Genomic DNA, 57,671 nt, shown 5'->3' with positions numbered 1-57,671 from the left:
CCGGAGGAAAAAACAACGGTAATGGCAGACCCGGAAGTTCAGTTTTCTGTTAATGCGCCTGCTAATGTTGCTACTCAACGTCGTGTTAGAGAAGTTTTTCCACTACGTAATTATGTGTTCTTTAATGCTGGTTCATCTGAAATACCAAGTCGTTACAAACTGCTTAAAAAAGAGGAAGTAAAAGACTTTAGAGAAGATCAACTGGAAATGGTAACACCGGTAAACCAATCAGGTCGTTCTGAACGACAAATGAATGTGTATTACAATGTCATCAATATTTTGGGAGACCGTATGATAAAAAATCCATCAACAACAATTACGTTGGTTGGATCGTCAGAACAAGGTGCGAAAGAAGGCAAGGAAATGGCGGAATCAGTAAAATTCTATTTGGTAAATACATTTGGAATTAATGCTTCAAGAATTAGTACCAAAGGGCAGTTGAAACCAAATATTCCTTCATTGCAACCAAGAGGTACATTGGAATTAGATTTACTTCGCGAAGGCGATAGAAGGGTTTCAATCGAAAGTAGTTCTCCAGTATTATTGGTAGAATTTCAAAGCGGGCCTGATGCTAAATCATCAGATGTTGCGCCTTTGCTAGAAGCACCAATCGAAAGTGATGTAGTTTTTGATGTAAAAGGAGCTAACGAAGCTTTCTCTGTATGGTCTATACAAACTACGGATGAAAGTGGAAAAGTACAATCTTTTGGTCCTTACACACAAGAAAGTGTGAGCTTGTCCCGTAAATCTATTTTGGGTGATAAAACCGAAGGAGATTATAAAATAATCATGACAGGACAAACTAAAAGCGGTAAGTCTGTTACTAAAGAAACTTCGGTACATATTGCACGTTGGGCACCAACTACAATAGAAAATGGAGTTAGATATAGTATTATTTTTGAATTCAATGAATCAAAAGCAATTACTATTTATAGAAAATATCTAACAGATGTTGTAGTGCCTAAAATTCCAATGAATGGAACTGTTATCATCCACGGTCATGCTGATGTTATTGGAAATGATGAATACAATTTAAAATTGTCTCAAGCACGTGCAACTGAAGTGAAAACTATTATTGAAGAGGCTTTGACAGCATCAAATAGAAATGATGTTAAATTTGAAGTAACTGGTTACGGTGAGGAATCAAGCCGCTCTCCATTTAATAACAAATTTCCAGAGGAACGTTCTTACAACCGTACTGTGATCATTGACGTTTTTCAAAAATAGTAAATAAGGATTTTTTCAGGGTTGTTATAATTGTTAAAGGACAGGTTTTCAAAAACCTGTCCTTTTTTTAGGTGTAAAAACCTCTGAGTCAGTTTATAGGTTTTCGGCTGTTGTAAAAAAGTCAGTAATTCTTATGGAAGGTATTGGATTCCATCGTACCTTTGTGCCCGAAACATCAAGAAATAAAGGAGTTGACCTCAGTACCGTATTGAGGTTTTTTTATGGATTCGAAAATTAAAATGAATTCAAATCATCTAGTAAAAAATCGACACTTCACTTGATTCAAATTACACACATTATGACACATAAAGCAGGTTTTGTAAATATCATTGGAAATCCAAACGTTGGGAAATCAACATTGATGAACGCTTTCGTTGGCGAAAGATTATCAATCATTACGTCAAAAGCACAAACAACACGTCACCGTATTCTTGGAATCGTAAATGGCGAAGATTTTCAATTGATTTTATCGGATACTCCAGGAATCATCAAACCGGCTTATGAAATGCAGGAGTCGATGATGAACTTTGTGAAATCGGCTTTTGAAGATGCTGATATCTTGGTTTATATGGTTGAAATTGGAGAACAAGAACTAAAAGACGAAGCTTTTTTTAATAAAATTATCCATTCTAAAATTCCAGTTTTGTTGTTGTTGAACAAAATTGACAATTCAAATCAGGAGCAATTAGAAGCACAAGTGGCTTTTTGGGCTGAGAAAGTTCCGAATGCAGAAATTTTTCCAATTTCGGCTTTGCAGAATTTTAACGTTCCAGAAGTTTTCCAAAGAATTATTTCATTGTTACCAGAATCACCTGCATATTATCCAAAAGATCAATTAACAGACAAACCGGAACGTTTTTTTGTAAACGAAACCATTCGTGAGAAAATCTTGTTGAATTATAGCAAAGAGATTCCGTATGCGGTTGAAATTGTTACAGAAGAGTTTTTTGAAGATGAAAATATTATCCGTATTCGTTCGATTATTATGGTCGAAAGAGATACACAAAAAGGAATTATCATTGGTCACAAAGGAGCGGCGCTGAAAAAAGTAGGTACTGAGGCTCGTGCCGATTTAGAAAAATTCTTTGGAAAACAAATTCACATCGAATTAGTTGTGAAAGTGAATAAAAATTGGAGAAGCAACGCGAATATGTTGAAGCGTTTTGGGTATAACCAGTAAGCAGTGTTCAGTTTTTAGTGATCAGTTTGAGTCGTTTTAATTACTGAATACTTAATGCTGCATACTGCAAACTAAAAGTGTACCTTTGCAAAAAATTAAAAATACTGTATTTTGGATAACAAGTGATTCGGTTTTAGGAAACTAGAATCTAAAATTTGAAATCTAAAACCTGCCTGTCGGCAGACAGGTCTAAAATTAAAAAAAAATGAATAACATTGTTGCGATAGTAGGAAGACCTAATGTGGGGAAATCAACCCTTTTTAATAGGCTGATACAAAGAAGAGAAGCTATTGTAGATTCGGTTTCGGGAGTTACCCGAGATAGAAACTACGGAAAAAGCGAGTGGAACGGAAAAGAGTTTTCTGTAATTGATACCGGTGGATATATTCGCGGATCAGATGACGTATTTGAAGGTGAAATTCGTAAACAAGTGGAACTTGCTATCGATGAGGCTGATGTTATTATTTTTGTGGTTGATGTAGAAGAGGGGATTACGCCAATGGATGAAACGGTGGCTAAATTGTTGCGTAAGGTAACAAAACCCGTTTTATTAGCTGTAAACAAGGTGGACAATGCCATGCGTGAAAAAGACGCAATTGAATTTTATAACCTTGGTTTAGGTGAATATTACACATTTGCCAGTATTTCAGGAAGTGGAACAGGAGATTTGCTAGATGCTTTAATTAAAGCTTTTCCTGAAAAACCAGAGCCAGTTCAGGAAGAAGTGGTTTTGCCACGTTTTGCAGTTGTAGGACGTCCTAATGCTGGAAAATCAAGTTTTATTAATGCACTTATTGGTAAAGACCGTTTTATGGTTACTGATATTGCAGGAACGACTCGTGATGCTATTGATACTAAATTTGACCGTTTTGGTTTCGAATTTAACTTGGTAGATACTGCGGGAATTCGTCGTAAGGCTAAGGTAAAGGAAGATTTAGAATTTTATTCGGTAATGCGTTCGGTACGTGCTATTGAACATGCTGATATTTGTATTCTGGTTATTGATGCGACTCGTGGATTTGAAGGGCAAGATCAAAGTATTTTTTGGTTGGCTGAAAAAAACCGCAAAGGAGTTGTGATTTTAGTAAACAAATGGGATTTGGTTGAAAAAGATACCATGTCAACCCGTGATTACGAAGAAAAAATCAAACAAGAATTAATGCCTTTTACAGATGTGCCCATTTTGTTCGTTTCTGCATTGACAAAACAACGTTTGTTGAAAGCACTAGAAGCTACGGTAAAAGTGTATGAAAACAGACAACAACGTATTCCTACTTCAAAATTCAACGAATATATGTTGAAAGTAATTGAAGCTTATCCGCCACCGGCAACAAAAGGAAAATATGTGAAAATTAAATATTGTATGCAGTTGCCATCGCCAACACCTCAGTTTGTGTTTTTTGCCAACTTGCCACAGTATGTAAAAGAACCATACAAACGTTACCTTGAGAATAAAATTAGAGAAAACTGGGATCTCTCAGGTGTTCCAATAGATATCTATATTAGAGAAAAATAAAAAATAAAAAAACCACTTCATTACGAAGTGGTTTTTTGTTTTCTGATGTAAGTGTCATAACTATAATCATAAAGATGTTTCTCGTCTTTGGGTTGAAAATCGCTTTGGACTAATTCCCAATCTTCCAGTTTTATTTCAGGGAAAAAAGCATCGGCTTCAAAATTATGATGCACCACAGTAAGTTCAATTTTATCTGAAAAAGGCATCGCTAATTGGTAAATCTCACCTCCGCCAATGATGAAAGAATCTTCTCCTTTTGGGCATTTTTCAATTGCTTTTTCGATGCTATCTACCACAATGCAACCTTCGGCCTGGTAATTAGATTGACGGGTAATTATAATGTGTGTACGATTAGGTAATGGCTTAGGGAAACTTTCAAAAGTTTTTCTTCCCATGATGATATGATGTCCAGTAGTTAGGCTTTTAAATCTTTTGAAATCGTTAGGTAAATGCCAAATCAATTGGTTGTCTTTTCCTAGTGCCTTGTTCTGGGCGGCAGCAGCAATCATTGTAATCATTATTGTTTTATTTAGTAGGAGGTTCTTCGTTTATATGATTGCTTAGTTCGGCTATTTTTTTTTCTTGCAATGCAACCAATCGGTCAATTTGTTCTCTTTCCCAGTTTTTATTCATGAAACGATCGGTTATGAAAACTTTGATAAAGTGTAAAATAAATATAAATAACCAAGCTGTAATTATCCAAATGTGCCAATTTGCATCTTCGTTAAAGTGAAAAACTTTAGTAGAAACAAATAGAAATAAGCTAGCTAAAAACAATAAAACGAAATGAAAATAAACTATTCTTTTTTGTTTTATACGTTTTCGGGCATATTCGTATAATTCATGTTGTTCGGTTTTCATAGGTTAATTTTTTGTTTATAAAGATAAAATTTAATTTGGAAATGCTTGTTAGTAGTAAAGAATTTTTAGAATTAAGTCTGGGCCTTTTTTGTTTTTTGAAAATATAATCCTCCAAAATTTGACGAATTGGTTGGTTTTTAACATTTTATTAAGCATTATCCTAAAACTTACTTTTGGGTATTTAAACTTCGAATAAATTGATTTACTTTGTCTCATAAATCTAAAAATGAAATAGTTATGTCGATTAAAAAACAATTCATAAAGTCAAAACCAGTTTGTAAAGTTACATTTTCTATTGAGGCTAAAGAAGCAGCTCAAGTTGCTGTTGTTGGTGATTTCAACAATTGGAATGCTGAAGAAGGTACTTTAAGTAAATTAAAAAATGGAACCTTTAAAGGAACTTTTGATTTAGATAAGGATGCTGCTTACGAATTCAAATACTTAGTTGATGGAGAATATATCAACGATAGTGAAGCAGATTCTTTGAAATGGAATGAATTTGCAGGTACAGAAAATAGCGTTTTAGAGGTTTAATCTAAAACGCTTTTTTTATAATTTAAACAGCTACGCTTCCTTTTATACTTTCGTGTGGTTCATAACCTACGAGTGTAAAATCGCTGTAATCAAAATCGAAGATGTTTTTTATCGCTGGATTTAAGATCATTTTTGGTAATGGTCTTGGTTCGCGCGATAATTGCAATTGAACTTGGTCAAAATGATTGTTGTAAATGTGTGCGTCACCAAAAGTATGGATGAAATCTCCAGGCTCTAAGTCGCATACTTGTGCAATCATCATGGTTAATAGTGCGTAAGAAGCAATGTTGAATGGAACACCTAAAAAGATGTCGGCACTTCTTTGATAGAGTTGGCATGACAGTTTTCCGTCGGCTACATAGAATTGAAAGAAAGCATGACATGGAGGCAGCGCAGCTTTGTTATTGGCTACGTTTTCTTCAAATGACTTTGTAGTATCTGGTAAAACCGAAGGATTCCATGCCGAAACTAGCATTCTGCGGCTATTAGGATTGGTTTTTAATTCTTTGATTAAATCAGAAATCTGATCGATTTCTTCGCTATTCCAGTTGCGCCATTGATGCCCATAAACGGGGCCTAAATCGCCATTTCCATCTGCCCAGGCATCCCAAATTTTTACTCCATTCTCTTTTAGATAACTAATATTAGTTTCACCTTTTAAAAACCATAGCAATTCGTAAATAATAGATTTAAGATGTAGTTTTTTAGTGGTAACCATTGGAAAACCTTCACTTAAATCAAAACGCATTTGGTAACCAAAAACACTTTTAGTTCCAGTTCCAGTTCGGTCACCTTTTTGGCAGCCGTTTTCCATAACGTGTTGTACTAAATCTAGATATTGCTTCATTGAATATGGTAATTTTTGTATTTGGTTATTGCTAATTAACAAATAGCCAAACTAAGGATTGAACTAAGATTCTCTTTTTGAAATTTCGTCTCTTATTTTAGCTGCTTTTTCGTAATCTTCTTGTTCTACTGCCTGAATTAATAAATCATTTAATTCTTGAAGGCTGTATTTTATATAAGCACGACCGCTTTCGGCTTCGGCAGTAAAAGATTCTGGATTCGAAATAATATCATCTATCGGCTGATTTTCTGTGTCAGATTCTGATGGATTTGTTTTTAGGTAAATACCTGCTTTATCCAGAATGTTTTTATAGGTAAAAATAGGAGCATTAAAACGCAGGGCTAATGCGATAGCATCAGAAGTTCTGGCGTCTATTATTTCTTCTATTTTGTCCCTTTCACAAATGATACTGGAGTAAAATACGCCGTCAACTAGTTTGTGGATAATGACTTGTTTGACAACGATATCAAATCGTTCTGCAAAATTTTTGAACAAATCATGAGTTAATGGACGCGGTGGTTTTATTTCTTTTTCTAATGCAATAGCAATGGATTGGGCTTCGAAAGCTCCTATGACTATAGGTAGTTTTCTTTCGCCGTCTACTTCATTCAAAATCAAAGCGTAGGCTCCATTTTGTGTTTGGCTATATGAAATTCCTTTTATGGATAATTTGACTAAGCTCATAATTGTTGAAATGAAAATGTAGTTTTTTAATTTTTGGATTCTTTTAAACTAATATTAGGTTGCAATATTAATTAAAAAATCTGCCAATAAGCAAAGATACGATTATCTTATTTTATTGGACAGATATTTTTATAAGCATTTAAATTATGCGTTTTGCGCCTTAAATACTTTTAGTTTTTCGATTAATCTTGGTACAACATCAAAAGCATCACCTACAATTCCGTAATCGGCTACTTTAAAGAAAGGAGCTTCAGGGTCAGTATTGATAACCACTTTTACTTTTGAAGCATTGATTCCGGCAATGTGTTGAATAGCACCAGAAATTCCTATTGCAATGTATAGGTTTGTAGCTACTGGTTTTCCTGTTTGACCTACGTGTTCAGCGTGTGGTCTCCAACCTAAGTCAGAAACTGGTTTAGAACAAGCTGTTGCAGCTCCTAAAACGGCAGCTAAATCTTCAATTAAATTCCAGTTTTCAGGACCTTTTAATCCGCGTCCGCCAGAAACTACAATATCAGCATCGGCAATAGATACTTTTCCTGAAGATTTCTCAACTGATTCTACTTTTATTCCAAAATCATTGTCTCCAATGCTTGGGTTGAAGGCTTCTTCTGCTAGAGTTGATGCGTTTTCGAAAAGACCATAAGAGTTTTTAGCTAAGCCAATTACTTTTATGTCGGTATTGATTTCGGTTATGTTGAAAGCTTTGTTTGAAAAAGCATTTCTTTTTACTTGAAAAGGAGCCGTGCTTACCGGTAATCCTACTACGTTTGATGCAAAACCAGCTTCTAAGTTTACCGCTACCAGCGAAGAAAGATAAATACTGTCTGTGCTGGAAGATAAGATAACTAGTTTTGTATTTTCTTGTTGAGCTGCTTGTTTGATAACGTCAGCATAAGCTTTGGCATTAAATCCGGCTAGCTTGTCGTTGTTTACTTTTAATACTTTATCGACTCCGTATTTTGATAATTCAGAAACGTTTTCAGTGTTTATAGTTAAGGCAGTTACGGTCGTTCCTAGAGATTCAGCTACTTTTTTTGCGTAAGAAGCAATTTCGAATGCTACTTTTTTAAATTTCCCTTCGGCTGACTCGGCATATATTAATATTGACATGATGATTTTAGATTTTAGATCCTCTCCCCAGCCCTCTCCAAAGGAGAGGGAGCAAGGACGAGATTGTTGTTGTTTTATTTGTTTTCTAATTCCCCCTCCTTCGGAGGGGTTAGGGGAGGATTAAATTACTTTAGCCTCGTTGTGCAACAAATTAATTAATTCGTCTAAATTATCTGGAGAAATCATTTTTATTGCTGATTTTGGAGCAGGTTTTTCAAATTTTACTGCTTTTGTATTTATTGCAACGTCAATTGGTTCAACAACGTTTAATACTTTTGTTCTGGCAGTCATAATTCCTCTCATGTTTGGAATACGCAAATCTTTTTCTTCTACAAGTCCTTTTTGACCACCAATAATTAATGGTAATGAAGTAGAGATCGTTTCTTTTCCTCCGTCAATTTCGCGAACTGCTTTTACGTTTGTACCCTCAACAGTAATGTTAATACAAGAATTCAGGAAGTTGTATCCTAAAATACCGGCAATCATTCCAGGAACCATTCCTCCGTTGTAATCTAAAGATTCTTTTCCGGCAATGACTAAATCGTAAGTTCCTGTTTTTATTACTTCGGCTAATTGTTTGGCAACAAAAAATCCGTCAGTAGGAGTGGCATTGATACGAATGGCTTCGTTTGCTCCAATGGCCAAAGCTTTTCTTAATGTAGGTTCGGTTTCCGGACCACCTACGTTTACTACAGTTACAGTAGCGCCTTGTTGTTCTTGGAACCAAATGGCACGTGTTAATCCAAATTCGTCATTAGGATTGATTACATATTGTACGCCGTTAGTATCAAATTCGGTATCACCATTAGTAAAGTTAATTTTTGAGGTAGTATCAGGAACATGACTGATGCAAACTAGTATTTTCATGTTTGGATATTTTATAAATTTCGTAGATTGAGTTACAAAATTAGAATAATATTTCGAATAATTAGTTATCAATACCTACTTACCGATGATACTAAATAGTTTTTGTTTGTTTAATATTGGTAAAATAAGAGTGGAAATACGATATATTCACATACCGATGGTAAGATGTTAGAATTTAGGACGGATTATTTAAGCTAAATTGTGCTTTAAATGGTTTTAAATATTTATTTTTGCTCTTCAGAAAATTCAACATACAATATAAATATGAGAACAATACAATTTAGAGAGGCCATTTGCGAAGCGATGAGCGAAGAAATGCGTCACGATGAATCCATATATTTAATGGGCGAAGAAGTTGCAGAATACAATGGAGCATACAAAGCTTCAAAAGGAATGCTAGCTGAATTTGGCGAAAAAAGAGTAATCGATACTCCAATTGCTGAGCTTGGTTTTACAGGAATTGCAGTAGGTTCAGCAATGAACGGATGTCGTCCTATTGTAGAATATATGACTTTCAACTTCTGTTTAGTTGGTATTGATCAAATTATAAATAACGCTGCTAAAATGCGTCAAATGACAGGAGGACAATTTAATGTGCCTATCGTTTTTCGTGGACCAACTGCTTCTGCAGGGCAATTAGGAGCTACACACTCTCAAGCTTTAGAAAACTGGTTTGCTAACACTCCAGGTTTAAAAGTTATCGTTCCTTCAACTCCTTACGATGCTAAAGGACTTTTGAAATCAGCTATTCGTGATAATGATCCTGTGATTTTTATGGAATCAGAGCAAATGTATGGTGACAAAGGAGAAGTTCCAGAAGGTGAATATACTATTCCAATTGGAGTTGCTGATATTAAAAGAGAAGGAACTGATGTAACAATTGTTTCTTTTGGAAAAATTATCAAAGAAGCTTTTATTGCTGCTGATGAATTAGCTAAGGAAGGAATTTCTTGTGAAGTTATCGATTTGAGAACGGTTCGTCCAATGGATAATGAAGCGATTTTAAAATCAGTTAAAAAAACAAACCGTTTGGTAATTCTTGAGGAAGCTTGGCCATTTGCAAGTATTTCTTCTGAGATTACTTATATTGTTCAAGAACAGGCATTTGATTTCCTTGATGCACCAATTCAAAGAATTACAACTGCTGATGCTCCAGCACCTTATTCTCCTGTATTATTGAAAGATTGGTTGCCAAATGCAGCTGATGTTGTAAAAGCAGTAAAGAAAGTATTGTATAAATAATACATAATAAATACTATTAGGGCTTCATCTTACGTTAGTTTGATGAAGCTTTTTTTTTAAATCTACTATATGAATAAGAAGTACCTATTTTTAGCTCTGTTTTTTATATTGTCTGTCTTTACAACACTTTTTGCTCAAACAAAAGTGAGTGGTATAGTGGTAGATAAATCAAATCAACCAGTTCCTTTTGCTAATATTGTTTTAAAAGGTTCGAATACAGGTACGATGTCTAATGAAGACGGACGTTTTTATATAGAATCTCCTAATACTTACACTACTTTAATAGTTACTTCGGTAGGTTTTTCGGATAGGGAAGTTACATTAGAGAAAACGGTTAATTATAATTTTAAGGTGCTGCTTAAAGAAGTCGAAGTGCTAAAAGAGGTGGTTATTTATACCGGAAAAACATCAAAAAAGAAAAATCCTGCATTGGATATTCTTAGAAAAATTTGGGAAAGAAAACGAAAAAACGGACTTTACCTGTTTGATCAATACCAAATGGAGAAGTACGAAAAAGTAGAATTCGATATGAATACTATTGATAGTGCTTTTATGAAAAAGAAACTCTTCAAAGGAATGGAGTTTGTTTTTAAGCATATCGATACGTCAAGAGTTACGGGAAAAACCTATCTGCCTATTTTTATAAATGAATCTTTATCGGATGTTTATGGAAATAATAAATTGAAGAAAGTAAAAGAGAAGCTAAAAGCCAATAAGAATTCTGGATTTAGTGATAATCAGCAAATTTTATCTTTTGTAAAAGACTTGTATTCTGATTATGATATTTACAATAATCACCTTACTTTTTTTGATAAAAGTTTTACCAGTCCATTGTCAAAAACAGGGATTGATGTTTATAATTACATTCTTAGAGATAGTGCTTTTATTGATAAAAAATGGTGTTATAACATTTTGTTTTATCCAAGACGTAAAAACGAATTGACTTTTAAAGGTGATTTTTGGGTAAACGATACCACTTTTGCTATCAAAAAAATTAATATGGCCGTGACTAAAAGTGCCAATATTAACTGGGTAAAAGACATTTATATCGAACAGGAATTTGAGGTAGAAAACGATTCTGTTTTCCTGCTTACCCGTGATTATATGATGTCGGATTTTGCTTTGAATAAAAAAGACGAATCCAAAGGAGTTTATGGAAAACGTACCACCTTATATCAAAATCATAAGTTTAATGTCGAAAAACCAGCTGCTTTTTATAAAGATGAAGTCAATTATATAGACAATGAAGTTTATAATAAATCAGACAAATACTGGGAAGATAATCGATTCGAGAATTTAAATAAAGACGAGAAAGGTGTTTATAAAATGCTCGATACCTTGCAAACAGTCAAGAAATTTAGGCAATTGTATAACTTAGTTTCTATTCTGGGAAGTGGTTATGTTCAGTTTGGTCATTTTGATTATGGACCTATATTTTCCACTTTTGGATACAATCAAGTGGAAGGAATCCGAATTAGAACAGGAGGAAGGACTTATTTTGGGCCTAATGATCCTTGGCGTCTTCAAGGGTATACTGCTTATGGTTTTGATGATAATAAGTTCAAATATGGTTTGTCAGGTAAATGGATGGTTGATAAGAAAAATCGAATCATTATTTCAGGAGGAAATAGGAGAGATGTGGAGCAAATAGGTGCCAGCTTAACAACAACAAACGATGTTTTAGGCAGGAGTTTTGCTTCGTCTTCATTGTTTTCAACTAGTAGTAATGGGAAGTTGACGAATATTAATTTGTCCAATCTGGCTGTCGAAATGGAACCGGTAAAAAACTTGATGTTTCAGGTGGGATTCTCCTATAGAACACTGGAATCAGCATCAGACGTCTTTAGTTTGGATTATTATACTGATGCAACGCAAACAACTACCAGAAGCGAAGTAAAACAATCAGAAGTTAATCTTCAAGTAGAGTTAACTCCTAAACGAAAAATGATTGGTTACGGAGTGGAAAGAAACACTGTTGATAGTCCTTTTAGCCGTTTTTATGTTAATTATAGTCATGGTTTTAAAGGTTTGTTGGATAGTGATTTTGATTATGATAAGCTACAATTGTACTATAAACAACCTGTTATTATTGGGCCTTTAGGGCGTTCCAATGTTGTTTTAGAAGTAGGAAAAACTTTTGGTATCATTCCGTTAGGTTTAATGAGTGTGATTCCCGGGAATCAATCTTATTCTTCTATAGATAACACCTTTAGCAATCTTAATTTTTATGAGTTTGTTGCTGATCAATATGCTACGCTACAATGGGAGCATAATTTTGGAGGACGTTTATTCTCAAGAATTCCTTTTATGAGAAAATTAAATTGGCGGGAAATTGTGGGAGCAAGAGGGGTTTATGGAACTGTTTCGAATGCGAGTAAAGCCATCAATGCTTCGGGATTGATTTATACTGCCCCGGAAGATGTTTATTGGGAATACAGTGCCGGAATTGGGAATATTTTTAAGGTATTCCGAATCGATTTTACCTGGAGAGGAAATTATTTAAGCACTCCAGATGCACAGAAGTTTTCAGTGAAAGGTTCATTTGGTTTTTATTTCTAAAAATGATGAAATCTAAAACAAATGTTTTGCTATAAATAAGGATTTAAATTACTTTTGTGTCCAAATAAATTCAATTTAAGACAATAAATAAAATGACTGCAGACAAAATAAACACTTTCGATGTTTTAATCGAAATTCCAAGAGGAAGTAGAAATAAGTATGAGTACGATTTCGAAATTAAAAGAATGCGTTTTGATAGAATGTTATTCTCTTCAATGATGTATCCGGCTGATTATGGGTTTATTCCAGAAACATTAGCTTTAGACGGAGATCCTCTTGATGTATTGGTATTGATAAATGAACCAACTTTTCCTGGATGTGTTATAGAAGTAAAACCAATTGGGGTTTTCCACATGGCAGATGATAAAGGACCAGATGAGAAAATTATTTGTGTACCAGTTTCAGATCCAATTTGGAATTCATTAAATGATTTGTCAGATATTAATCCACACTTATTAAAAGAAATTGAGCATTTCTTCCAAGTATATAAAGATCTTGAAAACAAACAAGTAGATGTAGAAGGTTGGGGAGATTTGAGTGAGGCGAAAGCGATTATCAAAGAGTGTACGGATCGTTTTGATGCAATTGAAAACAAACCAGAGGGATTATTTAGCATTAAATAATTTTAGCCCTCATAATTATAAAAAAAGCAATACTCCGTTAAGAGTATTGCTTTTTTGTTTAAATTCGTTTGTATACTATTGATTGATAACCTTAACCAAAACGAATTTATGAATACAATTATGATTTGGGTGCCTGTTTTCATGGCATTGATTGGACTTGCTTTTATGTTTTTAAAAAGAGCCTGGGTTTTAAAACAAGATGCCGGTGACGGCAAAATGGCTTCAATCTCTGATTATATTTATGAAGGAGCTCTGGCTTTCCTAAAAGCCGAATATCGATTACTGGCCTTTTTTGTTTTTTTTGCCAGTATAGCTCTGGCCGGGATTACTTTCTTACCTGGAGTTAAAACACATTTATTAATTGTAGTCGCTTTTGTTATTGGTGCTTTCTTTTCTGCTCTTGCAGGGAATATGGGAATGAGAATTGCAACTAAAACTAATGTCAGAACCACACAGGCAGCTCGTACTAGTTTACCACAAGCTTTAAAAGTTTCTTTTGGAGGAGGAACGGTAATGGGATTAGGTGTAGCTGGTTTGGCAGTTTTAGGTTTAACTTCCTTTTTTATTTTCTTTTATCATTTTTTCATGGGCGGTACTTGGACTTCTACTGAGGATATGACCATTGTTTTGGAAACTTTAGCAGGTTTCTCTTTAGGAGCCGAATCTATAGCTTTGTTTGCTCGTGTAGGTGGTGGTATTTATACCAAAGCTGCCGATGTAGGTGCGGATTTAGTGGGTAAGGTTGAAGCTGGAATTCCAGAAGATGACCCTCGTAATCCCGCTACAATTGCTGATAATGTTGGTGATAACGTTGGGGATGTTGCAGGTATGGGAGCTGATTTATTTGGCTCTTATGTAGCGACTGTTTTGGCTGCTATGGTTTTAGGAAATTATGTTATAAAAGATATGGGGGGAAATATTCAAGATGCTTTTGGCGGAATTGGGCCTATTTTGTTGCCAATGTCCATTGCGGGTTTTGGAATTTTGTTTTCCATCATCGGGACAATGTTAGTTAAGATTTCAGATGATAATGCTAAAGAAGCACAAGTGCAAAAAGCTCTTAATATAGGGAATTGGGTCGCTATTGCTTTAACGGCTGTGAGTTGTTTCTTTTTAGTACAATATATGTTACCAGAAACCATGAAGATGGAGTTTTTTGGCGAAGGAAGTCAGGAAATTTCATCGATGCGAGTTTTTTATGCCACTATTATCGGATTAATAGTAGGGGGAGTGATTTCATCGGTTACGGAATATTACACCGGTTTAGGGACAAAACCAGTTATGGCGATTGTTCAAAAATCGAGTACGGGAGCTGGAACTAATGTAATTGCGGGTTTAGCAACGGGAATGATTTCGACATTTCCAACGGTTTTATTGTTTGCAGCGGCCATTTGGACTTCTTATGCTTTAGCTGGTTTTTATGGAGTGGCGCTGGCTGCTTCAGCTATGATGGCCACAACGGCCATGCAATTAGCTATTGATGCTTTCGGGCCCATTTCAGATAATGCGGGAGGAATAGCTGAAATGAGCGAATTACCTAAAGAAGTACGTACTAGAACTGATATTTTGGATTCGGTTGGAAATACAACTGCAGCAACTGGAAAAGGATTCGCAATAGCTTCGGCAGCACTGACATCATTGGCTTTATTTGCAGCTTATGTTACTTTTACAGGAATTGACGGAATTAATATTTTTAAAGCACCCGTTTTAGCCATGTTATTTGTAGGCGGAATGATTCCGGTAGTTTTTTCAGCATTAGCTATGAGTTCTGTTGGGAAAGCTGCTATGGATATGGTGTATGAAGTGCGTCGTCAGTTCAAGGAAATTCCGGGAATTATGGAGGGAACGGCAAAACCTGAATATGCAAAATGTGTGGATATTTCGACCAAAGCCGCTTTACGCGAAATGATGTTGCCAGGAGTTTTGACTATTGGTTTTCCTATTGCGATTGTTTTACTGGGTAAATTAGTTTATGGTAGCAATAATCAGTTGATTGCTGAAATGCTTGGAGGTTATATGGCTGGAGTTACTGTTTCGGGAGTACTTTGGGCTGTTTTTCAAAACAATGCTGGGGGTGCTTGGGACAATGCCAAAAAATCTTTTGAAGCAGGAGTAATGATTAATGGAGAAATGACCTATAAAGGATCTGACGCACACAAAGCAGCGGTAACAGGAGATACGGTGGGCGATCCCTTCAAAGATACTTCCGGGCCTTCGATGAATATTTTGATTAAACTAAGCTGTTTGATTGGTCTTGTAATTGCGCCAATTTTAGGTAACGGAAGTCATACTATTTCTGATATAGCGTCTTGTTGTGTGGCTTCAGGGAAATGTACCTCAATGTCAGCAGAAGAATGTAAAGCAAAAGGCTGTACAAATAAAACCTGTGAATACATGAATGCAGGAGCAATGTCGACTCATATGATGTCTAAAGAAGTTTCAATTCAAAAAACAAATGTTGATGGAAAAGTTAAAGCTACGATTAAAACAACCGTAAATGGTAAAGTGGATATTCAGAATTTTGAAGGAACTGATGCAGAAGTTCAGGCAAAAATCGATGCTTTGAAATAATACTCATAATGTATTTGTGTCTAGTAAACGTTTTATTTAGTGTGTGTTACGAATGTGTTTCCAGGATATTCAATAGCCCCAATTACCCCAATTAGCACCCAAATCAGAAAGTTCTATAGCTGCAACAACTAAGAGAACAGTCCCTACAGAACCAACGACAATCGCAACATTTCCTATTGTTGTTGCTGTTTTGTCCAGAACACGTATTGTTTTTAGATCATTTTCGGTTAAAGGTATTTTTTCAATTCCACCTCTAGTTTTTATGCGGCCGTAATATATACCGTCAATTTGTTCAATCCTGATAAATTTGAGTTTTGTATTGTCAACTTTAACAACTAAAACTTTTCTATCCGCAGTTACAGCCTCGTCTAAAGTCACAGGCGTTTTTTTATAAACGCTACAGCTTTGCAGAATAAGCGCAATAACTAGTAAAAAACAAACAGTTTTGCTTTTTAAGTTGATGTGTCTCATGATTTTTAGATTTTAATTAATAATCAGAAAAACCAATTGATTAGTGTTTTTTATGTATGATAAATTAAGGGGAATCAAAACAAATCAATTTCAAGATATATTTTGATGCTAATGTATTGATTTGTAAAGGTAGTGAAAATAAAAAATGCCTTGCTATTGCGAGGCATTTTTTAGTTATATGAAAAAGTTTAAACGAATAGGTGTTTAAAACAATCCGTTTAGTTCGGCATTAATTCTTTCTATAATATTTCCTAAATCTTCAGGATTGTCAACAAAGTTAATTTTGTCTACATCTATAATTAGTAATTTTCCTTTGTTGTAGGTATGAATCCATGCTTCGTAGCGTTCGTTCAAACGACTCAAATAATCAATCGAAATGGAGTTTTCATATTCACGTCCGCGTTTATGAATTTGTCCCACTAAATTAGGGATAGAACTTCTTAGGTAGATTAATAAATCGGGTGCTTTCACTGTAGATTCCATTAATTCAAAAAGAGTGGAATAATTCTGGAAATCACGATTGGTCATTAAACCCATCGCATAAAGGTTAGGGGCAAAAATATAAGCATCTTCGTAGATGGTTCGATCTTGAATGACTTTTTTCCCGCTTTCGCGAATTTGCATCACTTGACGAAAACGACTGTTCAAGAAATAGATTTGAAGGTTAAAAGACCAACGTTCCATTTGATGGTAAAAATCGTCTAGATAAGGATTGTCTACTACATCTTCATAATGCGGTTCCCATTTAAAGTGTTTGGATAGTAAAGCGGTTAATGTGGTTTTTCCTGATCCTATATTTCCAGCTACTGCTATGTGCATTATGTTGTTACAGTTTTATAATTTGTATTTTACTTTTGATGTAAAAATAGAAAAAAAATAGTCTTTATAGTAGGGAATTTGAACGATTTTAAATTTTGTTTAAGCTTGTGTGTTTTATGATTTTATAAGTGGCTCTAAAATAGATTGAGAGATCTTATCTTGAATTAATTAAAAAAGCCCTCTCAAAATAGTATTGAGAAGGCTTCTTTCAGTTAGAAAATTTGAATTTATAATGAATATTTCAAAGTGATACCATATGTTCTTTGGTCACCTAATACTCCAGCATAGTGTCCAGCATTTCCACCAGCAGGTAATAATTGTTCGTAATAATCTTTATTCAAAAGGTTACGACCCCATACTGAAATAGATAATCCTTCTGATGTACGGAAACCAAGACGACCATTAAAAATAGCATAACCGTCAACGATTAGGTATTTTGAAGCTGATGGGCTTGATGAGAATTCAGAACGAGCATATGAATCAGCTGCTACGAAGAATTTACCTAAATTTCCAAAGAATTTTGCTTTTTTAGAATATTCTCCACCTAAGCTTCCTGCCCATTTTGAAACACCAGGTAAATCACTTCCAGAAACATCTTTAAATGCAACCTGAACTCCATTAACAGTAGCTCCAGTTTCTTCTAAAGGAAGAGGTGCATTTGTAAATTTAACATATTTACCATCACTATAAGTTGCAGCTGCATTGAAGCTAAAGTGTTTGTTTACTGTAAAGCTAGCATCAAGTTCAGCACCTCTTACACGTACTTTATCTGCATTAGCAAGATATCCACGATTTACACCTAACTCAGCCGCTTGAACGTTTGTTTGGTAGTCTGTAATATCAGTATTAAAGAAAGTTACGTTTAAAATAGCGTTGTTAAAAGGCGATGTTTTTGCGCCAATTTCATAGTGATTTACTTTTTCAGGTTTGATTACTGCATGATCAATATCTGGTTGACCATTAACGGTAGGAAGTCCTGCTACGTTAACTCCAACAGGTTTGTAACTTTTTGCATAAGTAGCATAAGCATTGATTTTGTCAGATGCTTTATAAGATACAGTTAAGTTTCCTGAAAAGTCAGTAGCATCAGTATCTTTTGCAAAGCTTTGGTCAGTATATACTAATTTTTTCAGAGCAATAAGTTCTGGATCGTTTGTTTGTAATCCTCCGTATGTTGTACGGTTGTAATCAGCATCTTTTTTATCGAAATTGTATCTTACACCAGGTAATACATGTAAACCTTCTGTGATTTCCCAGTCTAATTGACCAAATACAGCAGCACTAATTGAATGTATACTAGCATTAGTTTTTATTCCGTATCCTTCAAAAAGGCCTGGAGTTTTCCATTTTGCGCTAGTGGTGCTTTGAGAAAAACGCCATTGTGCACTTCCTGATTCTTCTGTACCTTTAGTTTTTGATGTTTGATCAATGAAGAATATTCCACCTACAGCAGTTAACTTAGATGAGATTTGTCCCGCATAACGAAGTTCTTGCGTAAATTGTGTTTGTCTTGATGGATTTTGTGATTTAGCCAATACTTGTAAACCTGTAAAGTCTCTGTCATTAGAAGGATCCCAAGTCCAAAAACGCCAAGCAGTTGTTGAGGTAAGTGTTCCTTGTCCAATTTTAGTATCAATATTTAGAGAGGCTCCACCTAAATCCTGTCCTGAACGCCATGATGTATCATGGTCAATTTTACGGTCAAAAGCATTAGTGCTTGGTAATTGGTATCCTAAATCAGCAATGATTGCGTTAAATTGGCGGTAAGCTGCTCTTTGAGTAGGCGCAACACCAGCAACAACTTGAGCATATCCATCAGGACGTTGTGTCGTGATATCCGCTGAGAACAATACGTTTGTATTCTCTGAAGGAACATAAAGTAATTGTCCTCTAATTCCTTGATTATTTAATGTGTTAGTTGCTCTTCCTGTTGCAACATTATCAATTAAACCGTCACGTTGTGTACCAGAGAAAGAGATACGACCTGCAAGTTTTTTGCTTAATGCTCCAGTTACAGAAGCTTTAGCTTGCAAGAAAGCATAGTTTCCATAACTTACTTCAAAGTCAGCACTTGGAGTGAAACTTGGTCTTCTGGTTGTAATATTAAAAGCTCCGGCAGTAGTGTTTTTTCCAAATAATGTTCCTTGTGGTCCACGTAGTACTTCTATTTGACTTACGTCAATAAAATCTAGTGTGGTAGCAGCTGGACGAGCATAATATACTCCATCCACATAAAAACCAACACCTGGATCGATCCCATCATTGGTAAGTCCAAAAGGAGAACCTAGACTACGAATGTTAATCCCTGTGTTTCTTGGATTAGATGAATACAATTGTACTGATGGAATCAATTCTTTAATTCTGTTTACGTTGAAAGCACCTGCTTGTTCCGCTTGTTTCCCGCTAACTACTGAAATTGGAATAGGTACGTTTTGTGCTTTTTCAATTCGACGTCTGGAAGAAATTACTACCTCTGCCAGTTTGTTGTCTTCTATTAATAGAATATTAAGTAGTGTAGAAGGAATTGCAGTAAGTACTATTTTCTCTGTTTTGTATCCAGTGTATTGTACTAATAGTGTTAATGGAAGTCTTCCTTGAGAATCGATATTGAAATCTCCATTCTTGTCAGTAGTTGCATTAATTTTTGTACCGTTAATGATAACATTCGCTGATTCTAATGGAATGTTATCGTTGTTATTAATATGCCCGTTAATGGTTTGAGCAAATGTGCTTGAAACGCCTAGTAATAAAATCGTTGTAAATATGTTTTTTATAGTTGTCTTCATTGTTTATTTATTATGTATGTTATATGTAATTAGTAGAATTTAAAATTAATTTTTTTTACCAACACATACACATCATAGAATAATTATTCTCTTTTATGGATTCTAAATTTTTTTCTTGACTTTGTTCCTTTCTGGTGAACCTTGTTTGAACTGTTTTCATTTCTTAAAAATTAAATTTGTAATCGTAATTCGACTGCAAATATATATAAATTCTATTAAACTAGTAGAGATTAAGAAATATTTTTTTATTTTTTTACTAATGAGGCTATAGTAATGCCTTGCATTGCCTTTAAAGTTTCGTCTCTAATAGTCATCAATCCGTGTCGTAGCAGGCATTCGTCTTCGCTTTTGCAATCAGAACAACGCTCGTAAAAATTTAATGAAGCACAAGGTAATAAGGCAATGGCACCATCAAATAATCGGTGAATATCGGCTAAAGTAATTTCATCTTTAGATTTTAAAAGATAATAACCGCCAAATTTTCCTTGTTTACTACCCACTAAATGACCGCGTTTTAAGTCCAATAGAATTTGTTCCAAAAATTTTTTAGGAATATTTGCTTCTTCGGCAATATCCGTTGTTTTAGAAATATGATTAGCGTCTTGTTGCGCTAAATAGAGTAGTGCTTTAAGTGCGTATTTGGTTTTTTGTGAAAGCATGGTTTATTAGTTTCTGGTATGTTTCAGGAAAAATAAGGATAAAGATAAATAAATTTATAGATGAGTCAAGACATTTTATTAATGTTTTCGTAATCCTAAATAAAAAGAAATTGTATACAAGCTAAAAACCCATTCGCCGCTGCGAATGGGTTTTTAGCTTAAAATATGTTTATATCTAATAAAATGGTGTTTACCAACTTCCGCTAGAGCCACCGCCAGAGAAACCTCCGCCGCCGAAGCCACCACCGAAACCGCCTCCACCAAATCCACCGCCAGAAGAACCGCCGCCGAAGCTACCTCCTCCAAAACTACCACCGTTTCCACGACCAAGGCTACTCAAGATAATTGCATCTAATAAGCTTGGTCCGCCGCCACCGCGATTTCCAGAGTTTCCGCCACCGCCTTTGTTTCTTGAAATTAAAATCAAAATAAAAACAATGATGATAATAAAAGGCAAAATAGGAAAATCTTGCTCTTGTTGAAGTTGTTTTCGGGTGCCTTTGTACTTGCCTTTAAAAACGTCAAATAAGGCATCGGTACCTTTGTTAATTCCGTTGTAATAGCTACCTGCTTTAAACTCAGGAAGGATAATGTTTCTAATGATTTCTCCTCCAATTCCAGCTGTCAGTCTATCTTCTAAACCGTAACCGGGATTAATGGCAATTTTTCTATCATTTTTAGAGATAAGAATAATTACACCGTTGTCGTCTTTGGCTGTTCCACCAACTCCCCAAGTATGTCCCCATTTGGTTGCTAGTTGGCTAACGTCTTCGCCTTTTAAACTTTCTACTGTAATGACTACAATTTGTGTTGTAGTAGTGTCAGCATAATGAATGAGCTTTTCTTCTAATTGCGTTTTTTCATTGGCATTAAAAAGATTAGCATAGTCATACACAGATGTTTGTAAACTGGGCTTTTCAGGAATTGTAAATTGTGCGAAGATGCAATTACTGGAAAAAAGTACAATCAGTAAGAATGCAAATTGAAAAATCCCTTCGGAATTTGAGTTTTTCTTTGTTGGAATTTTCATTATTTATCCTTTTGATATTTCGTTAGATAATTCGTTGCTGTCGCCTTCTTGCCAGGGAAAATATTTTTTGAGTTGTTCTCCTGCTCTTAAAATTCCGTCAACGAGTCCTTGTTTGAACTGGTCTTGTTTGAATTGAGCCACCATGGCATCTCGTGTACAATTCCAAAAATCGGCTTCAACAACATCGTTGATTCCTTTGTCTCCACATATTACAAAATGATGATCATCAACTGCCAGATAGATTAAAACGCCGTTTTTTAATTCGGTTTCATCCATTTTTAATTCATGAAAAACTTCTTTAGCACGGTCATAGGTATCCTGCGAGGTCGTTTTTTCTATATGAACTCTAATTTCGCCAGAAGTGTTTTTTTCGGCTATTCGAATAGCTTCAACAATTTCTTGTTCTTCCTCTTGGGTTAAAAAATCTTCTACTTTTGACATTTGTTTTGTTTTTTAATTCCTTTTAAAAAGCCCCTCCGTTGGAGGGGTTGGGGAGGATTAGAATTTTACTTCAGGTGCTTTTTCTGATCCTGCTACCGCTTCAAAATAAGGTTTTTCTTTAAGTCCATATATTCCAGCCAAAATATTTCTTGGAAATGTGTTGATATTGTTGTTATATGGTTTAACAGACTCGTTAAAACGTGTCCTAGCTGTCAAAATTTGGTTTTCAGTACTGGCTAGTTCGTCTTGTAATTTCATAAAACTTGCATCAGCTTTCAGGTTTGGATATTGTTCAACGCTTACCAATAATTTAGACAAAGATGAAGATACACCAGATTGAGCTGAATTGAATGCAGCCAATTGTTCTGGAGTTACTTTGGTTGGGTCAATAGTAACAGCAGTTGCTTTAGCTCTTGCTTCGATTACTGCTGTTAATGTGCTTTTTTCATGTTCTGCATACCCTTTTACAGTGCTAACTATATTTGGTATAAGATCATTTCTTCTTTGGTAGGCTGTATTAACATTTCCCCAACTTTCTTTTACTTCTTGTTCAAGTGTCACAGCGTTATTGTAAATTCCAGAAGCCCAGCTATAACCACCAATTAGGATAACAGCTAAAATAATCCAAGGTAAAAATCTTTTAAAATCCATGTTTCTATTTAATTTAAAGTTTAATATTTATTGTTCTAATTTATTTATTTCAAAATTGATATTGCAATTGTTTTTTTGAATTTTACCATTGTTTAAAGCTGATTTTTAATATTAGTCAACTGTACTTTGATTGCTTCCAGTTTGCTAATGATTTCAAATTTATCCAAGGTTTTCTTTTGTCCTTCTTTCAAGTGGGTTTTGGCTCCTTCGAGCGTAAATCCTCTTTCTTTTACCAAATGGTAAATGAGTTGGAGGTTTTTGATGTCTTCGGGAGTAAACATTCTGTTTCCTTTGGCATTCTTTTTAGGTTTGAGAATATCAAATTCACTGTCCCAAAAACGAATTAGGGAAGCATTGACGTCAAAGGCTTTCGCCACTTCGCCGATGCTGTAATATCTTTTGTCAGGTTGTAATTCTATATGCATTTTTCTTTATTTTTTTCTGAAAATTCTAAGTTCTGCAATCTAAAATCGTTAATCAAGCGATTGATTTTCCTGGTTAGCCAATTTTGAAATGGCAACGTATTCCACCGCTGAAATATCGCCGTAATAAAAATTAAGCGGATTGACGACTTTGCCATCTTTGTGAACTTCATAATGTAAATGTGGTGCTTCTGATCGTCCTGTACTTCCTACATACCCAATGACGTCCCCGCGTTTTACTCTTTGGCCAGCCCTGCAATTGTATTTGCTCAAATGACCATATAAAGTTTCGTATCCATAACCATGTCTTATTACAATGTGATTTCCGTATCCCGAAGCCGTATTGTCTGCCTTTGCAATTACGCCGTCTCCGGTGGCAAAAATAGGGGTTCCTTTTTTAGCCGTAAAATCCATTCCTTTGTGCATTTTCCTGGCTTTAGTAAATGGATCCGTTCGATAACCAAAACCAGAAGCCATGTGTTTTAAATTTTCATTTCTCACAGGTTGTATCGCAGGAATAGCACCCAATAATTTATTTTTTTCCTTGGCTAATTTTAAAATATAATCTAATGATTTCGATTGAATAGCCAACTCTTTTGTTAATACATCCACTCTTTTGGTAGTTTGCAAAACCAGCTGGGTATTGTTGTAGCCTTGAAGGGCTTTGTATCTATTTACGTCTCCAAAACCTGCTTTTCTTTCTTCTTCAGGAATAGCTGCGGTATTAAAATAAGTGCGGTACAGGTTGTTATCGCGTTCTTCAATGGCTTCAATTACATTGTCTACCTGATCCATTTTTTTATTCAAAAATGCATAATTCAGTTTTAAATTCTCTATTTCCCGCATCAAAAGACGGTCTTTAGGAGTGTCAAAATAAGGAGTGTTCAAAAGAATAACGAAACTGATAAAACCAAATAAAGCAGAAGCCAGTATAAACAAGGCGGCAAAACCAAATTTCCTCCTTTTTTTTACTTTAATTTTTCGATATGCCAGATTTTCAGAATCGTAATAATATTTTACTTTCGCCATATTTTAAAATACCCTATTTTTGCACCTGCTAAAAAAGCACATTGCAACAAATTTAATAAATGTTTTAGTTGTTCGACCCTTTTTTTAGTATTAAATATAACATAAAATTGATTGAAAGATTTAAAAATTCAATGATTTAAAAATTGTTGAATTTAGGAGTTTTACAAAAAACAAATAAAAACTTTGTGCCTTAGCGCCTTAGTGGCAAAAAAAAATAAAAATGAAATCACAAGACATTCGCAAAGCGTATTTACAATTCTTTGAAAGTAAAGGACATTTAATTGTTCCTTCGGCACCTATTGTTCTAAAAGACGATCCAACCTTGATGTTTAATAACTCAGGAATGGCACAGTTTAAAGAGTATTTTTTAGGAAACGCCACACCTAAAAGCAATCGTATTACTGATACGCAAAAATGCCTTCGTGTTTCAGGAAAACATAATGATTTAGAGGATGTAGGTTTTGATACTTACCACCATACCATGTTCGAAATGTTAGGGAACTGGTCTTTTGGTGATTATTTCAAAAAAGAGGCTATTCCGTGGGCTTGGGAATTTTTGACAGATGTGTTGAAATTAGACAAAGACCGTTTGTACGTTTCTGTTTTTGAAGGAAACGAAGCGGAGAATGTGCCTTTTGACCAAGAGGCTTTCGATATTTGGAAACAATTTGTATCTGAAGATCGCATTATCCTTGGAAACAAAAAAGACAATTTCTGGGAAATGGGAGATCAGGGACCTTGTGGACCTTGTTCAGAAATTCATATCGATTTACGTACTGATGCTGAAAGAGCTGAAGTTTCAGGTTTCAGTTTGGTAAATGCCGATCATCCGCAGGTAGTGGAAATTTGGAACAACGTATTTATGGAATTCAACCGTAAAGCTGATGGTTCATTGGAGAAATTACCGGCACAACACGTAGATACCGGAATGGGATTTGAGCGTTTGTGTATGGCTATGCAAGATGTAACTTCTAATTACGATACTGATGTATTTACGCCGCTAATCGAAAAAGTGGAGCAAATTACAGGATTGAAATACACTACCAATGATGTCATTCTGAACGATAGTGAAGAATCTGAAGAACAAAACAAAACCAATATTGCCATTCGTGTAGTTGTGGATCACGTTCGTGCCGTAGCCTTTGCTATTGCTGACGGACAGTTGCCGTCTAACACGGGAGCAGGTTATGTAATTCGTCGTATTTTGCGTCGTGCTATCCGTTACGGTTTTACTTTCTTGGGTACTAAAGAACCTTTTATCAATCAATTGGTTGCTGTTTTGGCAGATCAAATGGGTGAATTTTTCCCAGAAATCAAAAAACAACAAACTTTGGTTACCAATGTAATCCGTGAAGAAGAAGCTTCTTTTTTAAGAACTTTAGACCAAGGGTTACAATTGTTAGATAACGTAATTGCAACTGCCGAAGGAAAAGAAGTGGCAGGAACAAAAGCATTCGAATTGTATGATACTTTTGGTTTTCCAATTGATTTAACGGCTTTGATTCTTAGAGAAAGAGGGTTTAGCTTAGACGAAGCTGGTTTTGATAAAGCCATGCAAGAACAAAAATCGCGTTCTCGTGCGGCTTCAGAAGTTTCTACTGATGACTGGAAAATTCTGGTTGATGGAAACACAGAATCTTTTGTAGGTTATGACCAGGTAGAAAACGAAGTGAAAATCACCCGTATTCGTAAAGTGGATTCTAAAAAAGATGGTGTTTTGTACCAAATTGTTTTAGATGCTACTCCATTTTATCCGGAAGGTGGAGGACAGGTAGGAGATAAAGGAACTTTGGTTTCGGCAAATGAAACTATTGAAATTATAGATACTAAGAAGGAAAATAATTTAATTCTGCATTTTGCTAAAAAATTGCCGGAAAATGTAAACGCTTCTTTTATTGCTAAAGTGAATACTGATTTAAGAGCAGCGACTTCTAAAAATCACTCGGCGACACACTTGATGCACCAGGCATTAAGAAGTATTTTAGGAACGCATGTGGAGCAAAAAGGATCTTTGGTAAATCCAAAAAATCTACGTTTTGACTTTTCTCATTTTTCTAAAGTAACGGATGAAGAATTGCAACAAGTGGAGGATTTTGTAAATGCTCGAATTCAAGAGCAATTGCCATTAATTGAAAGAAGAAGTATTCCTATCCAACAAGCTTTAGAAGAAGGAGCAATGGCTTTGTTTGGTGAAAAATATGGAGATAATGTACGTGCGATTAAATTTGGCGATAGCATGGAATTGTGTGGAGGAATTCACGTGAACAATTCGGCTGATATTTGGTCTTTCAAAATTGTTTCTGAAGGAGCAGTTGCAGCTGGAATTCGTCGTGTGGAAGCGATTACTGGTGATGGTGTAAGACAATTTTTTGCTTCGCAGGAAGAATTGTTAGACGAAATTAAAGTGGCATTGAAAAACCCGCAGGATACGGTTAAAGCAGTGGTGTCTTTGCAATATGAAAATGCTAAGTTGAAAAAACAAGTGGAGCAATTGTTAAAGGAAAAAATCGATAGATTAAAAAATGAATTGCTTTCTGAATTTCATGAAATTAACGGCATTAACGTTTTAGACAGGCATGTGGATTTATCTATGAGTGCTACCAAAGATTTAACGCAAGCATTGGGGAGTGCAAAACCAAATTCATTCGTCGTTTTAGCTTCTGTTGAAGATGGTTTGCCAAATATTCATTGTTATATTGCTAAAGAACTGGTTGAAAGAAAAGGTTTAAACGCAAATGTGGTAATCAAAGAGTTAGGAAAATATATTGATGGAAATGGTGGCGGACAACCTTTTTTCGCGTCTGGAAAAGGAAAAAATGTAGCCGGAATTACTGAAGCATTGGACAGTATTTCCGGAATTTTGATTCGTAATTAATAATTTTCATGCCTGATTTTTAGGCAAGTTTATCCAAGGTGGAGGTGGAGGACAGCCGTTCTTTGCTACTGCAGGAGGTAAAAATGGCGCTGGAATTGCAGAAGCTTTATCTAAAGCAATTGAGTACGTGAAGTAAATTTTAGCTTTATAAAAAATAAGAAACCCTTTTAGTTTGCAAAAGCATTCTAAAAGGGTTTTCGATTTAAGTGTGTTAAATCTTATGGGGCAAAAAAGTAAAACAATTCGTTTTGAAGTTAATTTGCTAAAAGAACTTATGAACTTAAAATAGATTAGTTTATTTTCAGGAATGACTTATTTCAATTCCGTTTTCTTCCAGAATATCTAAAAGATAGCTGTTTTGTATAGGGTCGTATTTTTCAATTCCACTTTGATACCATTTTACTAAAACACTTATTTGAAAGTGGGTATAGCCTTCGGTATCAATGTTAATGCCTAGTAAACCGGCCATTAGAAATTCTTCTAAAATCTTTTCGGTTATAATCCTTTTCGGAATTCCGTTAATAATGCTGCCATTTATACTTTCGTAATCAAGTCTACCTGAATTAAATCCGTCATTAAAAGCAGTATTGCTATTTTTCGCTTTTGAATACGGATTTAGACCATTAGAATATCCTTCTAAATAATCTTGTCTGTAAATAGGGTTAAATATGTTTTTCATGATAATTGGAGTAGAATTCATATCAAATGTAGAAGCAAAAAATTAGTTTGCCATTTAAAATCGTTGAAAGGACAAAATACTCTTTAAACCGCTAGCGGATGGTTTTTTATCGGTAAAAAGTAGGAGTTAGTAGATTACTTTAATTAGGGATTTATCAGGAATAGTTAGGTTTAATTGTTGTTTTTTATCGTATTTGTAATGAAAATTTCATTATTCATATAATTATATAAGGGGTTTGTGTTTTGATATTAAGTTATTGTGTTAGTGTGTTTTACGGAAGTAATTGAATAAAATCGTAATTTTGTTATAGTGTTGATAACTAGTATATTGTTTAATTTTAAATGCTGGAATTATGAGAAAGAATATGTTAATACTAGTTGGAGGAATTTTATTTTCTTTACTATGTTCATTGAATCTTGAGGCTCAGATGATGAATAATGAAGGTCAGGTTGGGCGTGATTTGGCTAATTCTAAATTGATTCATGCATCAGAAGTTACACTTAAACCAGGAAAAAGAACGATTATGCACACTCATCCTGCACATTTTTATTATGCCTTAACCGATGTAAATTTAAAAGTACACTATCAAGATGGTAAAAACGAGGTGTTTAAAATGAAAGCAGGAGAATCGGGGGTAAGTGGACCAGAACGTCCGCACATAACTCAAAATATAGGCGACAAAACAGCTAAATTTTTGGTTGTAGAATTAAAAGAACATCCTTACAAAGCGCCAAAGTAAATTAATAGTAGCGCATAAAATGTGTTGAAATTGAAAATGAGTCTTTTATAGACTCATTTTTATTGGATGAATAGTCCATTTAAACGAGTTTTTAGGTCGTTAAGCTTATATAGTTGGTTCAGCTGTATTTAATATTTAGTTTTGGAAACCCAAGTATATTAAGTTAAAAATAACCTAATAAGATTATGGAAAAATTAATTAGAATATTTTTTTTCATTTCAATAGTTTCTCTTTTTTTAGCGTCTTGCTCAAATGATAAAGACGATAAGGGCAAGAATTTTATTAAAATAATTGAATCTACTGAGAATGGTATTTCTGAAAATTCAGTTTTCAGCTATCATGAAAATCAAATAATAAGTGCTGATAATTCTAAAGAAAAAATAGATTATACTTACGATAATGGACTTATCACCAAGATAATCAAGTATAATAAGCAAACTCAACTTAGTGTTACATTAGTATATATCTATCTTCAAGGAAAATTAATTAAAGTAACGTCATCTCAAAATTATGTGATTTATTACACTCATAATACTGATGGAACGGTTTTGTATGAAAAATACAAGATAGATTCTCAAAATCAAGAACATAAAGCATATCACGGAACTTTATTTTTTAAAAATGAGAATTTAGTTAAAGACGAACGCGTTTTTGATAATAAAGATGAAAACGTAAGTTCCAGTTCAAGAACAAGTTTTGAATATGATACCTACAATAATCCCTATTTTAGTATTTTAGGTTACGACAAATTATTGGATCTTAGTGTGTCAATTTCTAAAAACAATGTTGTTTTAACGGTTGTGGAATCAACACTTATGGTTAATGACGAAACAATTACTTCTGCTAATATCTATAAAGCTACGTTTAAATACGATGCTGATGATTATCCTACTGAACAGGTTTCAGAAGCTAGTATAGGGAATCCAAATTATTCCAAAATCCAGTATTTGTATTAATATTATAATACTTATTTTTGGTGAAAAACTACCATGCAGTTTCGTACGCCAATACCCATTTCAGAAAGTATTTTTCCTATTGATTATAATTCTAAAATTATGTCTGTAGGTTCTTGTTTTGCAGTAAACATGGCCGAAAAATTTAATGATTTTAAATTTCAAAACAACTGCAATCCATTTGGTATTATTTTCAATCCTGTTTCAATTGAAAGATTAGTAGAAAGAATTGTAAATAAAGAGCTGTTTACGGAAAGTGACATTTTCTTTCACAACGATTTATGGCATTGTTTTGAAGTACATTCGGAACTTTCAAATCCCAGTAAAGAAGCTTTTCTAGATTCATTAAATCAGTTACTCGATTCAACAAATCAACAAATATTTGATTTAACGCATTTCCAAATTACCTATGGAACTGCCTGGGTGTATCGAAATATTGAAAGTAAGCAAATTGTTGCCAATTGCCATAAAGTTCCTCAAAAGCAATTTGCAAAAGAATTGCTTGCTATCGAAACGATTCAAACTGCAATTCAGAATACGTTTAGTCTGATTCACTCAATAAATCCAGAGGCAAAATTTACGTTTACCGTTTCGCCGGTGCGCCATATCAAAGATGGTTTTGTCGAAAATACCTTGAGTAAAGCGCATTTAATTAGTGCTGTTCATTCAGCTCATAACTCACAACCCATAACTTATAACTACTTTCCGAGTTACGAAATCATGATGGATGAACTAAGAGATTATCGCTTTTATGCCGAAGATATGTTGCATCCTAGTCAAGTAGCGATAGATTACATTTGGCAACGATTTAAAGAAACTTCCATTTCAAAAACGGCTTTTGCAATAATGGATGAAGTCGAAGGGATTCAAAAAGGTTTGTCTCATCGCCCTTTTAACCCGCAGTCCGAAAGTCATCAAAAGTTTATCGCTAAACTTCAAATAAGAATAACGAAATTGCATTCGGAATATCCATTTATGAAATTTTAATTATGATAAGAAAAATAGTTGTTGGCTTAGTAGCTTTAGTTATTGTTGTTTTACTTTTTAAATTTTGTGAATTTAAAAAAGGCGATAACAGTACATTAGATTACAACACCAATTTGATTCAGCAGCAAATTGTAAACGTTGGAAAATTAGTCGTTACCGAAGGGCATTTCTCAGAAGTGATTACCTATAAAAATCAGGAAAAATATTTAATGAATATGCTTTCATTCGAAAAGAAAGCACTTATTGTGGTCAATGCCGATGTGACGGTGGCTTATGATTTGCATCAAATGAAATATGATATTGATGAAAAAAACAAAACCATCACGATTGTAAGCATTCCAAAAGAAGAAATAAAAATCAGTCCCGATATTCAGTTTTATGATGTGCAACAAAGTAAGTTGAACCCGTTTACCGGAGACGATTATAATAAAATCAATAAATCAGTAAAGGCCAATTTAGCCAAGAAAATAGAAAAATCATCGTTAAAGTCCAATGCTCAAAACCGACTCATAAGTGAACTTTCTAAAATCCTGATTCTAACTCATACCATGGGCTGGAAATTGCAATACGAAGGCAAAGTCATTGAAAATGAAAGTGATTTAGGAAAGCAGGTAAAAATGTAGTTCTAGATTATAGCCATTGATTTACTGAATTTTTAGTGTAGACTTTTGGTTTTTATTGTAATCAAGAATAAGCTGTATTGAGAGTTTTTGTTTATAGTACTTCTTTGAATTACATTAAGTTAAAAAAAAGGTTAACAATTTTTTTATATGGTAAAAATAAGTCTAATCTAATGTGTTAGATTTGTAAAAGAAATATATAAGTTTACTCATTGATGAATCCATTAAAAAATATTTTAAATCAATTAGATTTAATTGAAAACAAAGCTGTTTTCTTTAGAGATAAAGAAGAGGGTGGGATTTTTAATAGTTTTTCGTCAGATGTGAATAAAAAATTAGAAGACATAAAGCCAGATGCTTTTTATGTTTTCAATAATCAACCTTTTGTTTTATTTTTTGATTTAACATCAAATAGTGATATTAATAGAGAAAGTGAAATTCACAAAAAGGTGTGGTCATTTGATAATTCCCCTATAATTTTTGTAATAAATGATACCGAGGTTAAAGTTTATAATGCTTTAAACTTTGAAAAACATAAAGGTTTAGAAGAAATTGAATTATCTGAAAAAGAAAGAAATAAAAGATTTTCTTTTTGGAATTTACAAAGCGGGGAAGCGTTTGAATGGTTCTATGAAAAGCATAAAAAAACAGTACTCAAAAAGAGGGTAAATCAACAGCTTTTTGAAAACATAAAACAGACCATTCTTATTCTAAAGAATGATTTTGGTTTAGAGGAAAGTCTGGCTAAAATACTTGTTTTAAGATTGATTTTCATTCGATATCTTATTGATAGAAAAATAAAAATTGACACTTCATTTATTGTTGGAAATGAAGAGGATATAATTCAAAGAAGAAGATCGTTAAGTGAGTTAATTGCGAATCCAAAACAATTAGTTGTTTTTTTTGATTATTTAAACAAAAGATTCAATGGGGTCTTATTTAAGGACTCAAATATTGAATTAAGTTTAAATCAAGCGAATCTATTATCTAAGCTTTTTAACCCTGACGGAGTTAGTACTGAAGATAAGATAAATTTATTTTCTGATTTTGATTTTCAATATGATGTGTTTGATTTTGGAATCATTCCTGTAGAATTGATTAGTGGAATATATGAGACACTTTTAGATGAAGAAACTAAAAATGCTACATCTGCGGTCTATACGCCACCTTTTTTAGTTGACTATATTTTAACCGAAACAGTTGATAAATTTTTTGAAGAAAATAAATCAATCAGTGAATGTAAAATTTTTGATCCTGCAATGGGTTCTGGGATTTTCTTAGTGCAAGGGCTAAGAAGAATGATTGAACGAGAAAAAGAACTGAATCCAAATGATGATAATCTAACTTTTGGGACTAAAATTAGAACAATTGCCGAAAAAAATCTTTTTGGAATTGACATTAATGAGGAAGCTATAAATGTGGCTTGTTTTTCTATTTATGTAGCTTTATTAGATTACCAAGAACCTGGCAATATTGATATTTATAAATTTCCTAATTTAAAAGATAAGAATTTTTTTAAGAGCAATTTTTTTGTTAGAGAAGTAAAAGAAAATGATTCTGAAGTTGCAAAAAAAGAGCTTGAAATATTTTCGTCAAGTTTAGAAGTGATTAAATCACAAAAAATGAATTTTATACTAGGTAATCCACCTTGGAAAAGAGATAAATCAGATTATCACATTGGATGGTTAAATGAAAATAATATTTACTTAAAACAGGAAAAAGGAGAAAAAGAAATTGCTTTGTCCTATTTGATGCGAGCTAATGATTTTATGACAAAAGATACGGTTTGTTCATTAATTGTTACAAGCACTATTTTTTATAATGTATCAGATACTATTCGATATGTGAAAAGTAATTTCTTTAAAAATAATTCAATTCAATCAATTCTGGATTTATCAGCCGTAAGAAGATTAGTTTTTGATGGCGAAAAACGTGTTCCTAGAAAAGACAGAAATAAGAATTTGATTTTAGACAAGAACGGAAATATTTTATATAAGAACCAAAAAATAATAAGTCCAGCATTAAATATTCAGTTTAAACAATTTGATAAAGAATATTCAGAGAATAATCCAATTCATTTTAAATCAATAAAAGCAAATAAGTTTTTTAATAAATTTACCAAAGCACTTGTAATTGAGAAGTTTGATTATAAAAAAATCCTCCAAAAGCATTTTATTGAAAACCATTGGATGTTTAAAGTAGCATTATATGGAAACACTTTGGATTACTTGCTTTTAAAAAAGTTAGAAAAAAGTAAAAATAAAATAATTAATTTATTCGATGGAAGTGAAATTTTTAAAGGAGCTGGCATTAAATCAAATAAAGGGAATGATTTTGCAGATTTTTTAATTGGATTACCTTTAATTGAGAATGGTGATATTAATTTAATAACTACAAATATTAATGACAATAATTTAATTTTAAAAGCTCAAGACGTTTATTATGAAAGTGGAAGAATTAAAGAACTTTTTTTTGGGAGTAAAATTTTAATTAAAGAACAGGCAAAAGATGAAAGTAAATTAGCTGTTTCGTATATTGAAGAAAATTGTGCTTATAAGAATGGTATTTGGGGTATTTGCTCTGAAAATAGAGAGTTAATAAAAAGTTTATTTTCTTATTTATTGTCAGATATCTATACTTATTATATTTATCTAATTTCAGGTTCTTGGGGTACATCAACAAGACCTCAAATTCGATTAGATGATGAATACCTTTCATTTCCATTTATAGAGCCAAATGAAATTCAAAAAGATAGAATGATTTCGTTAGTTGAAAATCTATTAAAACCATATAAAGAATTCTATAAAGAACATCCAAATAGTGTTTTCCAAGGCGAGCCAAGTAAAGAAATATTAGATGAAATAAATTCAATTGTAGAAGAAATATATCAAATTACTGGTTATGAGAAAGATTTGATTGATTATGTGTTAAACGTTTCTCGTTATCAATTCCAAGAAAGTAAACAGAGGTTAGTTTCAGATTTTAACAATGACGACCATAGGAATAGAGAAAAAGTTTTAAGAAGTTATGCTGATGTTTATATTGAAGAATTTGAAAAAATTTACGATGATGAATTTATTCAAATAGAAATTTATTCTTTGGATTATTTCATAGCTATGAATTTTGTTTTCTTAAGTGAAAAGCCTTCTAAAAAAATTGTTTACTCAGATAAGAAAGATGAGAAACAAGTTTTAAATAATTTGGCCAATTCACTAAGTATTTCTCAAATTACTAATGCAAATGATTCTGAGAATAATTTATTTATTCAAAAAGATATAAAAGGATTTGAAAAAGATTCATTTTATATAATTAAACCCAATGAATACAAATGTTGGCATAGAGCCATGGCTTGGTATGATGTAGCCGAATTTAAAGAAGCCATACAAAAAGCAGAGTTAGAACGATTAAATTCTGATTTTCATGCTTAATGCTTCTAACTTCAAATCAAATTCTGAACAATTGACTCAAAAAAGAGTGGAAATGGTTATACAATATATTGTGTATTGTTACCAAAAAATGATTAATGAAGCTAAAACATATCGGAAGGATATTTTTCTTAACGAAAATAAAACAAGGTATAATCTTGAAGAAGGTTTAAGTGAAAAATTTGTTGATGACTATTTAGGGATTTTGGATAATCTTAATTATTATAAAAGGAATATTTCTAAACAGCCCAATATAGATTTATATTTTAATAATGAGGCAAAACAATCCTATACTGAAAATGGTGTCATAAAAGATGATTTCATAGACATAAAAGTCCAAGAGACAGGATTGAGTGATATTTGGAGTAAAAGCGGTAATCAACAACAGATTCATTTAGCTATTGAATGTAAAATTGTTGAAAATGGATATAGTGAATACGTTTCTGATATTAAGAAAATGTGTAATAGATCTTTTAATACTCCTAGATTAAATTTTGAAGGACAAATTGCATATATAATAAATCCCAGTTATACTCATTTATCAGTTAAATCAGGAATTAATACAAATTTGTCTAGTAATTCTGAAATTATCACGATACAAGATTTAAAACCAAAAGTTTTTAAGGAAGGGTTTGATGCAAGTTATTTGTCTGTTCATAATCGTAATTATAATAGACAACAGTTTTCAATTTACCATTTGATGTTTGATTATACTAAAGTTGTAGTGAATTAAAAAATAAGATTCCAGATGTTTTTTTTGAAAACAAAACGTCTAATTCTCGAAAAAATTTCGTCCTCCGTTTCTGAAATACTCAATTTTATAAAAGAACATCTCGGCCATATTTTTGGCTCTGAGTTTGGCTTCTTCAGCAAGAGTTCCTTCGAATAAAGTATTAATAGTTTCGGTAAAAATTTCCATCCAACGATTGAAATGTTCTTTTGCTACTGGCAAATGTTTGTGCGGAGGAAATGGACTGCCTGAATAAGTATGTTCTTCTAATAAAATAGTCTGCCAAAAACGGTACATTCTTTCTAAATGTGCTGGCCATTGATTGCCTATTTTCTCATTAAAAATAGGGCCAATTAAGTCGTCTTGTTGCACTTTGGCATAGAAAGTATCTACCAATAATTTGATATCGTCAAGATTTTTAATGTCGTTTAAAGGACTCATGTTTTTAGGGATAATGGATTGCAAAGATAAAGAAATGCGATAGCGTTTTAACCTATAAGCTGATTGAATAAATCTTGTTTTTCGTTCAGGTATTTGTACTCAAATCCTTTGTTTTCCATTTTGGTTTTTATGGCAATAATGTCGTTTTTGTTTTTGAGTTCAAGGCCTACAACGGCGGGACCCACTTCGCGGCTGTTTTTTTTGGTAAACTGAAAATACGTAATGTCGTCATCAGGGCCTAAAATATCATTTACAAATTCTTTTAAAGAACCGGGACGCTGCGGAAATTGAATCATAAAGTAATGCATCAATCCTTCGTAGAGTAAAGAACGTTCTTTTATTTCGGCGGTGCGTTCAATATCATTATTACTTCCGCTAACAATGCAAACAACGGTTTTTCCTTTTATTTTTTCTTTATATAAATCCAGTGCCGAAATAGTTAATGCGCCTGCAGGTTCCACCACCATGGCTTCTTCATTGTACAAGCGCAAAATGGTCGTGCACACTTTACCTTCAGGAACAAGGATAATATCGCTTAGGTTTTTTTTACAAATGTCAAAAGTTATTTTTCCAACTTGTTTTACGGCAGCTCCGTCTACAAATTTATCTATGTTTTCTAAAATGGTGACTTTTCCATTGTCAATAGAGGTTTTCATTGAAGAAGCGCCTTCTGGTTCTACTCCAATGATTTTAGTATCGGGACTTAAATGTTTGAAAACTTCCGAAAGTCCAGAAGCCAGTCCACCACCACCGATGGGAACAAATACATAATCAATAGGTTTTTTATAGCTTTCCAGAATTTCGAGACCTACAGTTCCCTGACCGGCAATAACTTTTAGATCATCAAAAGGATGAATGAAAGCCATTTTGTTCTTAGTTGCATCAGCCATTGCAGCTGCATAGGCATCGTCAAAAGTGTCTCCTGTAAGCACAATTTCGACAAAGGAACCTCCAAAAAGATTGACTTGTTTTACCTTTTGTTTCGGAGTGGTCTTTGGCATGTATATTTTGCCTTTTATTTGAAGCAATTTACAAGAATAAGCTACACCTTGTGCATGATTTCCAGCACTGGCACAGATTACACCCTGCTCTTGTTCTTCGGCACTTAGCGTACTGATTTTGTTATAAGCACCTCTAATTTTATAAGAGCGTACGGTTTGTAAATCTTCTCTTTTTAACAGAATTCGGGCAGCAAATTCATTAGATAAATTTAAGTTTTCCGACAAAGGTGTTGCCATAACCACATCTTGCAATTGTTTCTTGGCTTCTTGTATTTGGCTAAATAGATTCATGTTTATAGGTATAAAAAAACCTCCCGTTGTGGGAGGTTTGATAAATGGTATCTTGATTACTTATTTACATAACACTCCGTCATTATTATTGAATAATAATGTTAATTGCGATACGTATGATAATAGTGTTGTTCATCTTTTATGATTGTATTACAAATATACAGATTCTTTAGTTATGGATAAAAGATTTATTTTTTTGTTTCAGTAGGAGGGAATTGTGCCAGGATTTTAGTAACAAACTCATTGATTTGTTTTTCTTTCTCTTTTCTGTTTTCGGTTAGAATTCCCATTCCTTCACCTTCCCAAATTAACTCTTTTTTCTTAGCATCGATTAAATCGATATAAAGTGTTCCTTGTGTTGATGAAGTAACGTAGCTGTTACCGCCCCAGAAATAAGGATTCCATCCCCATCCCCAACCGTATCCCCAACCCATATTGAATTGGTTTACGTCAATTTGTTCTCTTTCTTTGGTGAAGATATTTACCAGTAAATCAGGATTGTCGCTTTTGCTCATTCCTTTGTTAGTCAATTCATTATCGATAGCGCGTAGAATTCTTTTTTTGTCTAATTCAGATAAAGCAACTCGGTCAATTCCCTTTTTGTGGAAAGCATAGGTTTTGTATTGACTAAAATCAACACGACTATCGTAATCCGAGTTAACTCTTATCGAGCTACAGGCACTCAATAGAAAAAGAAATAATAGCGGTACTATTTTGATTGTTTTCATGATTCAATTATTTGATTACTAAATATATAAATAAAAATGGGTTCTGTTTTATATACGATAAACGAAAGAGAAAGATTTACATTGAATTGTTTTTATAGTGATTTTTTGTTTGTTCCTGTTTTTTTATCAAATCCATAAGGACAATGACGGCAACCGCTTTTACAACAATAACCTCTTTTTAAATGATACTTTTCGGTAAAACATTTATATCCTTCAGGAGTATAATAGAAATCTTCGCCTTCAATTAATTTATTTTCATTACTTTGTTCAATCATATATAGATTTTATTTTTTGCCTTTGCAATTCCAACAACAATAGTCAATCTTTACAAATTTATAAATTTAAAAACCAATGTTTTTTGTTGTTAACAAGTATTTAATACCAAAAGGTTTCCGCGGATTGACGGCTTATCCCTTTGTGTTTTTAAAATATCGGATTGATAAAGAAAACCCTGTTCTTATCAATCACGAACGCATTCATTTACGACAACAATTAGAACTATTAATACTACCTTTTTTTATTTGGTATTTTCTGGAATATCTAGTTCGCTTATTGCAATACAGCAACAAAAATCATGCCTATCGAAACATTTCGTTTGAAAGAGAGGCTTATACGAATGAATCTAATTTAGATTATCTTAAAAAGAGACCCTTTTTTAGTTTTTGTAAGTATTTATTTTGATCGAAATAAAGTTTTAGCGCAATCCCGATAGCTATTCGGGACACAAAGTTTTTTTATCGAAAAGAAATCTGCTCAAATCAGTTTCATCGGTGTTCCCTTATTTATATCGGTATAAGTTTTACCTTTGCTAAAAATAGTTGTCTTGAATCAGAAGTTACATATCCAATTTCCTAATTTTATTTCGCTTACCATCAAAAGGGAAGATTTAATTCATCCAGTGGTTTCGGGAAATAAGTTTCGAAAGTTAAAGTACAATTTGCTTCAGGCGAAAGCGGAAAATAAAAAAACGCTGCTCACTTTTGGAGGCGCTTTTTCGAATCATATTGCGGCTGTTGCTTTTGCAGCAAAAGAAAATGGTTTTCAATCTATCGGGATTATCCGTGGCGATGAATTGAAAGATAAAATTGTAGCAAATCCCACCCTGCAGTTTGCTCAGGAATGCGGAATGCAATTTGAATTTGTTTCCCGTGAAGCTTATCGGTCAAAAAGTGAACCTTCCTTTTTAGAGGAGTTGAAATTGAAGTTCGGCGATTTTTTCCTGATTCCCGAAGGCGGAACGAATGCATTGGCCATAAAAGGTTGTGAGGAGATTTTAACAGAGGAAGACCGCGAGTTTGATTATATTTGTTGTGCAGTAGGAACAGGCGGAACCATTTCGGGAATTATTAATAGTGCGTTACCGCATCAAAAAGTTTTAGGATTTCCAGCTTTAAAAGGCGATTTTTTACAAGATGAAATCCGTATTTTTGTGCAAAATGAAAATTGGGAGTTAATAACGGATTATCATTTTGGAGGATATGGCAAGGTAAATGAAGATTTGATAGGTTTTATCAATACGTTTTATAGTGATAATCAAATTCCGTTAGATCCTATTTATACTGGAAAGATGGTTTTTGGCGTTATAGATTTGATACAAAAGAATTATTTTCCGGCTCATTCTGATATTTTACTCATTCATACTGGAGGCCTTCAGGGAATTCGAGGAATGAATGTGAAATTAAAAAGCAAACAATTACCAACAATAGCTATCAATGTTTAAGAAAAGCTTACTTTTATTTATTGCCTTAACTCTTATTAGTTGTCATGCTACAAAATCTCCAATTGTAACAACTAAAAAAGGAGCTACTAAAAATACCTATTCCCAAAAAACAAAACAAAATAAGACTAGTAAAAGCCAAAATGAAGTGATACAATCGACTTCAAGAACGGTGGTTACCAATGATGTCGTTAACAATTATGTATTGCAATATAAAGATATTGCAATGAATAATATGAAGGCGTATGGAATTCCAGCGAGTATTATTTTAGCTCAGGGGATTTTAGAATCGGGAGCAGGAAGAGGCGATTTAGCGGTGAGTGCTAACAATCATTTTGGTATTAAATGCCATGCAGATTGGACAGGAGATACTGTAAATCATGATGATGATAGCAGTCAGGAATGTTTTAGAAAATACAATAAAGTATCTGAATCATATAGAGATCACGCTTTGTTTTTAACGGGTAAGGGCAGATATGCCAGTTTGTTCGAATTGGATAAAGACGATTATCGGGCTTGGGCTAAAGGCTTAAGAAAAGCAGGTTATGCCACCGATTCTCAATATCCGGATAAATTAATTTCGTATATCGAACGCTATAATTTGGGGCAATATGATGCCCAGGTTTTAGGGACGAATTATGTGCCTGTTGAGAATCAAAACAGAAGAATTGTTGCCAGAGATTCCAGAAGCGATACTTTTTATGAAGTTCAAAAAGGAGATACTTTGTATTCTATTTCGAAGAAATATAATGTGTTAGTAGACGATTTAAAACAAAGAAATAAACTATCAGATAGCACCCTTTTTGTGGGGCAAAAACTGAAAATAAATTAGTTTTATCAATATTAAGTTTCAAAAATATTTTAATGAGTTTATAAGAAGTCAATATGCAAACTGAATTCTAAACTCGAAATTCTAAAATTAAAAATGTTATACCAAAGAAGTAGTCAGCTATTTGCTGAAGCAGAAAAAGTAATTCCGGGAGGAGTAAATTCGCCAGTTAGAGCATTCAAATCAGTAGGAGGAACGCCTATTTTTGTAAAACAAGCCAAAGGTGCTTATTTGTATGATGAGGATGGGAATCGATTGATTGATTATATTAATTCCTGGGGACCAATGATTCTGGGACATGCTTATGAGCCAGTAGTTCAGGCGGTAACAGAGAAAGCCAAACTGGGAACTTCTTTTGGGATGCCAACAGAATTAGAAACTCAAATTGCTGCTTTGGCAGTATCGATGGTTCCTAATATCGATAAAATCCGTTTTGTGAATTCAGGAACTGAAGCTTGTATGAGTGCCGTAAGACTAGCGCGTGGATTTACGAAAAGAGATAAAATTATAAAATTTGCAGGTTGTTATCACGGGCATTCTGATTCTTTCCTGATTCAGGCAGGAAGTGGTGCAATGACTTTTGGAACCCCAAACAGTCCGGGGGTTACAGCGGGAACTGCTAAGGATACTTTGTTAGCAAAATACAATGATTTAGAAAATGTACGAAGTTTAATTGAAGCCAATCCTAACGAAATTGCAGCTATCATAGTAGAACCGGTTGCTGGGAATATGGGTTGTGTGCCACCAACTAAAGGTTTCTTGGAAGGCTTACGCCAATTGTGTTCTGAAAACGGAATCTTACTGATTTTTGATGAGGTAATGACCGGTTTTAGGTTAGCTAAAGGAGGTGCTCAGGAATTATTAAACATCAATGCTGATATCGTTTGTTTCGGAAAAGTAATTGGTGGCGGATTGCCGGTAGGTGCATTTGCTGCCCGTGAAGAGATAATGAATTATCTGGCTCCACTTGGACCTGTTTATCAGGCGGGAACTTTATCAGGAAATCCGTTGGCGATGGCTGCGGGATTGTCAATGCTGGAATCATTAAATAATGATGCGGCTATTTTTCAAAGATTAGAAGAAAAAACAGCTTATTTAGAAGCAGGAATCCATAGAGTATTACAAGCCAATAATGTTGTTTATACTATCAATAGGGTAGGTTCTATGATTTCGGTACATTTTGATGCGAGTCCTGTTGTTGATTTTCAAACTGCTGCTAAGGGAGATAATGAAACTTTCAAGAAATTCTTCCATGGATTATTACAGGAAGGAATCTATATTGCGCCTTCAGCTTATGAAACCTGGTTTATAACCGATGCTTTGACTTACGAAGATTTGGATTTTACGATAAATGCAATTGATACCGTTTCGAAAACACTATAAATAAAAGAGCAAAAAAAAGCTTCGAGTAGTTCTCGAAGCTTTCTTTTTAGTTTTCCATATTGCCACCACCACCTTGTGGTCTGTCGTCCATTCCGCCACCTTGTCTGTCACCCATTCTTTGTTGCATTCTTTCTCTCATTTTATCTTGGCTAGCTTTCCATTTTGTCAATTGCTCAGGAGTTAAGATAGCAGCAATTTTTCCTTCCATGGCTTTTCTTTGCGCTTCCATGTTTTCTCTGCCTTGATCTTTCTTGTCTGTTGCATTTGCTCTTTGAGCTTCTCTAGCCTGGGCTTGTTCTGTGTAAAGTTGTTTTACTTGTTCTTGTTGTTTCGCATCCAGGTTTAGATCTTTAGTCATCCTTGCAACACGTTGTTCTGTACGCTGCTCAGGAGTCATATTTCCCATGTTAGCTCTTTGTGGTCGGTCAGTATTGTCTTGAGCAAAACTAGATACTCCAACAACTAATAATGCGGCAATAATTAATTTTTTCATTTTTTCTTGATTTATGTTAAAAGTTATGGTTATAAGACAATAAACAGAATAAAAGGTTTAATTATTAACAGAAAAAATATCATTTATTTTTTTAATCCAAATAATTTGAATTACTAATTTATAAATAAAATAATCAAGTTAGGAATTTTTTTTAGCAAAAGATGGAGTTTCGAATTTTACAAAACCACCGCGATTCCCTTGTCTTTCGATAGATTGTGATACAATCAAAGTTCCAATAGTAATCATATTTAATAACTCATAATAAGAAGAATTAATCTGGTGTGTTTGACCAATTTTTTCTATTTCTTCTTTCCATTTCAAAAGCTGTTCTTTGGCATTAAGTAAATCCGTCTCATATCTGACGATTCCAGCATTCTGCCTCATTAAGTGCTGAAGTTTTGCTTTTAACACAGTCAAATAGTTGGAGTCAATTTCTGGTTTTTCTGCGGTGTCGTTTTTCAGAATTTCCTTCTTTATTGTTTTTATTTCTAAATTAGGATTGGCTAAATATTCATAAATTCTACTCGAATAGACTAATGCTTCTAACAATGAATTGGACGCTAATCGGTTAGCTCCATGTAAGCCGGTTTGTGTGCATTCGCCACAGGCGAATAAATTAGTCACAGAAGTTTTTCCATTGGTGTCAACCACAATTCCCCCACAAAGATAATGTTGGGCAGGTACAACCGGAATCCATTCTTTTGCAATATCAATTCCTGATTTTAGGCAGTGATTATAAATCATCGGGAAGTGCTTTTTAAAGGCTTCCAACTCAAGATGAGTACAGTCTAAATACACGCAGTCATCACCTGATTTCTTTAGTTCTAAATCGATACTTTGGGATACAATATCTCTTGAAGCTAATTCTTCTCTGGAATCATAATCAATCATGAAACGATGTCCTTTTTTAGTGCGTAAATAAGCGCCAAAACCACGAACCGCCTCTGAAATCAAAAATTTGGAACCTGTAGATGCTTCATAAAAAGCGGTAGGATGGAATTGTATGAATTCCATTTCTTTAATATCAGCATGAGCACGATAAGCCATGGCAATTCCGTCTCCGGTTGCTATTACAGGATTTGTGGTGTGTCCGTAAAGATGCCCAATTCCGCCAGTTGCCAGTAACGTAATGTCAGATATATAAGTGTTTATTTGTTGTGTTTTTTCATCTAAAACGAGTGCTCCTAAACAACAGTTTTCAGCTGTAATTAAATCAGTTGCAAAATGATGATCCAGAACAGTAATGTTGTCTTTTTGATAAACTTGCATCAAAATAGCGCGTTCTATTTCATGTCCCGTTTGGTCTTTATGATGCACCACACGATTTTCAGAATGTCCTCCTTCTTTACCTAAATTTAGATTGCCATCAGAATTTTTGTCAAATTTTGCTCCCCATTCGATCAATTCTTTTAATCGCTTTGGGCCTTCGGTAACTACCATTCTTACTACCGCTTCATCACACAATCCATCTCCACAAATAAGAGTATCTTCGATGTGTTTTTGGTACGAATCTTCGTTTTTATCAGTAACAATGGCTATACCGCCCTGGGCGTATTTAGTATTTGATTCGTCAGCGTTGGCCTTGGTTACGATGGTTACTTTTTTGTTCGGAAATTGCTCTGCTATTCGAAGGGCAAATGTCAAACCGGCAACACCAGAACCTATAATCAAGTAATTGGTATTTGTCATTTATTTTGATAATTCAAGCATTCTCTCAATTGGAATTAATGCTTTTTGGATAATATCTTCTGCTACATTAACTTCAGGACTTTCATTTACTAAGCAGTCGTATACTTTTTGTAGGGTGTTCATTTTCATGTAACCACATTCGCTGCAAGCACAAGTGTTGTCTTCTTTTGCAGGAGCGGGAATTAATATTTTATCAGGTACTTCCTGTTGCATTTTGTGCAAAATACCAAATTCAGTAGCCACAATAAATTTATTGTTAGGATTGTTTTTTACATAATCAATCATTCCTGAAGTCGAACCAATATAGCTGGCTGTAGCCAAAATATGGGTTTCAGATTCCGGGTGTGCAATGATTTTTGCATCAGGATGCTGCTTGTGTAATTCGATTAATTTATCCAATGAAAAAGCTTCGTGAACTACGCAAGAACCGTCCCAAAGAATCATATCGCGTCCTGTTATGCTCATTACATATTTTCCTAAATTTTTATCCGGAGCAAAAATAATAGGAGTGTCTTTTGGAATAGATTCTACAATTTTAACCGCATTTGCAGAAGTTACTACAATGTCAGTCAATGCTTTTACTTCGGCAGAACAATTGACATAAGTGATAACAGTATGGTCAGGATGCTGATCTATAAATTTTTTGAATAAATCAGGAGGACAAGATTCTGCCAGTGAACATCCTGCATTTAAGTCGGGAAGGATTACTTTTTTGTTAGGATTTAAAATCTTAGCTGTTTCTGCCATAAAATGTACTCCGGCAAAAAGAATAATATCGGCATCCACTTTCATGGCTTCTTGCGATAATCCCAAGCTGTCACCTACATAATCAGCAATATCCTGAATGTCATTTTCCTGATAATAGTGTGCTAAAATAACCGCATTTTTTTCTATTTTTAATTTTAATATGCGCTCTTTTAGATCTTTTATTTTGTTTGTATCCATTTTAATATTGATAACAAGAGTTTAATTGTAATATGTTGTTGTTTGTTGTTTTGTTTTTTGTAAAGCTAATTTATTTTAAAGTTAATACCTTAAAAAAGTATCTCCAGATTTAATTCCTAACGCTAATTCCTCCAGATTTGTATTCTCTAACATAAAAGCCAATTCATTTCGGATTGCTTTGAATTTTTCGTGCATCGGGCAAGGATGCGTTTCAGTGCAATGGCTTAATCCCAAACCACATCCGGTAAAAACACTATCACCTTCTAATGCGGTTACAATTTGAGACAATTTAATCTGGCTCATTTTTTCTTTTGGAATTTCAAAACCTCCACCCACACCTTTGATAGAATTAATAATATTGTTTTTAGATAAAATCTGTAAAATCTTGGCAGTAAAAGCCTCAGGAGAATCTATCTTTTTGGCAATATCTTTTAGTCCGGCTCTATTATTTTGAAAAGATTCGGATGCAATGAAAATAGTCGCTCGAATCCCATACTCGCAGGTTTTAGAGAACATAATTAGTTTTTTACAAATTTATAGAAAATAAGCGTTATTATTCGACTCAAATTTCAGTATTTATGTGATTTAATTATGCCTTTAAAAAGGCTGAAAATAATCATTAAAATAGCTATTGGTAAAAATATGCTAGTTATAAAAAGGTTTTGGTAATACATGGGAAGTTGTTCTTTGGCTAAAAAGAAATAAATACCCTGAAAAAAGAGAATCAATTCGGTGAGGATAAAACTCATTATAAACAATTTTATTCCATATTTGATCCAGTTATTTTCTTTGTTTAAGAAAGAATTTTTTAATAGAAAAGCAAACAAAAAACCGGTGATAATTCCCAACATCGTCAAATGAATATAGCCAATGACAAGATTCCGAATTTGATGAGAAATTTGTGCAAATTCGGGAATTAAAACTATCAATTGAATGATGACTTTTAAGAATAATGATGTTAGAGCAAAGCCATAAAGCAATTTTTCAATAGGTCTTAGTGTGGAAAAAAAAGTTTGAAAATGAGGTCGGATTATTTGAATTAAGATTATAAAAGAAAGCAGTTGCAATACAACTCCCAGGCTATTAATCCAATGAAAAACAGGATTAGGAAGATACCAGCTAACAGGCAAAGCCAAGGTTGAAATTGTGGCTGTGACAAACAAATTATAGAATAACCGGAATTGTTTTTCATCAATATTGACTTTTAATTGATGAATAAATAAGGCTAAAATGGCAAAAAGGAACCATCCGTTGAATTGGAAATGCAGAAAAAATTGAATGGCAATTTGGTAAAAAGCACTCGCTTTACCCAGTAATCCAACTGCTGGTCCCAAACACCAAACACCTAAAGTCGATAAAATCATAAAAAATAATGCGGTTCGCAATAATAACTTTTCCGGAAGAGCATCGGTATGGGCGTCTTTCCAGACTAATCGGCAGAAATAGTAACTGCAAAAAATATGTAAGGTTGAAAAAACAATCGAAAACAACGCATATCCTTCAACTGGAAAACGAAACATCATGCCAATAACGGCTATTTCGGTCACCCAAAATAATCGGTTGTAAACGGGTTTTTGTTGGGCTGTTTTTGGAATAAAAAAATGAACAATCAAGCTGTAAATCATCAGGTAAACCCATCCCAACATGGCAACATGGGAATGTCCATGCAATAAAAATTGATAATTTACAATTTCAATGGGTAAGACATACAGCAATCGAAGCAGTAATCCCATGAGTGCTGCGATGAAAAAATTGATGAAGCAGGTTAAAAGCCAAGTTTTTCGCATAATTATCCTCTAAAATGGACGCTGATTGTGGGTGTAGAAAGTTTTTGGCTGTCTAATTCCCGGTACGAATAGTCTAATTTCCCCAAGGTTTTTACTCCATTTACAAAATGCTGGATGTAATAATTTCCGGAGTATTTTTTGGTTTCTAAATACGCAATCATTAGCTGAATGTCTTTTTCTCTAATTAATTCCGAATGAACAGTAGTACGAACTTCGAACGGAAGCTGGCTTTCCAGCAATAAATATAAGGATTTTTCAAAAGGAGAAAAAAGTGTAGATTGGGTTATTTTTTTAAAATGTTCAGCCAGGGCTTTAAAATCCAAAGCTACATAATCGATCAATTTGTTTTCAATTAGCGTTTTTAAAATAGTTGGTTTTGATCCGTTGGTGTCAATTTTGACTAAAAAGCCCATTTTTTTGACTTCAATAATCAGTTCGATGATGTTTTTATGCAGTAAACATTCGCCTCCGCTAAAAACGACTGCATCTAATAAATTTTTGCGGGAGCGAAGAAAGGCAAGTGCTTTTTCGAAAGAAATGCTTCCTTTTCCCAATACAATTTCAGGATTATAACAATAAAGGCAACGCATATTGCAGCCTGCAAACCAAATAATACAGGCTGAATGATGCGCATAATCTAATAAAGTAAAAGGAGTTATGCTGTAAATAGGAGTGCTAACATTTTTCTTCATTGAAGTGGGTGCGTTGCTTGTGCTCGCCTTTTTTACCAATATTGAAACTTTCTACAGGTCGGTGGTATCCCATTACTCGGGTATACACTAAACATTTGGTTCTCAAATGTTGTTTTTCTTCTAAAATAGGATTAGTTGCTGTTTTCATATTTTGTGCATTATGAGTTATGTGTTATGAGTTATGTGTAAAGAGTTAGTTGTCAATTTTAGATAACTGACGTTTAACTCTTAACATTTAATTTTTTTCCATTAATAAAAGAGCATCACATTTTGGGCAATATTCATGTTCACCCGTCAAGTACCCATGAACGGGACAAACACTAAATACAGGTGTTACAGTGATATATGGCAGTTTAAAATTCGATAATACCTTTTTTACAAATTGTTTACAGGCTTCGGGCGAACTGATTTTTTCACTCATATACAAATGTAGTACGGTTCCCCCAGTGTATTTGCATTGCAATTCATCCTGTAAAAACAAGGCTTCGAATGGGTCTTCGGTATGATTTACCGGAATTTGGGAACTGTTGGTGTAATAGATGTTTTCTTCTTGTCCTGCCTGATAAATTTCGGCAAAACGTTTCTTGTCTTCTTTGGCAAAACGATAGGTTGTTCCTTCGGCAGGTGTGGCTTCCAGATTGTATAAATTCCCGGTCGCTTCCTGAAATTCTTTCATTCGGTTGCGAATGTGATCTAAAATTTCAGCGGCAAATGCAATTCCTGACGGTGAAGTTACTGTATCTTGATTTTCGGTAAAATTTACTATCATTTCGTTCATTCCGTTCACCCCAATAGTTGAAAAGTGATTTCTGAAATGAGGCAAATAACGTTTGGTGTACGGATACAAACCCCTGTCGTACATATCCTGAATAAAGATTCTTTTTTTCTCCAGAGTCGATTTCGAAATATATAATAATCGGTCTAATTGTTTAAATAATTCGGTTTTGTTTCCTTTGAACAAATAGCCTAAACGCGCCATGTTAATCGTCACCACTCCAATACTTCCGGTCATTTCGGCACTTCCAAAAAGCCCGTTGCCACGTTTTAATAGCTCGCGTAAATCCAGTTGCAAGCGACAGCACATTGAGCGAACGGCATTGGGTTTATAGGCATTCGGATTTTCTTCTTTGTTGCCATTTTCATCCAAAATATACTGGCTTCCAATGAAATTCTGGAAATACGAAGATCCAATTTTGGCGGTATTTTCAAAAAGCAATTCGGCATTTTCTCCGTCCCAGTCAAATTCTTCAGTGATATTTACTGTTGGAATCGGGAAAGTAAATGGCTGTCCATTGGCATCCCCTTCGGTCATTACGGTATAATAAGCCTTGTTGATGAGGTTTATTTCGGGTTGAAAATGCTCATAACGCAAATCGGTTAGTTTTAAAACACCTCTTTCTTTGGCTCGAACTAAAAGATTATAATTGAAGTTTCCTTCAAAAAAGTGCAAATCATTTTTCGTCGGGATTTGTGTTTTCAAATCTTCGGGAACGACCCAATCCAATGTGATATTCGTAAAAGGCGATTGTCCCCAACGGGCAGGCACATTCAGATTGTAAACATAACTGCGAACCGCTTTCAGCACATCGTCAAAAGATAAATTATCCTTGAAAACATAAGGCGCCAGATAAGTGTCAAACGAACTGAAGGCCTGTGCTCCGGCCCATTCGCTTTGCAGAATACCAAGGAAATTAGCCATTTGTCCCAAGGCTTCCCTGAAATGTGAGGGTGCTTTGCTTTCTATGCGTCCGCGAACTCCGTTAAAACCTTCATTGAGCAAGACGCGCAAACTCCAGCCGGCGCAATAGCCTGTCAAGCAGTCTAAATCGTGAATGTGAATGTCGCCATTGCGGTGCGCATAGCTTTCTTCTTTGGTGTAGACTTTATCCAACCAATAATTGGCTATGATTTTTCCCGCGACATTGTTAACCAAACCGGCATTAGAGTAGGAGGTATTCGCGTTGGCATTGATACGCCAATCGGTTTGTTCGATGTATTCTTTAATAGTTTGGGTGCTGTTTACATAAGTGGTGTCCTCATTTAAACCATCAATATGCTCACGTTGCAATTTACGGGTATGGCGAAACAACATAAACGAACGCATGACTTCAAAATACTGTTTCTCAAAAAGCGTTTTTTCAATTAAATCCTGGATTTCCTCTACCGCCCAGGTTTCTTTGGCTTCCAAGGCTTGTAAAATAGTTTTGAAAATACTTTCATCAAATGCTACACTGACACTGTTGAAACTTTTTTCAATTGCATCCTTTATTTTGAAACTCTCAAAGGGTTTGTATTCGCCGTTTCTTTTGATAACATATTTTTCCATAGCATTTGATGATTTTGATTTACTTATGAAGGCATTCGCATTTAAAATTTTTCACCACGAATTACACAAATAAACACAAACTACACTCCGTTTTAATTTCACGAATCTGTCAAAGGCAGATAGAAATTTGTGTTATTTGATTTTTAATTGATTAAGAATTAGTGACAATTGGTGAAATTCGTGTCCAACTTTTTTTTCAATGCGAACACTCTGTTTACTGATTTGGTTTTTATTATTGAGCTGAAAATTTTTTCTCCAATGCGACTGCTTTTGGAAACAAAATGTTGTTTTCCAGATGGATGTGTTTGTGTAAATCCTGCTCGAATTCCTGAAGCATGGCAAAGGTTACTTTGTAGGTATTACAAGCATCTGCAGGCGGTGTATAATTATTAGTCAATTCGGCAATCTTGCGGAAACGCTCTCCTTCGGCATCGTGCTCGTGCATCATCATCGCAATTGGATTTTCTACTGTTCCAAAATGTGGTTGTTGAATCAGTTCATCGCTAAGCTCTGCTTTGACTAATTTTTTAATGAAAGGAAATAAAATCAGTTCCTCTTTTTTCATGTGTTGTGCTAATTCGCCCGCACAACCTTTGAAAAGTTCGTTGATTTCGAACAGTTCGGGATGGCTTGCTCCATGCACTTTACATAGTTTGTCTAAGAAAGGAAGTAAGATTTGGGTTTTGTCTTCCACATAACGGTGATGGGTTTTCTCGATGTAGTCTACCAATAAGTCCAATGGCCAGGATTTAAAATCGATGGTATTGTCGTTTTTTGTTGCTAAAACGGTATTAATTTCATTCAAAATAGTTGCTGTATCCTGTCCCTTTTTCTCAGTAGCTTCTTCTATTGTTCTGTTTCCTTTACAGCAAAAATCAATACCGTATTTTGAAAAAACAGCTGCTGTTCTAAAATCTTTTGCTACATATTCTCCAATTGTTGTTCTTTCTAATGTTTCCATAATAGTTGTTTTTAAGTTTAAAAATTAAATAATTGATTTATAAAAAAGGATAAAATTGTCTTAAATTGATTTACGTGAAATTTGGTTTTTTAAATATTTTGTAATCAGTAAATTGAGTTTTGATTTGTTACCCTTATTTGTGAATGTAATTTTAGGAATAATAAAAAATATAGAATATGATTTAAATCATATTCTATATTTCATATCCATCTTTTCTTTGCCAGTATTAAATAAAGGATGTTTTTGTCTTTTAAAAAAAACGGCAATTTTAATTAAGCTTAATTAAATGTTTTTTCGAATGTAATAAGATTAGGACTTACTGATATTTATCATATTTATAGATAAAAGACTATTTTATCTTTGTTTAAGAAGATTATACTAGATTGGTTTAGGCGTATTTATAGAGCCAATATAGTTTGGGTATTTTTTAAATTAAAAAATAAGATTATGGATACTTACTTAGAAAAATTAGGATCAGAGCGTGAAAGTGTATCTAACGGAACACAAAATGCAGCAGCAAAAACATGGTTGAACGAATGGGAGCCAGAAAATGAAAAATTCTGGAAAGAAACAGGAAGTAAAATAGCTTGGAAAACCTTAATAATTACAACGCTTACATTAGTATTATCTTTTGCGTCATGGTTTATCATGAGCGTTGTAGTAGTCAAATTACCTGGTTTAGGTTTTACGTTTTCTAAAGATCAACTTTTTTGGTTGGCTGCAATTCCAGGGTTAGCGGCAGGGATTTTACGAATTATACATACTTTTATATTACCCATATTTGGAACTCGACATGTAGTAAGCTTTGCTACTTTTATTAAATTGATTCCAGTATTAGGAATCGGAATGGCAGTTATGAATACCGAAACACCATTTTGGGTTTTTATGGTATTGGCATTTACAACTGGTTTTGGAGGAGGAGATTTCTCTTCTTATATGCCAAGTACGAGTTTGTTTTTTCCAAAAAGATTAAAAGGAACAGCATTAGGGATTCAAGCAGGATTGGGGAATTTTGGAGTTTCGTTAGCTCAGTTTGTAACGCCTATGGTGTTGAGTGTAGCAATTTATGGAGCGCCTTCTGTCTTTACAAAAATTGATTTCAATGGAACTCAAGCCGTTTTAGAGCATGCCAGCATCGAAAAACAAGGCGCTGTTTTCGCTTCATTAGAAGATAGCAAACAAACTGCTATTTTAGCTATTGTGAAGAAAAATGTTATGGATTCAGTTACGGTTGCAGTTCATTCTACTGATAAAAAAGTTGTTTTTATTTCATTGCCTTTAAAAGTTAGAGCTAAAATAATTGCGGATGCTAATCCTAAATTGGCAGAGAAATTTTTGAATCAATTGGATGCTAAAAATAAAGCTGTAATCAATAAAGACATGTACATCCAATCTGCTGCTTTGTGGTACATTCCTTTTTTGTTGATTATGACACTGGTGAGTTGGTTTTATTTGAGAAGTATTCCCATTCAGGCTTCTATTAAAGAGCAATTGGATATTTTTAGTAATAAACACACTTGGTATTGTACTATAACTTATATGATGACTTTTGGAACTTTTGCCGGTTTAGCTGCTGCTTTTCCGTTGATGATCAAGTTTTTATATGGTGATTTTCCAAATGCTCCCGATCCTTTAGTGTATGCTTTTTATGGCCCTCTAATAGGATCTTCTAGCCGAATTTTATTTGGTTTTATTGCTGATAAAGTAGGTGGAGCGGTATTAACTACCATTACTGGATTAGGAATTTTAGGAGGAGCTGTAATTCTAGTGACTCAAGGTTTGGTAGCACCAACAAGTATGGAACAGTTTCCGCTTTTTGTTGGAGTAATTTTGACTATGTTTTTCTTTACAGGTATAGGGAATGCAGGAACTTTTAGACAGTTTCCTATTATTTTCGGAGAAAATCTACGTCAATCCGCTGGTGTTATTGGTTGGACAGCAGCCATCGCCGCTTTTGGTCCTTTTCTTTTCTCAATATTAATTGGTAGCGATATTTCTTCTAATGGAGGAGCAAATTACTTTTTTATAGGACTGATTCTTTTTACAATATTGGCTACAATAATTAATTGGTGGTTTTATAATCGAAAAGGATGTGAAAGACCAAGCTAAATGAATCATACTTAATTTATAATTTTAAGTATATCTAAGTAAATAATTCAATTAAGTAATCCGGATATCGATAAAAGTAAATTAAAATTAAATAATTTAATCGCCTTAATGGGTTTTATTATTGTAAATTAGTCATTTGTATGAAATATTATAACATATTTCAATGTTTTTGTGTTTGAGAAAAATACTTAAGTAGTTTCACTTAGTTTTTCTTTTGTTTAATTTTACTCCCGAAGAAAAGCCTCTGGATTTTTAATTGAAAATGGATTAAAAATAGATTTATAATTGTAAGCGTGTATTAATATAAACTAAGATGAAAAACAGAACATATAATATAAAAGCATTACTCATCGCTACAATACTTTCGGTATTTATGATTGTGTTAGTGTTTTATGGTTCAAGAGAATTACAAAATTTTGATGCGGCTCTAATTACGTACTTGTTTGGAACTGTATTTGCTTTTTTTGGAATCATTTATCGTTATACGGTATGGTTGCAAAGACCGCCTACCTGGATTTATTTTAAAAGAAGTATTTGTTTTTTGTTTACAGGAAAAGTATTTTCTCATTTTTGGTTTGCTTCTAAAGAAACTATTGAAAATATTGCTTTTCAGAAGTTTATTTATCCAAGGGGAAAATACCGTTGGATGGCTCACTTTATGATAGCTGTAGGTTGTACATCTGCTTTTTTAATTACTATTCCATTGACTTTTGGCTGGATTCATTTTACGATGGCTCCTAATAGTATATCGGTTTACGAAGCTCATTTTTTTGGATTTAAAATAATGGATTTTGATTTAGATTCTATAATGGCATTCCTGACATTTCACGCATTAAACTGGTCTTCTTACATGGTGATTTTGGGTTCAGGATATTATTTAAGAAGACGATTGACTAATCCGGGCTTAATTGCAACTCAATCTTTTGAGGGAGATTTATTGCCTCTTATTTTATTAATTACTATTTCGGTTACAGGATTGGGATTGACCTATTCTTATCAGTTCATGAAAGGGTTAGCTTTTGAATTTCTGGCGGTATTGCATGCCGTTACAGTAATTATGTTTTTAATATGGATTCCGTTCGGGAAATTTTTTCACATCATTCAACGTCCTATGCAAATTGCAGCTCACATATATCATAGAGTAGGGCGACAACAAGGAATGGCTGTATGCGAACATACGGGCGAAGAATTCACAACTAATTTGCATGTAAAAGATCTTAAGATGTTAACTAAGCAATTAGGATTTGATTTTGACAGAGAGGATGGAAGTTCCCACTTAGACTTGAGTCCGGAAGGAAAAAGAGCCCGCTTGGCACAAGCTCATTTGAGAGCAAGGCAAGAGGGCGGTAATTTATTTGGATAATTAAAAGATAAAAGAATAAAACATGGCAAAATTACCTGTTTCAGAAGAGCATATTGTCGCGCAATTTGGGCCACATCTTAATTATAGTCCAAAAGAAGGTTATGAAGGAAGAGATGAACCAGATGAATTGGTTAAAACCCATTGTTGTTTTTGCGGAATGCAATGCGGAATTCAATTATCTGTAAAAGATAATAAAGTGGTGGGGTTTGAACCTTGGATGGAATTTCCTTTTAACGAAGGAAGATTGTGTCCAAAAGGAGTACAGCGTTATTTGCAAAACAATCATCCGGACAGACTTTTGAGTCCATTAAAAAGAGTAGAAGGACAAGGATTTGTGCCAACCTCTTGGGATGTGGCTATGGGTAAAACGGTTTCCGAAATAAAACGCATTCAGGAAACTTATGGTAACGATGCTTTTTCGATGCTTTCGGGAGTTTCATTAACCAATGAGAAAAGTTACTTGGTAGGTAAGTTTGCCAGAGTGGCACTAAAAACAAAAAACCTGGATTACAACGGGCGCTTGTGCATGGTAAGTGCAGGAGCGGGAAATAAAAAAGCATTTGGTTTAGACAGAGCTTCCAATAATTATTCGGATTTAGAATATGCCGAAGTAATTATTGTGGCTGGAGCCAATATCAGTGAAACTTTTCCAACATTGACACATTGGATTTGGAAAGCCAGAGATAGAGGAGCTAAAATAATAGTTATCGATCCAAGGATGATTCCATTGGCCAGAACAGCTGATCTTCACTTGGATGTACGTCCGGGAACGGATTCGGCTTTATATGGTGCGATGCTGAAATATTTGGTGGATAATGATATGCTGGATCATGATTTTATTGATAGTCATACTTCCGGTTTCCAGGAAACTTTAGATGCCGTAAAAGACAATACGCTTGAATGGGCTGAAGAAATTACCGGAATCAAAAAAGAAAAAATACAACAGGCAGCTGAGTTATGGGGGAAAGCCAAAACCAGTTTCTTGCTTCATGCCCGTGGAATAGAACATCATTCTAAAGGTGTAGATAACGTTTTAGGATGTATCAATTTAGTTTTGGCAACAGGAAGAATTGGTAAACCTTATTGTGGTTATGCTACTATTACAGGACAAGGAAATGGTCAGGGAGGTAGAGAGCACGGACATAAATGTGACCAATTGCCTGGAAACAGGGATATAGAAAATCTGGAACACCGTAAATACATTTCTGAAGTTTGGGGAATTAATGAAAAAGATTTACCTGGTAAAGGTTTGTCGGCTTACGAAATTATCGAAGCTATTCACAGAGGAGAAATCAAAGGTTTATTGTCTATTTGTTTCAATCCGCTAGTTTCTTTACCTAATAGTAATTATGTTAGAGAAGCTCTGGAAAAGTTAGAATTCTACGTTTGTATTGACTTTTTCTTAAACGAAACAGCGCGCCATGCCGATGTAGTTTTAGCAGGTTCTTTGCAGGAAGAAGAAGAAGGTACAACTACTTCTGCTGAAGGGAGAGTTATCCGAATTCGTCAGGCGGTTACTCCTCCGGGAGATGCCAGAACAGATACTTCTATTATTCTGGAAATAGCCAAACGTTTAGGTGTGAAAGATAAATTTACCTATGAAAGTAGTGAAGCCATTTTTAATGAATTGCGTGTGGCTTCCAAAGGAGGAACTGCTGATTATAATGGAATTACCTATAAGAAAATAGAAGATAATATGGGGATCTTTTGGCCTTGTCCAACAGAAGACCATCCAGGAACTCCGCGTTTATGGGAAGATAGAAAGTTTAAAACACCTGATGGAAAAGCACATTTTAATCCGGCGCCTTACAAACTTCCGGGCGAAGTAACCTGTGTTGATTATCCTGTGATTTTAACTACCGGACGTGTGGTTTCTCAGTATTTAAGTGGAACGCAAACTCGTAGAATTGGAAAATTAGTAGACCAATATCCGGAGCCATTATTGGAAATCCACCCTAATTTAGCTAAGCAATACGGAATTAAACAAAGAGAATTAATTCGTGTTTCAACTCGAAGAGGGGAAGGGATTTTTCCGGCTAATATTGTGGAAACCATTCGAGAAGATACTGTTTTTATTCCGTATCACTGGTCTGGAAAAAAATCGGCAAACCAATTGACACCGGGGACATTAGATCCAATTTCTAAAATACCGGAGTTTAAAGTTTGTGCTTGTCATTTGGAACCACTTGATGAAATAGCACCACCTTCAAAAGAATCAACGGCTTACGCCAGTATTTAATCTATAAAGAATTGATGAATGATGAACTATACCAGTTTCAATAAATACGAGGAGTTTTTTGTAGATATGCAACGCTGCATTGGCTGTAAAGCCTGTGAATTGGCGTGCGCTGAATGCGAAACTAACGGTCAGGAGAGCATGATACATGTTAATTATGTAGATCGTGCTGCTACTATACAAACTACAGTTCAGGTGTGTATGCACTGTGATGATCCTGTGTGTGCCAATGTATGTCCTGCTGATGCTATTTCTAAAGATGAATTCGGAATTGTTCACACGGCTAATACAGAAAGATGCATCGGATGTTCTAATTGCGTGATGGCTTGCCCTTTTGGTGTGCCAAAGAAAGAAGAAAATTACGATTTGATGATGAAGTGTACCATGTGTTACGACAGAACCAGCGTGGGCAAAAAGCCAATGTGTGCTACTGTTTGTCCTAGTGGTGCTTTGTTTTATGGTACTAGAGATGAAATTCAAGAAATGCGTCCTAACAGTACTCCTGTAAATAGTTTCATATTTGGAAAAGAAATAGTAAATACTAAGGTCAATATTATGATGCCTAAGGGAAGCACAGAATTGGTAATATATTAAAGAATACGCTTATGTCTAAAGAAGATAATTTAAATAAAAATTGGAAAAAAGATTTTCCGGTTGAAAAGCAACAAGCGATTAATGTAAGTCGTCGTGATTTTGCCAAATTTTTGACCTTAGTTTCTGGTGGATTGATGGTAGGTAGTGGTTTAGTTGCTGCTAAAGCTTATTTGTATCCAAAAGAAGAAGTTCAAGGAGAACATTTTGTGTGTAATAAAGAAGAAGTTCCAATAGGAGGAACCCGTGCTTTTGTAATCGAAGGCAGTACGATTCCTTATATATTAATTCATCTGGAAACTGGCGAGTTTAAAGCCTATGAGCAGAAATGTACCCACCTTTCTTGTTCTGTTTTTTACAAGCCAGGTACCGGAATTATTCATTGTCCTTGTCATGAAGGATCATTTGATGCTAAAACTGGAGAGGTGTTAGCAGGGCCACCTCCAAGAGCTTTGCCTAAATTAGATGTTTTTTTTAAAGACAATGATATTTACGTTAGAGCAGCCGTGCAAGAAGAAAAAATTATTGGATAAGTCATAATAAAATAATGTAGTATGAGTAATTTTAGAAGAAGTCAGAATCAATCCAATCCCAATAAGTTAAATGCGATTTTTTCAACCTTAATTTTTATATTAATTCTAAATGTAACTATCCAGATTTGGCTGTTGTATGCGTCATTGAATAATGCATTGGATAACAATAAAGAAATTCTTATTCCGGCTTTTGTTGCTTCACTGGTGCTTTTTTTAGTTGGTTTTGGATTACTTTATTATTTACCAATGGGAAATTCGAATACTAAAAGAATAAAGTAATAAAATAAATTATTTGAGTTATACACTTAATATCTGTTTTATGTTTTTTTGATAAATCGGTTTTGCATTCACCATTCTTTCTATGGATTTATGAAAAATACTTGTTTTAAATTGAGAACGGTTTATCCTAAAACAAA

At 34.1% G+C, this 57,671-nt stretch carries 53 protein-coding genes and 1 pseudogene (1 of these 54 running past the window's edge); 24 read left to right on the top strand and 30 right to left on the bottom strand.

The window, feature by feature from the left end; translation table 11 throughout:
- The 3 genes from GTZ96_RS13075 to der form a co-directional block, all read left to right on the top strand.
- Positions 1-1,227, top strand: the 3' portion of a protein-coding gene (locus tag GTZ96_RS13075; RefSeq protein WP_161644360.1) for an OmpA family protein. Its footprint begins 801 nt before the window's first position; only the last 1,227 of its 2,028 coding nucleotides appear in the window; its start codon lies beyond the left edge, outside the window; it ends in the stop codon at positions 1,225-1,227.
- A gap of 298 nt (positions 1,228-1,525) precedes the next feature.
- Positions 1,526-2,407, top strand: a complete 882-nt coding sequence (era, locus tag GTZ96_RS13070; RefSeq protein WP_161644359.1) for a GTPase Era — start codon at positions 1,526-1,528, stop codon at positions 2,405-2,407.
- 205 nt (positions 2,408-2,612) lie between these two features.
- Complete coding sequence (der, locus tag GTZ96_RS13065) at positions 2,613-3,923, top strand: ribosome biogenesis GTPase Der (protein ID WP_161644358.1); 1,311 nt, start codon at positions 2,613-2,615, stop codon at positions 3,921-3,923.
- A gap of 20 nt (positions 3,924-3,943) precedes the next feature.
- Here the strand turns inward: der and GTZ96_RS13060 are convergent, their stop codons facing one another.
- Entirely contained in the window at positions 3,944-4,441 is a 498-nt protein-coding gene (locus GTZ96_RS13060; protein WP_161644357.1) for a dihydrofolate reductase, read from the bottom strand.
- Positions 4,442-4,448: 7 nt separating this feature from the next.
- Entirely contained in the window at positions 4,449-4,784 is a 336-nt protein-coding gene (locus tag GTZ96_RS13055) for a 2TM domain-containing protein (protein ID WP_161644356.1), read from the bottom strand.
- A gap of 237 nt (positions 4,785-5,021) precedes the next feature.
- On the opposite strand from GTZ96_RS13055, the gene GTZ96_RS13050 reads away from it, so the two are divergent.
- A complete protein-coding gene (locus GTZ96_RS13050) occupies positions 5,022-5,318 on the top strand; it encodes an isoamylase early set domain-containing protein (protein WP_161644355.1) in 297 nt (98 codons plus the stop codon).
- 22 nt (positions 5,319-5,340) lie between these two features.
- Here GTZ96_RS13050 and GTZ96_RS13045 read toward each other — a convergent pair whose 3' ends face one another.
- The 4 genes from GTZ96_RS13045 to GTZ96_RS13030 form a co-directional block, all read right to left on the bottom strand.
- Positions 5,341-6,165 carry a thymidylate synthase gene (locus tag GTZ96_RS13045; protein ID WP_161644354.1) on the bottom strand — a complete coding sequence of 275 codons (825 nt, stop codon included), beginning with the start codon at positions 6,163-6,165 and terminating at the stop codon, positions 5,341-5,343.
- 63 nt (positions 6,166-6,228) lie between these two features.
- Positions 6,229-6,849 carry a bifunctional nuclease family protein gene (locus GTZ96_RS13040; RefSeq protein WP_161644353.1) on the bottom strand — a complete coding sequence of 207 codons (621 nt, stop codon included), beginning with the start codon at positions 6,847-6,849 and terminating at the stop codon, positions 6,229-6,231.
- A gap of 144 nt (positions 6,850-6,993) precedes the next feature.
- Positions 6,994-7,962 carry an electron transfer flavoprotein subunit alpha/FixB family protein gene (locus GTZ96_RS13035; protein ID WP_161644352.1) on the bottom strand — a complete coding sequence of 323 codons (969 nt, stop codon included), beginning with the start codon at positions 7,960-7,962 and terminating at the stop codon, positions 6,994-6,996.
- A 120-nt stretch (positions 7,963-8,082) separates the two neighbouring features.
- Positions 8,083-8,829 (bottom strand): electron transfer flavoprotein subunit beta/FixA family protein, encoded by a 747-nt coding sequence (locus GTZ96_RS13030; RefSeq protein ID WP_161644351.1) that lies wholly within the window; start codon positions 8,827-8,829, stop codon positions 8,083-8,085.
- Between the two features lie 264 nt (positions 8,830-9,093).
- On the opposite strand from GTZ96_RS13030, the gene GTZ96_RS13025 reads away from it, so the two are divergent.
- The 4 genes from GTZ96_RS13025 (at position 9,094) to GTZ96_RS13010 (ending at position 15,824) form a co-directional block, all read left to right on the top strand.
- On the top strand, positions 9,094-10,071 hold the full coding sequence (locus GTZ96_RS13025; RefSeq protein WP_161644378.1) for a pyruvate dehydrogenase complex E1 component subunit beta: 978 nt from the start codon (positions 9,094-9,096) through the stop codon (positions 10,069-10,071).
- 69 nt (positions 10,072-10,140) lie between these two features.
- Positions 10,141-12,630, top strand: coding sequence for a DUF5686 and carboxypeptidase-like regulatory domain-containing protein (locus GTZ96_RS13020; protein WP_161644350.1), 2,490 nt, complete (start codon positions 10,141-10,143; stop codon positions 12,628-12,630).
- A 92-nt stretch (positions 12,631-12,722) separates the two neighbouring features.
- Positions 12,723-13,253, top strand: coding sequence for an inorganic diphosphatase (locus tag GTZ96_RS13015; RefSeq protein WP_161644349.1), 531 nt, complete (start codon positions 12,723-12,725; stop codon positions 13,251-13,253).
- 108 nt (positions 13,254-13,361) lie between these two features.
- Positions 13,362-15,824, top strand: a complete 2,463-nt coding sequence (locus tag GTZ96_RS13010; protein ID WP_161644377.1) for a sodium-translocating pyrophosphatase — start codon at positions 13,362-13,364, stop codon at positions 15,822-15,824.
- Positions 15,825-15,893: 69 nt separating this feature from the next.
- Here the strand turns inward: GTZ96_RS13010 and GTZ96_RS13005 are convergent, their stop codons facing one another.
- The 9 genes from GTZ96_RS13005 to GTZ96_RS12965 form a co-directional block, all read right to left on the bottom strand.
- A complete protein-coding gene (locus GTZ96_RS13005; RefSeq protein ID WP_161644348.1) occupies positions 15,894-16,295 on the bottom strand; it encodes a hypothetical protein in 402 nt (133 codons plus the stop codon).
- Positions 16,296-16,499: 204 nt separating this feature from the next.
- Positions 16,500-17,114: a deoxynucleoside kinase gene (locus tag GTZ96_RS13000; protein WP_161644347.1), complete on the bottom strand. Its 615-nt coding sequence runs from the start codon at positions 17,112-17,114 to the stop codon at positions 16,500-16,502.
- 227 nt (positions 17,115-17,341) lie between these two features.
- Positions 17,342-19,900 carry a TonB-dependent receptor gene (locus GTZ96_RS12995; protein WP_161644346.1) on the bottom strand — a complete coding sequence of 853 codons (2,559 nt, stop codon included), beginning with the start codon at positions 19,898-19,900 and terminating at the stop codon, positions 17,342-17,344.
- Positions 19,901-20,145: 245 nt separating this feature from the next.
- Positions 20,146-20,559, bottom strand: coding sequence for an RrF2 family transcriptional regulator (locus tag GTZ96_RS12990; protein WP_161644345.1), 414 nt, complete (start codon positions 20,557-20,559; stop codon positions 20,146-20,148).
- Between the two features lie 190 nt (positions 20,560-20,749).
- The gene (locus GTZ96_RS12985; protein ID WP_161644344.1) at positions 20,750-21,589 is read right to left on the bottom strand and encodes a TPM domain-containing protein; all 840 of its coding nucleotides are present in this window, start codon (positions 21,587-21,589) and stop codon (positions 20,750-20,752) included.
- Positions 21,590-21,592: 3 nt separating this feature from the next.
- Entirely contained in the window at positions 21,593-22,030 is a 438-nt protein-coding gene (locus GTZ96_RS12980; RefSeq protein WP_161644343.1) for a TPM domain-containing protein, read from the bottom strand.
- 57 nt (positions 22,031-22,087) lie between these two features.
- Positions 22,088-22,681, bottom strand: a complete 594-nt coding sequence (locus GTZ96_RS12975) for a LemA family protein (protein WP_161644342.1) — start codon at positions 22,679-22,681, stop codon at positions 22,088-22,090.
- Positions 22,682-22,773: 92 nt separating this feature from the next.
- Positions 22,774-23,106 carry a MerR family transcriptional regulator gene (locus GTZ96_RS12970; RefSeq protein ID WP_161644341.1) on the bottom strand — a complete coding sequence of 111 codons (333 nt, stop codon included), beginning with the start codon at positions 23,104-23,106 and terminating at the stop codon, positions 22,774-22,776.
- Positions 23,107-23,154: 48 nt separating this feature from the next.
- Complete coding sequence (locus tag GTZ96_RS12965) at positions 23,155-24,132, bottom strand: M23 family metallopeptidase (protein WP_161644340.1); 978 nt, start codon at positions 24,130-24,132, stop codon at positions 23,155-23,157.
- 220 nt (positions 24,133-24,352) lie between these two features.
- Between GTZ96_RS12965 and alaS the strand changes: the two genes are divergently transcribed.
- Complete coding sequence (gene alaS / locus GTZ96_RS12960) at positions 24,353-27,007, top strand: alanine--tRNA ligase (protein ID WP_161644339.1); 2,655 nt, start codon at positions 24,353-24,355, stop codon at positions 27,005-27,007.
- A gap of 301 nt (positions 27,008-27,308) precedes the next feature.
- Here alaS and GTZ96_RS12955 read toward each other — a convergent pair whose 3' ends face one another.
- A complete protein-coding gene (locus GTZ96_RS12955) occupies positions 27,309-27,686 on the bottom strand; it encodes a hypothetical protein (protein ID WP_161644338.1) in 378 nt (125 codons plus the stop codon).
- A gap of 352 nt (positions 27,687-28,038) precedes the next feature.
- Here GTZ96_RS12955 and GTZ96_RS12950 point away from each other — a divergent pair, with 352 nt between their 5' ends.
- From GTZ96_RS12950 to GTZ96_RS12925, 6 genes are all read left to right on the top strand, one after another.
- Positions 28,039-28,425 carry a cupin domain-containing protein gene (locus GTZ96_RS12950; protein WP_161644337.1) on the top strand — a complete coding sequence of 129 codons (387 nt, stop codon included), beginning with the start codon at positions 28,039-28,041 and terminating at the stop codon, positions 28,423-28,425.
- 185 nt (positions 28,426-28,610) lie between these two features.
- Complete coding sequence (locus GTZ96_RS12945) at positions 28,611-29,381, top strand: hypothetical protein (protein WP_161644336.1); 771 nt, start codon at positions 28,611-28,613, stop codon at positions 29,379-29,381.
- A gap of 33 nt (positions 29,382-29,414) precedes the next feature.
- Complete coding sequence (locus tag GTZ96_RS12940) at positions 29,415-30,365, top strand: GSCFA domain-containing protein (RefSeq protein ID WP_161644335.1); 951 nt, start codon at positions 29,415-29,417, stop codon at positions 30,363-30,365.
- 2 nt (positions 30,366-30,367) lie between these two features.
- Positions 30,368-30,988: a DUF4230 domain-containing protein gene (locus GTZ96_RS12935; protein WP_161644334.1), complete on the top strand. Its 621-nt coding sequence runs from the start codon at positions 30,368-30,370 to the stop codon at positions 30,986-30,988.
- 212 nt (positions 30,989-31,200) lie between these two features.
- Entirely contained in the window at positions 31,201-34,413 is a 3,213-nt protein-coding gene (locus tag GTZ96_RS12930; RefSeq protein ID WP_161644333.1) for an Eco57I restriction-modification methylase domain-containing protein, read from the top strand.
- A gap of 88 nt (positions 34,414-34,501) precedes the next feature.
- A complete protein-coding gene (locus GTZ96_RS12925) occupies positions 34,502-35,143 on the top strand; it encodes a hypothetical protein (protein ID WP_181033190.1) in 642 nt (213 codons plus the stop codon).
- A gap of 39 nt (positions 35,144-35,182) precedes the next feature.
- Here the strand turns inward: GTZ96_RS12925 and GTZ96_RS12920 are convergent, their stop codons facing one another.
- From GTZ96_RS12920 to GTZ96_RS12905, 4 genes are all read right to left on the bottom strand, one after another.
- Positions 35,183-35,581 (bottom strand): group III truncated hemoglobin, encoded by a 399-nt coding sequence (locus GTZ96_RS12920; RefSeq protein WP_161644331.1) that lies wholly within the window; start codon positions 35,579-35,581, stop codon positions 35,183-35,185.
- A gap of 47 nt (positions 35,582-35,628) precedes the next feature.
- Positions 35,629-36,873: a threonine ammonia-lyase IlvA gene (ilvA, locus tag GTZ96_RS12915; protein WP_161644330.1), complete on the bottom strand. Its 1,245-nt coding sequence runs from the start codon at positions 36,871-36,873 to the stop codon at positions 35,629-35,631.
- 188 nt (positions 36,874-37,061) lie between these two features.
- Positions 37,062-37,601, bottom strand: a complete 540-nt coding sequence (locus GTZ96_RS12910; RefSeq protein ID WP_161644329.1) for a DUF4136 domain-containing protein — start codon at positions 37,599-37,601, stop codon at positions 37,062-37,064.
- 92 nt (positions 37,602-37,693) lie between these two features.
- On the bottom strand, positions 37,694-37,876 hold the full coding sequence (locus GTZ96_RS12905) for a DUF5522 domain-containing protein (RefSeq protein ID WP_161644328.1): 183 nt from the start codon (positions 37,874-37,876) through the stop codon (positions 37,694-37,696).
- A gap of 548 nt (positions 37,877-38,424) precedes the next feature.
- On the opposite strand from GTZ96_RS12905, the gene GTZ96_RS12900 reads away from it, so the two are divergent.
- From GTZ96_RS12900 to hemL, 3 genes are all read left to right on the top strand, one after another.
- On the top strand, positions 38,425-39,321 hold the full coding sequence (locus GTZ96_RS12900) for a 1-aminocyclopropane-1-carboxylate deaminase/D-cysteine desulfhydrase (RefSeq protein WP_161644327.1): 897 nt from the start codon (positions 38,425-38,427) through the stop codon (positions 39,319-39,321).
- Complete coding sequence (locus GTZ96_RS12895; protein ID WP_161644326.1) at positions 39,314-40,150, top strand: glucosaminidase domain-containing protein; 837 nt, start codon at positions 39,314-39,316, stop codon at positions 40,148-40,150. The genes GTZ96_RS12900 and GTZ96_RS12895 overlap by 8 nt, the downstream gene beginning before the upstream one ends.
- A gap of 93 nt (positions 40,151-40,243) precedes the next feature.
- Positions 40,244-41,530 carry a glutamate-1-semialdehyde 2,1-aminomutase gene (gene hemL, locus GTZ96_RS12890; protein ID WP_161644325.1) on the top strand — a complete coding sequence of 429 codons (1,287 nt, stop codon included), beginning with the start codon at positions 40,244-40,246 and terminating at the stop codon, positions 41,528-41,530.
- A gap of 46 nt (positions 41,531-41,576) precedes the next feature.
- On the opposite strand, the gene GTZ96_RS12885 is transcribed toward hemL, so the two are convergent.
- From GTZ96_RS12885 to ric, 9 genes are all read right to left on the bottom strand, one after another.
- The gene (locus GTZ96_RS12885) at positions 41,577-42,023 is read right to left on the bottom strand and encodes a hypothetical protein (RefSeq protein ID WP_181033189.1); all 447 of its coding nucleotides are present in this window, start codon (positions 42,021-42,023) and stop codon (positions 41,577-41,579) included.
- Positions 42,024-42,161: 138 nt separating this feature from the next.
- Positions 42,162-43,712 carry an L-aspartate oxidase gene (nadB, locus tag GTZ96_RS12880; protein ID WP_161644324.1) on the bottom strand — a complete coding sequence of 517 codons (1,551 nt, stop codon included), beginning with the start codon at positions 43,710-43,712 and terminating at the stop codon, positions 42,162-42,164.
- A complete protein-coding gene (nadA, locus tag GTZ96_RS12875) occupies positions 43,713-44,657 on the bottom strand; it encodes a quinolinate synthase NadA (protein ID WP_161644323.1) in 945 nt (314 codons plus the stop codon).
- A gap of 81 nt (positions 44,658-44,738) precedes the next feature.
- Positions 44,739-45,173 carry an RrF2 family transcriptional regulator gene (locus GTZ96_RS12870; protein ID WP_161644322.1) on the bottom strand — a complete coding sequence of 145 codons (435 nt, stop codon included), beginning with the start codon at positions 45,171-45,173 and terminating at the stop codon, positions 44,739-44,741.
- A 53-nt stretch (positions 45,174-45,226) separates the two neighbouring features.
- The gene (locus tag GTZ96_RS12865; RefSeq protein ID WP_235972983.1) at positions 45,227-46,390 is read right to left on the bottom strand and encodes a hypothetical protein; all 1,164 of its coding nucleotides are present in this window, start codon (positions 46,388-46,390) and stop codon (positions 45,227-45,229) included.
- A 56-nt stretch (positions 46,391-46,446) separates the two neighbouring features.
- Complete coding sequence (locus GTZ96_RS12860) at positions 46,447-47,136, bottom strand: anaerobic ribonucleoside-triphosphate reductase activating protein (RefSeq protein WP_161644320.1); 690 nt, start codon at positions 47,134-47,136, stop codon at positions 46,447-46,449.
- Positions 47,120-47,284, bottom strand: a complete 165-nt coding sequence (gene nrdD / locus GTZ96_RS12855) for an anaerobic ribonucleoside-triphosphate reductase (RefSeq protein ID WP_128194331.1) — start codon at positions 47,282-47,284, stop codon at positions 47,120-47,122. The genes GTZ96_RS12860 and nrdD overlap by 17 nt, the downstream gene beginning before the upstream one ends.
- An 87-nt stretch (positions 47,285-47,371) precedes the next feature.
- The gene (locus GTZ96_RS12850) at positions 47,372-49,462 is read right to left on the bottom strand and encodes a ribonucleoside triphosphate reductase (RefSeq protein WP_161644319.1); all 2,091 of its coding nucleotides are present in this window, start codon (positions 49,460-49,462) and stop codon (positions 47,372-47,374) included.
- A 232-nt stretch (positions 49,463-49,694) separates the two neighbouring features.
- A complete protein-coding gene (gene ric, locus GTZ96_RS12845; RefSeq protein WP_161644318.1) occupies positions 49,695-50,423 on the bottom strand; it encodes an iron-sulfur cluster repair di-iron protein in 729 nt (242 codons plus the stop codon).
- Between the two features lie 447 nt (positions 50,424-50,870).
- Here ric and GTZ96_RS12840 point away from each other — a divergent pair, with 447 nt between their 5' ends.
- The 6 genes from GTZ96_RS12840 (at position 50,871) to GTZ96_RS12815 (ending at position 57,534) form a co-directional block, all read left to right on the top strand.
- A complete protein-coding gene (locus tag GTZ96_RS12840) occupies positions 50,871-52,532 on the top strand; it encodes an MFS transporter (protein ID WP_235972981.1) in 1,662 nt (553 codons plus the stop codon).
- Between the two features lie 313 nt (positions 52,533-52,845).
- The gene (locus tag GTZ96_RS12835; protein ID WP_161644317.1) at positions 52,846-53,895 is read left to right on the top strand and encodes an MFS transporter; all 1,050 of its coding nucleotides are present in this window, start codon (positions 52,846-52,848) and stop codon (positions 53,893-53,895) included.
- A 22-nt stretch (positions 53,896-53,917) separates the two neighbouring features.
- Positions 53,918-56,134 (top strand): molybdopterin oxidoreductase family protein, encoded by a 2,217-nt coding sequence (locus tag GTZ96_RS12830; protein ID WP_161644316.1) that lies wholly within the window; start codon positions 53,918-53,920, stop codon positions 56,132-56,134.
- Between the two features lie 21 nt (positions 56,135-56,155).
- Complete coding sequence (locus tag GTZ96_RS12825; RefSeq protein ID WP_161644375.1) at positions 56,156-56,725, top strand: 4Fe-4S dicluster domain-containing protein; 570 nt, start codon at positions 56,156-56,158, stop codon at positions 56,723-56,725.
- Between the two features lie 11 nt (positions 56,726-56,736).
- Positions 56,737-57,255 carry a Rieske (2Fe-2S) protein gene (locus GTZ96_RS12820; RefSeq protein ID WP_161644315.1) on the top strand — a complete coding sequence of 173 codons (519 nt, stop codon included), beginning with the start codon at positions 56,737-56,739 and terminating at the stop codon, positions 57,253-57,255.
- A gap of 21 nt (positions 57,256-57,276) precedes the next feature.
- On the top strand, positions 57,277-57,534 hold the full coding sequence (locus GTZ96_RS12815; protein WP_161644314.1) for a DUF6755 family protein: 258 nt from the start codon (positions 57,277-57,279) through the stop codon (positions 57,532-57,534).
- A gap of 18 nt (positions 57,535-57,552) precedes the next feature.
- Here the strand turns inward: GTZ96_RS12815 and GTZ96_RS12810 are convergent.
- Positions 57,553-57,671 (bottom strand): annotated as a pseudogene (locus GTZ96_RS12810) (IS1595 family transposase); the annotation flags it as partial.

This window comes from Flavobacterium undicola (assembly GCF_009909155.2).
In the GTDB taxonomy this organism is placed as follows: domain Bacteria; phylum Bacteroidota; class Bacteroidia; order Flavobacteriales; family Flavobacteriaceae; genus Flavobacterium; species Flavobacterium undicola.
This window is presented reverse-complemented; position numbering and strand designations above follow the sequence as displayed.

Bases quoted from the DNA above. Each gene is read 5' to 3' on its own strand.
- era (WP_161644359.1), top strand. From the start codon at position 1,526: ATGACACATAAAGCAGGTTTTGTAAATATCATTGGAAATCCAAACGTT.
- der (WP_161644358.1), top strand. From the start codon at position 2,613: ATGAATAACATTGTTGCGATAGTAGGAAGACCTAATGTGGGGAAATCA.
- GTZ96_RS13060 (WP_161644357.1), bottom strand. From the start codon at position 4,441: ATGATTACAATGATTGCTGCTGCCGCCCAGAACAAGGCACTAGGAAAA.
- GTZ96_RS13055 (WP_161644356.1), bottom strand. From the start codon at position 4,784: ATGAAAACCGAACAACATGAATTATACGAATATGCCCGAAAACGTATA.
- GTZ96_RS13050 (WP_161644355.1), top strand. From the start codon at position 5,022: ATGTCGATTAAAAAACAATTCATAAAGTCAAAACCAGTTTGTAAAGTT.
- GTZ96_RS13045 (WP_161644354.1), bottom strand. From the start codon at position 6,165: ATGAAGCAATATCTAGATTTAGTACAACACGTTATGGAAAACGGCTGC.
- GTZ96_RS13040 (WP_161644353.1), bottom strand. From the start codon at position 6,849: ATGAGCTTAGTCAAATTATCCATAAAAGGAATTTCATATAGCCAAACA.
- GTZ96_RS13035 (WP_161644352.1), bottom strand. From the start codon at position 7,962: ATGTCAATATTAATATATGCCGAGTCAGCCGAAGGGAAATTTAAAAAA.
- GTZ96_RS13030 (WP_161644351.1), bottom strand. From the start codon at position 8,829: ATGAAAATACTAGTTTGCATCAGTCATGTTCCTGATACTACCTCAAAA.
- GTZ96_RS13025 (WP_161644378.1), top strand. From the start codon at position 9,094: ATGAGAACAATACAATTTAGAGAGGCCATTTGCGAAGCGATGAGCGAA.
- GTZ96_RS13020 (WP_161644350.1), top strand. From the start codon at position 10,141: ATGAATAAGAAGTACCTATTTTTAGCTCTGTTTTTTATATTGTCTGTC.
- GTZ96_RS13015 (WP_161644349.1), top strand. From the start codon at position 12,723: ATGACTGCAGACAAAATAAACACTTTCGATGTTTTAATCGAAATTCCA.
- GTZ96_RS13010 (WP_161644377.1), top strand. From the start codon at position 13,362: ATGAATACAATTATGATTTGGGTGCCTGTTTTCATGGCATTGATTGGA.
- GTZ96_RS13005 (WP_161644348.1), bottom strand. From the start codon at position 16,295: ATGAGACACATCAACTTAAAAAGCAAAACTGTTTGTTTTTTACTAGTT.
- GTZ96_RS13000 (WP_161644347.1), bottom strand. From the start codon at position 17,114: ATGCACATAGCAGTAGCTGGAAATATAGGATCAGGAAAAACCACATTA.
- GTZ96_RS12995 (WP_161644346.1), bottom strand. From the start codon at position 19,900: ATGAAGACAACTATAAAAAACATATTTACAACGATTTTATTACTAGGC.
- GTZ96_RS12990 (WP_161644345.1), bottom strand. From the start codon at position 20,559: ATGCTTTCACAAAAAACCAAATACGCACTTAAAGCACTACTCTATTTA.
- GTZ96_RS12985 (WP_161644344.1), bottom strand. From the start codon at position 21,589: ATGAAAATTCCAACAAAGAAAAACTCAAATTCCGAAGGGATTTTTCAA.
- GTZ96_RS12980 (WP_161644343.1), bottom strand. From the start codon at position 22,030: ATGTCAAAAGTAGAAGATTTTTTAACCCAAGAGGAAGAACAAGAAATT.
- GTZ96_RS12975 (WP_161644342.1), bottom strand. From the start codon at position 22,681: ATGGATTTTAAAAGATTTTTACCTTGGATTATTTTAGCTGTTATCCTA.
- GTZ96_RS12970 (WP_161644341.1), bottom strand. From the start codon at position 23,106: ATGCATATAGAATTACAACCTGACAAAAGATATTACAGCATCGGCGAA.
- GTZ96_RS12965 (WP_161644340.1), bottom strand. From the start codon at position 24,132: ATGGCGAAAGTAAAATATTATTACGATTCTGAAAATCTGGCATATCGA.
- alaS (WP_161644339.1), top strand. From the start codon at position 24,353: ATGAAATCACAAGACATTCGCAAAGCGTATTTACAATTCTTTGAAAGT.
- GTZ96_RS12955 (WP_161644338.1), bottom strand. From the start codon at position 27,686: ATGAAAAACATATTTAACCCTATTTACAGACAAGATTATTTAGAAGGA.
- GTZ96_RS12950 (WP_161644337.1), top strand. From the start codon at position 28,039: ATGAGAAAGAATATGTTAATACTAGTTGGAGGAATTTTATTTTCTTTA.
- GTZ96_RS12945 (WP_161644336.1), top strand. From the start codon at position 28,611: ATGGAAAAATTAATTAGAATATTTTTTTTCATTTCAATAGTTTCTCTT.
- GTZ96_RS12940 (WP_161644335.1), top strand. From the start codon at position 29,415: ATGCAGTTTCGTACGCCAATACCCATTTCAGAAAGTATTTTTCCTATT.
- GTZ96_RS12935 (WP_161644334.1), top strand. From the start codon at position 30,368: ATGATAAGAAAAATAGTTGTTGGCTTAGTAGCTTTAGTTATTGTTGTT.
- GTZ96_RS12930 (WP_161644333.1), top strand. From the start codon at position 31,201: ATGAATCCATTAAAAAATATTTTAAATCAATTAGATTTAATTGAAAAC.
- GTZ96_RS12925 (WP_181033190.1), top strand. From the start codon at position 34,502: ATGATTAATGAAGCTAAAACATATCGGAAGGATATTTTTCTTAACGAA.
- GTZ96_RS12920 (WP_161644331.1), bottom strand. From the start codon at position 35,581: ATGAGTCCTTTAAACGACATTAAAAATCTTGACGATATCAAATTATTG.
- ilvA (WP_161644330.1), bottom strand. From the start codon at position 36,873: ATGAATCTATTTAGCCAAATACAAGAAGCCAAGAAACAATTGCAAGAT.
- GTZ96_RS12910 (WP_161644329.1), bottom strand. From the start codon at position 37,601: ATGAAAACAATCAAAATAGTACCGCTATTATTTCTTTTTCTATTGAGT.
- GTZ96_RS12905 (WP_161644328.1), bottom strand. From the start codon at position 37,876: ATGATTGAACAAAGTAATGAAAATAAATTAATTGAAGGCGAAGATTTC.
- GTZ96_RS12895 (WP_161644326.1), top strand. From the start codon at position 39,314: ATGTTTAAGAAAAGCTTACTTTTATTTATTGCCTTAACTCTTATTAGT.
- hemL (WP_161644325.1), top strand. From the start codon at position 40,244: ATGTTATACCAAAGAAGTAGTCAGCTATTTGCTGAAGCAGAAAAAGTA.
- GTZ96_RS12885 (WP_181033189.1), bottom strand. From the start codon at position 42,023: ATGAAAAAATTAATTATTGCCGCATTATTAGTTGTTGGAGTATCTAGT.
- nadB (WP_161644324.1), bottom strand. From the start codon at position 43,712: ATGACAAATACCAATTACTTGATTATAGGTTCTGGTGTTGCCGGTTTG.
- nadA (WP_161644323.1), bottom strand. From the start codon at position 44,657: ATGGATACAAACAAAATAAAAGATCTAAAAGAGCGCATATTAAAATTA.
- GTZ96_RS12870 (WP_161644322.1), bottom strand. From the start codon at position 45,173: ATGTTCTCTAAAACCTGCGAGTATGGGATTCGAGCGACTATTTTCATT.
- GTZ96_RS12865 (WP_235972983.1), bottom strand. From the start codon at position 46,390: ATGGGATTACTGCTTCGATTGCTGTATGTCTTACCCATTGAAATTGTA.
- GTZ96_RS12860 (WP_161644320.1), bottom strand. From the start codon at position 47,136: ATGAAGAAAAATGTTAGCACTCCTATTTACAGCATAACTCCTTTTACT.
- nrdD (WP_128194331.1), bottom strand. From the start codon at position 47,284: ATGAAAACAGCAACTAATCCTATTTTAGAAGAAAAACAACATTTGAGA.
- GTZ96_RS12850 (WP_161644319.1), bottom strand. From the start codon at position 49,462: ATGGAAAAATATGTTATCAAAAGAAACGGCGAATACAAACCCTTTGAG.
- ric (WP_161644318.1), bottom strand. From the start codon at position 50,423: ATGGAAACATTAGAAAGAACAACAATTGGAGAATATGTAGCAAAAGAT.
- GTZ96_RS12840 (WP_235972981.1), top strand. From the start codon at position 50,871: ATGGATACTTACTTAGAAAAATTAGGATCAGAGCGTGAAAGTGTATCT.
- GTZ96_RS12835 (WP_161644317.1), top strand. From the start codon at position 52,846: ATGAAAAACAGAACATATAATATAAAAGCATTACTCATCGCTACAATA.
- GTZ96_RS12830 (WP_161644316.1), top strand. From the start codon at position 53,918: ATGGCAAAATTACCTGTTTCAGAAGAGCATATTGTCGCGCAATTTGGG.
- GTZ96_RS12825 (WP_161644375.1), top strand. From the start codon at position 56,156: ATGAACTATACCAGTTTCAATAAATACGAGGAGTTTTTTGTAGATATG.
- GTZ96_RS12820 (WP_161644315.1), top strand. From the start codon at position 56,737: ATGTCTAAAGAAGATAATTTAAATAAAAATTGGAAAAAAGATTTTCCG.
- GTZ96_RS12815 (WP_161644314.1), top strand. From the start codon at position 57,277: ATGAGTAATTTTAGAAGAAGTCAGAATCAATCCAATCCCAATAAGTTA.